The following is a 42,763-nucleotide window of genomic DNA, read 5'->3' as shown; positions in this document are numbered from 1 at the left end:
GGTCGTCGGGGTGGGTGAGGAGGGTGAGGAGGCCGAGTTCGGGGTTGGCGGCGATGGCGGCCGGGTCGGTGAGGGCGGGGATCTGCGCGGGGCCGAGGCTCACCGCGCGGAAGGTGTAGCCGGGCAGGGTGGTCGGGATGGGTTCGGCGAAGTGGGCGGCGGTGCGGTCGTCGGGGCAGATCACCAGGACGCTCACGGGGCATTGGAGCATCAGCCAGAGTGAGGCGGCGTAGCGGGGGAGCTGGCGGCGTTTGCTCTCGCTGCGGTCCTGCTGGACCTCGACGACGATGGCGTGCCGGGGGTGGCGGGCCGGGCCGACGGTGATGACGGCGTCGGGGTGGAAGTCCTTGGACGGCCGGTCGTTGAACGTCGTGTTCGCCAACTGGGCGTGGTCGCCGGGGGACAGGCCGACGTCGGCGGCCCCGGCCAGCAGCTCCACCGCCAGGGCGGGCCGTTCGCGGAACAGGTCGACGATCGCGTCGTGATGGGGGGACGGCATGACACGTAACGCTAGCGCACCATCACGTATGGTGACTAATCGTTTCCGGAAGTCCGCGCGCGTAGGTCTCCGCGTCGGCGAGGCGGCGGCGGAGGGCCGCCGAGTCCGGGGCCGTCGCGGTGATGAGCACGCCGGGGCCGACCAGGGGGAGCACTGAAAGGCCCTCGGCCGTGAACGGATCGGTTGCCAGGTCCGGACCGGCCAGCAGGACGCTGCCCACCGCTCGCGCGTCGGCCAGGACCGCCGTTGAGCCGTACACCGCCGGGTCGTCCAGGACGAGTTCGTGGCGCAGCAGGGGACGGCCCGCGTACGTCACGTCGAACCGGCTCGTGTGGCGGCCGGGCGGTTCGGCGTGGCGGCCGAGGATCAGTTCGTCCACCCAGCGCAGCGACGCGCCTTCCGCCAGGTCCACGAGGGCCTTCGCGTGGTGGTGGCAGCCGCGGGCCGCGACGGTCGGTTCCGGGGCGTAGTCCAGGCGCCCGCCCGCGCCGACCGTCGCGCGGACCGTCGTGCGGGACGGCGCCGGGCCGGGGAGCGCCAGGGCGGTCGCCGCCGACCGGATCGCGAGCCGCGCGCCCGGCCCGACCGCCAGGTCGAGCGCGGCGTCGTCGCCGCCGAGCGGGCTCGCCGCCGCGCCGACCAGGTACACGGCGTCGGCGGTGGCGCGGACGGCGAGCGGCCCGTCCGAGCGCAGCCGCGTCAGCCGGGTCCGGCCCGCCGCGTCGGCCTCGGCGGTGACGGCCGCGCGCGGCGTGTACCCGCGCGTCACGGGGCCGCGACGGGGACCACGGACCGCACCCACGCCGCGATGCCGGTCGCCGCCGGGTCCGTCCGCAGCGAGTTCAGGATCACCGGGCGGCCGTCGCGGACCCGCGCCGCGTCCGATTCCATGAGCGCGAGGTCGCTGCCGACGAACTCCGCGAGGTCCGTCTTGTTGATGACGAGCAGGTCGGCGGCGGCGACGCCGAGGCCGCCCTTGCGCGGCACGTCGTCGCCGCCCGCGACGTCCAGCACGAAGATCTGCCGGTCCGCCAGGCCCCGGCTGAACAGCGCGGTCAGGTTGTCGCCGCCGCTCTCGACGATCACCAGGTCCAGGCCGGGATGGCGGGCCTCCAGTTCCTCGACGGCGTCGAGGTTGGCGGAGATGTCGTCGCGGATCGCGGTGTGCGGGCACGCGCCGGTGCGGACGGCGGTGATCCGGTCGTCCGCCAGGACGGCCTCGCGGCGCAGGAAGTCGGCGTCCTCGGTCGTGTAGATGTCGTTCGTGACGACGGCCAGGTCCAGCTCGTCGCGCAGGGATCGGCACAGCGCGGCCGTCAGCGCGGTCTTGCCGGAGCCGACCGGCCCGCCGATGCCGAGCCGCAGAGCGCGGCCGACGACCGGCGAGGCCGTGTGCTCGTCCGAACCGAAATGTCCACCCATGCGTTTTCCCCTCAAGACTCGAACAGGCGCAGATCAGCGCCCGCGTGCAGTTCCGCGTACAGGTCCAGGACGGGCGCGGACGCGGCGGGCAGCTCCGCCCACGGCCCGCGCGCGGCGTCGGCGGCGCGCGCGGCGACCGCGTCGATGTCGGCGGCGAGCCCCGCGACGGCCCGGTTGACGGCGAGCGGGTCCAGCCCGAGCAGCCGCACCGCCGCCGACGCGCCGCCCGTCACACCGGTGAAGGCGGCGATCGACGCGGCGTCGCCCGGCCCGCCGCCCGCCGCCGCCGTCGCGGCCCCGAGCGCGACGGGATGGTGCGGCGCGGTGCCCGCCAGGGCGTCCAGCGCCGGATGCGCCCAGGTCGCGCGGGCGGCGCGCAGCAGCGACCGGCCCTGCGCCCGCGCCGCGCGCCGCTGCGCGGGGGACGGGGTGCGCGCGTCGGCCTCGGCGTCCAGCGCGTCGAACGCGTCGGCGGGCCCGGCCGCGTGCGCGCAGGCCGCCGCCGCGAGCGCCGCCGCGACGAGCCCGGCCGTCGCGAGCCGTCCGCGCAGGAACACGGTCAGGTCCGCGACGTCCGTCACCGCGCCCGCCGCGACGGCCGGTTCGACGCCGCCGGAGTGCGCGTGCCCGCCCGCCGGGAGCCGCGAGTCCGCGAGCAGCAGCAGCGCCGCGTCCGTCCCGGCCATTCAGAACAGGAAGTAGCGCTGCGCCATCGGCAGCTCGGCGGCGGGCGCGGGCTTGACCTCGTCGCCGTCGATGGTGACGGTGAAGGTGTCGGCGTCCACGCGGATGTCGGGCAGCGCGCCGTTGAGCGGCAGGTCGGTTTTCCCCAGGCGACGCGTGTCCTTGACGGGGACGAGCGCGCGCCGTACGCCGGTCAGTTTCTCCGCGATGCCGTCCTCCAGCGCGGCGGGCGACACGAAGTGCAGCGACGTCGCGGCGGCCACGGGCGCGGCGGCCCCGAACATCGGCCGCGGCAGCATCGGCTGCGGCGTCGGGATCGAGGCGTTCGCGTCGCCCATCGCCGCCCACGCGATGACGCCGCCCTTGAGGACGACCTGCGGCCGGACGCCGAAGAACGCCGGGTCCCACAGCACCAGGTCCGCGAGCTTGCCCGGCTCCACCGACCCGACCTCGCCGTCCAGCCCGTGCGCGACGGCCGGGTTGATCGTGTACTTGGCGACGTACCGGCGCGCGCGCAGGTTGTCGGCGGGCCCGTCGCCGGGCAGCGCGCCGCGCCGCCGCTTCATCGCGTGCGCGGTCTGCCAGGTGCGGATCACGGTCTCGCCGATCCGGCCCATCGCCTGCGAGTCAGAGCCGATGATGGAGATCGCGCCGAGGTCGTGCAGGACGTCCTCGGCCGCCATCGTCGTCGGCCGGATGCGGGATTCGGCGAACGCCAGATCCTCGGGCACCGACGGGTTCAGGTGGTGGCAGACCATGAGCATGTCAAGGTGCTCGTCGAGGGTGTTGACGGTGTGCGGCCGGGTCGGGTTGGTGGACGACGGCAGCACGTTCGGGTGCGCCGCGACGGTGATGATGTCCGGCGCGTGCCCGCCGCCCGCGCCCTCGGTGTGGTATGCGTGGATGGACCGTCCGCCGATGGCGCCGAGCGTCGACTCGACGTATCCGGCCTCGTTGAGTGTGTCGGAGTGCAGCGCGACCTGCACGCCGGACGCGTCCGCGACGCGCAGGCACGCGTCGATCGCGGCGGGCGTCGATCCCCAGTCCTCGTGCAGCTTGAACCCGGACGCGCCCGCGCGGAGCTGCTCCCACAGCGCCGCCTCCGACACGGTGTTGCCCTTGCCGAGCAGCGCGACGTTGACGGGCCACCCGTCCAGCGCCTCCAGCATCCGGTGGAGGTACCAGACGCCCGTCACGGTGGTGGCCTTGGTGCCCTCGGCGGGCCCGGTGCCGCCGCCGATCAGCGTCGTGACGCCCGCGCCGAGCGCTTCTTCCAGCAGTTGCGGGCAGATCAGGTGGACGTGGGAGTCCACCGCGCCCGCCGTGAGGATCTTGCCGTTGCCCGCCAGGACCTCGGTCGTCGGCCCGATGACCAGGTCCGGGTGGACGCCGTCCATCGTGTCGGGGTTCCCGGCCTTGCCGAGGGCGACGATCCGGCCGTCCCGGACGCCGACGTCCGCCTTGATCACGCCCCAGTGGTCCAGGACGACCGCGCCGGTGATGACGAGGTCCAGCGCGCCCTCCGCGCGGGTCGCCAGGCCCTGGCCCATCGACTCGCGGATCACCTTCCCGCCGCCGAACACCGCCTCGTCGCCCGCGCCCGCCGGGCCGCAACTGCGGTCCTCGGTGACCTCGACGAACAGGTCCGTGTCGGCGAGCCGGACGCGGTCCCCGGCGGTCGGCCCGTACAGCTCCGCGTAGCGGGCGCGGGTCAGCTCCGTCACCGCGGCCCTCCCTCGGCGCGCAGGCCCGGCACGACGCGGCGGCCCGCGAGCGGCACCAGCGACACCTCGGCCGTCATGCCGGGCTCGAACCGGACGGCCGTGCCCGCCGGGACGTCGAGCCGGTGGCCGCGCGCGGCGTCCCGGTCGAACTCCAGCGCCGGGTTGGCCTGCGCGAAGTGGTAGTGCGACCCGACCTGGACGGGCCGGTCGCCGGTGTTGACGACGGTCAGCGCGACGCGCGGCCGGCCGGGGTTCAGTTCGACGGGCTCCGCGCCCGTCCGGATCTCGCCGGGGACCATGCCCGCCTCCTAGGGGATCGGCCGGTGGACGGTGACGAGCTTGGTGCCGTCGGGGAACGTCGCCTCGATCTGGACGGAGTCCAGCATTTCGGGGATACCGTCCATCACGTCCTCGCGGGCGAGGACGGCGCGGCCGGACTCCATCAGCTCGGCGACCGTCCGCCCGTCGCGCGCGCCCTCCAGCACGTGGACGGCGATGATCGCGGTGGCCTCGGGATGGTTGAGCCGCAGCCCGCGCGCCCGCCGGTCGCGCGCCACCTGCGCCGCGACGTGGATGAGCAGGCGTTCCTGCTCGTGGGGTGAGATCAGCACGGAACCCGACGCTAGTGAGCGTCGACCCGCCACGGAATGGGGCGGTTAGCTATTTAACGGGCATTTCACACACGAAACACGGCCGTCATCAGGTGAGCACGATGACCAGCGCCGCGGACACCACGGCCAGCGCGAGGAAGAACGGCCGCCAGTCGCGCGGCGCCTCCGCGCGCGGCTCGGCGGCCCGCGGCGCGCCGGCCGACGCGAGCAGCCGCGCGGTCGCGGCGCGGGCGCGCAGCGCGAGGAACGCGGCCGGGACGCCCGCGAGCGCGAGCGCGGCCGACGCCGCCCAGTCCCGCAGCACGAGCCGGTAGACCAGGTCCGCGCCGAGCAGGACGGCGGCGGCGCTCCACAGCGGGGAGCGCAGCGGGAGCGCGCGCATGTCAGGCACCGCCCTTCTCGGTGATGTGCGGGTGGTGCAGGTCGAACGCGGGCCGCTCGGACCGGATGCTCGGGATCTTGACGAAGTTGTGCCGGGGCGGCGGGCAGGACGTCGCCCATTCGAGCGAGTTCCCGTGCCCCCACGGGTCGTCGGCGGTGACCCGGCGGCCCTTCTTCGCGGTCAGGTAGACGTTGAGGAAGAACGGCAGCATCGAGAACCCGAGGACGAACGAGAAGATCGACGAGACGTGGTTGAGCGTCGTGAACTCGTCGGGGTAGTCGGCGTACCGGCGGGGCATTCCTTCCGCGCCGAGCCAGTGCTGGACGAGGAACGTCCCGTGGAAGCCGATGAACAGCAGCCAGAAATGGACGTGGCCGAGCGCGTTGTTCAGCATCTTCCCGGTGAACTTCGGCCACCAGAAGTAGAAGCCCGCGAACATCGCGAACACGACCGTGCCGAACACGACGTAGTGGAAGTGAGCGACGACGAAATAGGTGTCGGAGAGTTGGAAGTCCATCGGCGGGGAGGCGAGGATGACGCCGGTCAGACCGCCGAACAGGAACGTCACCAGGAACCCGATCGACCACAGCATGGGGGCCTCGAAGGTGAGCTGCCCGCGCCAGATCGTGCCGATCCAGTTGAAGAACTTGATGCCCGTCGGGACCGCGATGAGGAACGACAGGAACGAGAAGAACGGCAGCAGGACCTGGCCGGTCACGAACATGTGATGCGCCCACACCGTCATCGCGAGCCCGGAGATGCTGAGCGTCGCGAAGACCAGGCCGACGTAGCCGAAGAGCGGTTTGCGGCTGAACACCGGCAGGATCTCGGTGACGATCCCGAAGAACGGCAGCGCGATGATGTAGACCTCGGGATGGCCGAAGAACCAGAACAGGTGCTGCCAGATGATCGAGCCGCCGAGCGCGCTGTCGTACAGGTGCGCGCCGAATTTGCGGTCGGCCTCCAGCGCCAGCAGCGCCGCCGCGAGCACGGGGAACGCGAGCAGCACCAGGACGCTGGTGAGCAGGATGTTCCAGGTGAAGATCGGCATCCGGAACATCGTCATGCCGGGCGCGCGCATGCACAGGATCGTGGTGATGAAGTTGACGCCGCCCATGATCGTCCCGAAGCCCGACATCACGAGCCCCATGACCCACATGTCGCCGCCGATGTTGGGGGAGCGGACCGAGTCCGACAGCGGCGAATAGGCGAACCAGCCGAAGCTGGCCGCGCCGCCGGGCGTCAGGAAGCCCGCGATGACGATGATGCTGCCGAACAGGAACAGCCAGTACGCCAGCATGTTCATGCGCGGGAACGCCACGTCCGGCGCGCCGATCTGCAAGGGCACGATGACGTTGCCGAAACCGATGAACAGCGGCGTCGCGAACATCAGCAGCATGATCGTGCCGTGCATGGTGAACATCTGGTTGAACTGCTCGTTGCCGAGGATCTGGAGTCCCGGTTCGAGCAGTTCCGCGCGGATCATCATGGCCATCAGGCCGCCGAGCAGGAACATCACGAACGACGTGACGAGGTAGAGGTAGCCGATCACCTTGTGGTCGGTCGAGGTGATCCAGGAGACGGCGAGCCGGCCTTTGGACGTCCGCTCGCCGGACGGCGGCGGCCGCATCGCCGACTCCCGCTCGACCGTGGTCATCGGTGCTCCTCGGAAAGATCCGCGCGGCGGGACGGTCCCGCCGCCGCGCGCCCGGCCGGACCGGCGCGGGCGCACCCTCACAAGATCGTCCATCGCGGCTGAATCGGGAGTCATCGCGCCGTCACGCGGCGCACAAATCTTCGGCTCGATCCGCATACCGGTGAGCGTCCGGCCGCCGGGGTCGTTGCCGTCGTGCGTGGCGGCCGGGGAAACGGCTTTGTACGTTGTGGCGACCGGCGGAAGCGCACGGGCGAGGGTCCGTTCCCGGAGCGCCGCGCGCTTCGGCGGCGGGGAAGGGGGACCGGTGGAGAGCGCGATTCCCGCGACGGTCGAGGAGATCGTCCGCGAGATCGAGAGGCAGTTCCCCCAGTACTCCCGCGTCCGCGACCCGGCGCACGCGGATTTCCTCGCCCGGACCGTCGAGCGGTCGATCACCGGCTTTTTCGAGGTGCTGCGGAGCGAGTCGGGGCCGTCCGCGGAACTGCTGGACTTCTTCCGCGAGGTCGGCGTCATCGAGACCGCCGAGGGCCTTTCGCAGGACGTGTCGCAGGCCGCTTTCCGCATCGGGACGGGCATCGCGCTCCGCCGCCTCAGCGCGGCGTCCAGCGGCCATCCGCGGGTGAACGCGCGGGTCGTCGGCGCGACCGCGGAACGCGCGCTGGACTACCTCAACACGCTCGCGGCGGCCGTCGCGGAGGGCCATCGCGCGACGCGGGCGCGGACGGCGGCGGGCCTGCGCGAGCGGCGCGACGCGCTGCTGGCGACGCTGCTGGCCCCCGACGTCCCGCCCGGCCTGCTCAAGGAGCGCGCCGACGACGCCGACTGGCCGGTCCCCGAGCGGGCGGCGGCCGTCGCGCTGCGGCTGCCGGACGCGACCCCGTGGCCGCGGACGGCGCTGCCGCCGGACGTCCTGGTCGGCCTCCATCTGGACCGCCCGTGCCTGATCGTCCCCGACCCCGAGGGCCCCGGCCGCAGCCGCGCGCTGCGGCACGGCCTCGGCGGCTGGCGCGCGGTGCTCGGCCCGCCGGTGCCGGTGACGGACGTCGCGCGCTCGCTGGCGCACGCGTGCCGCGCGCTGGACCTCGGGGACACCGGCGCGTTGCCCGCCGCGGGCTTCACGGCCGTCGCCGACCACCTGCCGCTGCTGATCATGCTGGCCGAGCCGCTGCTGACCGGGCACCTCGTGGAGCTGGTGTTCCGCCCGCTGGGCGACCCGTCGCGGCTGCGCGGCGGGCCGCGCCGCCTGGTGGAGACGTTCCTCGCCGCCCTCGACCACGGGTTCGTCGCGACGGAGATCGCGGAGGCGCTGGGCGTCCACCCGCAGACCGTCCGCTACCGCGTCCGCCAGATCGAGGAGCTGTTCGGCCCGGGCGTCCACGATCCCGCCCAGCGCCTCTCGTACCACATGGCCCTCCGCGCCTGGCTGGCCCTGAACCCCTGACGCGCCGCCCGCTCAGGTTCGGCCGACCTTTTACCTACTAAATAGGTTGATATACTTGGGTTGAAGCGCCGCCGGACGAGGAGACGTCGATGCCCCTGCCGACCTTCCTGGTGACGGGCGCGCCCAAAGCCGGGACCACCGCGCTGCACGCCGCCCTCGCCCGCCATCCCGGGCTGCACCTGTCGCCGGTGAAGGAGCCGAAGTTCTTCCTCGGCGACGGGCCGCCGCCCGAGCGGGGCGGCCCCGGCGACGCCCAGACCTACCGCGAGCACGTCTGGCGGCGCGCCGACTACGAGGCGCTGTTCGACGCGGCCCCGCCCGGCGTCCCGCGCGGCGAGTCCACGCCGTTCTACCTGTACGACCGCGACGCCCAGCGCCGCATCCGCGACCTGATCCCGGACGCGCGCCTCATCGCGGTGCTGCGCGATCCCGTCGAACGCGCGCACTCCAACTGGACGCACCTGTGGTCGGCCGGGCTCGAACCGGTGGGCGACGTCGTCCAGGCGTGCGCGCTGGAGGACGAGCGGATCGCCGCCGGATGGTCGGCGTTCTGGCACTACACCGGCCTCGGCCGCTACGGCGAGCAGCTCGACCACCTCTACACGCTGTTCCCGCGCGAGCAGGTCCTGGTGTTCCGCTACCGCGCGCTGCTGGAGCGGCCCGCCGAGACGCTGGACCGCATCTGCGCGTTCCTCGGCGTCGAGGAAGGCGTCGTCAAAGAGGTGCCGCGCGAGAACGTCACCGCGCATCCCGACCCGACGCCGCGCCACCGGCTGGTGTCCCGCGCGCTGCGCGTCGCGAGCGCGGTGGACGCGGCGCTGCCCGGCCACCCGCTGCGGGCGCGCGTGACGATCCCGCTCGAACGCGCGCTCCAGCGCGGCGCGCGGCCCCGCCGCCCGCTCACCTGGGAGCAGCGGCAGGCGCTACTGCCGTACTTCGAAGCCGACGTCCGGCTGCTGGAGAAGGTCACCGGTGAGGACTTCGGCGACTGGCTGCGGCCGCGTGAGGAATCCGGGGGACGGGTCGGCGGACGCCCGGCCGGGCAGCACCAGGCGCGCAACGGCCGGGCGGGCGGCTGAGCGGGGTCAGCGCAGTTCGGTGCGCAGTTCGTGGGCTCCGTCCGGGCGGGTCGCCTCGTAGTACAGGCGGCGGCGTCCGTCGCCGAGGTCGACGACGTCCAGGTAGCGCAGGCCGCGGCCCCGGTGCGCGGACTCGGCCCACGGCCCGTCGCCGAGCGCGGTGAGCGCGGCCGGGTCGGAACCGGCGGCGAAACCGGTGCGTTCCTCGTAGTTCTCGGCGGCGCGCGCCCGTCCGTCGTACGCGGCGATGACGCCGTCCCCGGTGAACTCGACGGCGCTGACCCGGACCCCGCGCGCGTCCCACGCGCCCGGACGGCGGCCGAGCGCCGTGCCGTGCCACGTCCAGTCGAGCCCGTCCGCGCTGGTCGCGTACTCGGTGACCATCTGGTCGGCCTCGGCCGGGTCCGCGAGCGGGTGCGCGGACGCCCACAGGTGCCATCGGCCGCCGTGCCGGACGATCACCGGGTCCTTGACGCCGGTCTTGTCGTCGCCGGGCAGCGTCACGCGCCGGTCCCGGACGTCGAACGCGGCCGGGTCGGCCGCCTCCGTCACCTCGACGCGCCAGTGCTTGGTGCCCGGCGTGGCGGCGCTCAGGTACAGCCGCCACCGGCCGTCCGGCGTGCGGACGAGCGCGGGCCGCTCCAGCGACTCGCAGCCCAGCTCCTCCTTGCGGACGGTCAGCAGTGGCGCGAACCGCTCGCCGTCCGCCGACCGGGCCACCACGACCGCGTACCCGCGCCCCGCGTCGAGCGGCCGCCGCAGCCGGTAGGCGAGGTAGACGGCCCCGTCGTGCGCGACGGCGCTCGGCGCGCCCGCCCAGTGCCCGTCCCCGTCCCCGGGCGGGGCGACGGCGACCGCCGACCGCTCGGGCCGGGGGACGAGGGCGGACACCTGGGCGCTCGATTCCCATTCATTCACACCTGGATACTAGGTCTTTATCCGGTGTGCGGGGCGATCAGGTGTAGAACGTCGTTGATCCCTTGTAGACCGGCACCGACCACCACTTGCCGCTGACCTGGTACTCGAAGTACGCCGTGCCGGACGGCCCCTCCAGCACCGCCGCATTGCACGTCGCCTTGCTGGCGCCCTTCTTGACGGTGTTCCCGCGTACCGTGCGGCCGGAGACCGGCGTCCGGCAGGTGATCTTGATGCGGGTCGGGCGGCCGCAGAGGTTGGCGTCCGTCCACAGCGTGCTGGAGATGTTGCCGTGGCCGTTCCAGTGGAACGTGATCGGGCAGTGCTGGGAGTCCGCGCTGGCGGGGGTGCCGAGGCCGACGACGGCGGTCAGGGGAGCGGCCACGGTCAGGGTCGCGGCGGCGGCGAGGCGTCGCGCGCGCTTGAATGCGGTCATGGAATCCTCTCGGGTGGTTCTGCCGGACCGCCTTGCGGCGGTTCCACCCGGTTTAGTCGCCGCTATTTGATCTTGAGTTCGAGTGTGTGTCCTACGTCACACCCCGCCAGGCCAGGGAAGACGGTGTTCACCGTGATCCCGCGCGGCCCGTGCCGGATGTGGCCAGCCGTCAGCCGACGACGAGGACGAGCTTGCCGCGCGCGCCGCCGCTCTCCCCGGCGCGGTGCGCGTCCGCGACGTCGGCGAGCGGGAACGTCCGCGCGACCGGCAGCGCGAACCGCCCCGCCTCGACCAGCGCGCCGACCTCGCCGAGCGCGTGGACGGCGCGTCCGGCGTCCCCCCGGCTGAACCGCACGCCGTGCTCCTGGGAGCCCGCGAAGTCCGCGACGGTCAGCACGTTCTCCGCGCCGCCCGCGAGCTGGACGAGTTCGGGCAGCACGCCGCTCCCGGCGACGTCCAGCGCGAGATCGACGCCGTCCGGCGCGAGCGCGCGGACCCGCCCGGCCATGCCCTCGCCGTACGCGACGGCCTCGGCCCCCAGCTCGCGCAGGTACTCATGGTTCGCGGGACCGGCGGTGCCGATCACCCGCGCGCCGCGCGCCACGGCGAGCTGCACGGCCGCACTCCCGACGCTCCCGGACGCGCCGTTGACGAGCAGCGTCGCGCCGCTCCCGACGCCGAGCTGGTCGAGCGCCCGCGTCGCCGTCTCGAGCGCGGCCGGGATCGCGGCGGCCTCCGCGAAGCCGAGCGACGGCGGAACGGGAGCGTAGTACGCGAGCACCGCGAACTCCGCCTGCGCGGCCCCGCCTGTGGAAAACCCGAACACGCGATCCCCGACCGCGACGTCCGAGACCCCCTCGCCGAGTTCATCGACGACACCCGCCGCCTCGTATCCGAGCGTCTGCGGCAGCTCCGGGTCCATCAACCCCCGCCGCTTCTTCCAGTCGCTCGGATTGACGCCCGCCGCCCGCACCGCGACCCGAACCTCACCGGCCCCCGCGTGCGGCTCCGGCAGATCAACGATCTCCAGCACTTCCGGCCCACCGAACCGCCCAAACCGCACAGCCTTCATTCCAGCACCGTACGTCACCGGGGTACGGCAACATTCTCGCAATCCAGCCCATGTCCTGCGAAGTGTCCGAGGCGGCGGCTACGGTCGCCGCCGTGGACATCGACTGGGAGAACGTCGCCGCCCGCGTCGCGGCGCTCGCCGAACACCCCGGCGCGGTAAAGGTGTTCGGGGCGGGCGCGCACGGATTCGTCCTCGAACCGCCGCTCAGCGGTGCGGAACTCGCTGAACTGGAAGCGCAGCTCGGCGTCGGGCTGCCCGAGGACTACCGGGGCTTCCTGCTGCGCGCCGGGCGCGGCGGGGCGGGGCCGTCCTACGGGATCTTCCCGCTGCGGCGCGGGCCGGACGGCTGGCACTGGGAGGGCGACGGCGCCGACATGACGGAGACCGCGCGGCTGCGCGAACCGTTCCCCGAACCCGTCGACGGGCTGGCGGCCCTCCACGCCGGCCAACCCGACGAGGAGGACTTCCCCGACGCCGAGTCCTTCGACGCGGCGTACGAGGCGTGGCGCACGCGCCTGGAGGACGTCCTGTGGACGAACGAGCGCACCGTCGGCGCCATCTGCCTCTGCCACCACGGCTGCGCGCAGCGCGAATGGCTCGTCGTGAGCGGCCCCGAGCGCGGCACCGTCTGGACGGACCCGCGCGCCGACTACGACGACCTCGCCCCGCGCGCCGCCGAGGACGGCGGCCGCACGACGTTCGGCGCGTGGTACCTCGCCTGGCTGGCCGAGGCGGAGGCCGAGGCCGAGGCGGGCTCGGGCGTCCGACCCCGACATTAGACTCCATCCTCGTGGCAGGCCGGATTCGCAATGAGGACATCGCGCTCGTCCGCGAGCGCGCGCCGATCGCCGACGTCGTCGGCGAACACCTCCAGCTCCGCAACGCGGGCGGCGGCAATCTCAAGGGGCTCTGCCCGTTCCACGACGAGAAGTCCCCGTCGTTCAACGTGACGCCCGGCCGGGGCCTGTACTTCTGCTTCGGCTGCGGCGAGGGCGGCGACGTCATCAAGTTCGTCCAGGAGATCGACCACCTGTCGTTCGCCGAGGCCGTCGAGCGGCTGGCCGCCAAGGCGGGCGTCCAGCTCCGGTACGAGGAGGGCGGCTACACCCAGCGGCAGGACACCGGGCAGCGGGCGCGGCTGGTCGAGGCGCACCGGATCGCCGCCGAGTTCTACGCCGAGCGGCTGGCGTCGCCCGAGGGCGAGATCGGCCGCCGGTTCCTCGCCGAACGCGGCTTCGAGCCCGCCGACGCCGCCCGGTTCGGCGTCGGGTTCGCGCCGCGCGAGTGGGAGGCGCTGGTCCGCCACCTGCGCGGACGCGGCTTCACCGACCAGGAGATGATCGGCGGCGGGCTCGTCCGGGAGGGGCGGCGCGGGCCGATGGACCGGTTCCGCGGCCGCCTGATCTGGCCCATCCGCGACCTTTCCGGCGACGTCATCGGGTTCGGCGCGCGCAAGCTCTTCGACGACGACGAAGGGCCGAAGTACCTCAACACCCCCGAATCGCCGCTGTTCCACAAGGGCTCGGTGCTGTACGGGGCCGACCTGGCGAAGAAGGAGATCGCGCGCCGCCGCCAGGCCGTCGTGGTCGAGGGCTACACCGACGTCATGGCGTGCCACCTGGCGGGCGTCCCGACCGCCGTCGCCACCTGCGGCACGTCCTTCGGTGACGACCACATCAAGATCCTGCGGCGGCTCCTGATGGACCAGGACGAGTTCCGCGGCGAGGTCGTGTTCACCTTCGACGGCGACTCGGCCGGGCAGAACGCCGCGCTGCGCGCCAGCAAGGACGAGCACAAGTTCGTCACGCAGACGTTCGTGGCCGTCCAGCCGGACGGGCTCGACCCCTGCGACCTGCGCATCCGGCACGGCGACGCGGCCGTCCGCGACCTGGTCGCCTCCCGCACGCCGCTGTTCGAGTTCGCCGTCCGCACCCGCATCCAGCAGCACGACCTCGACACCGCCGAGGGGCGGCTGGCCGCGCTGGACGCCGCCGCGCCGATCGTCGCGGCCATCAAGGACCGCGCGCTCCGGCAGATGTACGCGGTCAGCCTCGACCGCTGGCTCGGGATCATGGACGAGCGGTTCGTGGTGGCGCGCGTCCGCGAGCTGGCGGCCCGCGAGCACGCGCGCGGCGCGGCGCGCGGCCGGGGCGACGGCGGCGGGCGCGGCGAGGCGGCCGAGCAGCCGCCGGTCCCGGCGCAGCGGCCCGCGTTCAACCCGGACGACCCGGAGGTCCAGCGCGAGCGCGAACTCCTCAAGCTCGCGCTGCAACGTCCGGCGCTGCTCGGCCCGGTGTTCGACGGGCTGCCGCCGGAGGCGTTCCTGGCCCCGCCGCACCAGGCGGTGCGGGAGGTGATCGGCGCGGCGGGCGGCTCCGCGGGCGCGGCCGACCCCGCGGACTGGACGGCCCGGCTCCGCGATCTCGCGCCGAACGACCAGGTCAGAGGGCTGATCACGCAGCTCGCCGTGGAGCCCGTCCACAACGCGCGAGATTCGGACGACCGATACGCCAACGAATTGCTCGCCCGAATTCAGGAACGCCAGCTCACACGGCAGATCAACGACGTGAAGGCTAAACTCGGACGGCTGAATCCGGTCGAGCAGGCCGACGACTACAACCGCCTCTTCGGTGATCTTGTGGCGCTTGAGCAGCAGAGACGGGTGTTGCGCGAGCGCGGGCTGGGTGCGCAATAGGGCGGACGGCCCGAAACGGGACCTGTGATCTCGGCCGCTCATCGCGCAGACTGGGTTCGTGGGCCTTTCGGTGCTGCCTAGCGAAACGCCGTCTCTCGACCAGATGGCGGACCTCGTCGCACGCGGTAGGGACGGCGGTGTCACCGTCGAGGACGTCGCCGCCGCGATCGACCGCTCGGACCTCCCGGACGACTCGCTGGAGCGGGTCGTGCGGCTGCTCGCGGAGCAGGGGGTGGACGTCCTCGACTCGCCGCGCGAGATTGCGGACGTCCGAGCCGACGACGGCGACCCCGGCAGGCGGGCGCCCGCCGGCGACCTGGTCCGGATCTACCTGCGGGAGATCGGCCGCGTGCCGCTGCTGACGGCGGAAGAGGAAGTCGAACTCGCGAAGTCGATCGAGGCGGGGCTGTTCGCCGCGGACAAGAGCGCGCACATCGCCGCCGCGTCCGAGCGGGAACGGTACGAACTCGAACTGCTCGCCCGCGAGGGAATGCGGGCGAAACAACGTCTGGTCGAGGCCAACCTGCGGCTCGTGGTCTCGATCGCCAAAAGGTACGTGGGCCGGGGAATGCTGTTCCTCGACCTGATCCAGGAGGGAAATCTCGGGCTCATCCGCGCGGTCGAGAAATTCGACTACACGAAGGGCTTCAAGTTCTCCACCTACGCGACCTGGTGGATCCGGCAGGCGATCACCCGGGCCATCGCCGACCAGGCGAGGACGATCCGCATCCCGGTCCACATGGTCGAGACGATCAACAAGCTGGTGCGCGTCCAGCGCGGCCTCCACCAGGACCTCGGCCGCGACCCCACCCCCGAGGAGATCGGCCGCGAGATGGGGCTGCCGCCCGCCAAGGTCGCCGAGATCCAGCGCATCTCGCAGGAGCCGGTGTCCCTCCAGTCGCCCATCGGCGAGGAGGACTCCGACCTCGGGGACTTCATCGAGGACTCCGACGCCGTCGCGCCCATCGAGGCCGCCGCGTTCATCCTGCTCCAGGACCAGCTCGGGGACATCCTCAGCACCCTGTCCGAACGCGAACAACGCGTCATCGGCCTGCGCTTCGGCCTCGCGGACGGCCATCCCCGCACCCTGGAGGAGGTCGGCCGCGAGTTCGGCGTCACCCGCGAACGCATCCGCCAGATCGAGTCCAAGACCCTGGCCAAACTGCGACACCCCTCCCGAGCCCAACTCCTGCGCGAATACCTGGAGTGAGCGCGTCTCCGCCGGGGAAGCGCTCGCCGGCGGACGCGAATCGCCCGCCGGAGCCCGACCGCGATGGGCGGGCCCGGATGCGCCGCGCCACGGACAGAGCGGATCAGACGGCCGGGGACGCTTGAGTTCCTCCAGCGTCACCGTCGGAGGAACGAGCGTTCCGTAACTTGATCACCTGGGGGGATCGAACGCGTTCCGGCGCGGAAGGCCGTCCCGGGTCCGCACCTGCGACTACGGGTCCTGCCTTTCGGCGGAGAACGTCTGAGAGTGGCTTGATGCAATGTGTCAATCCAGTCAGCTCAATGGTGTCGGAGTGGTCTAGGATCGCCGACGACGAGTCCCCGGCATCGCCCCAGGAGCGCTTGCTATGAGTGATCCGAACGATCAGACGCCGCCAGACGCCTTCGACCGTTCCGGCGATTTCGGTTATGTCGAGGTCGGCGCGCGGCAGCTGTATCCCGACCCGCAGCCGCAGCCGCAGCCGCAGCCGCCGACGGGGCGGCATTCGACGTCGCGTGAACGGACGATCATGGTCGTGGCCGTCGCCACGGCGTTAGTCGTGGTCGGCGCGGTCGTCGTCGCCCTGGCGATGGCGCGCAGTTCCCAAAAGTCCGGCGGCCGACTGGATGCCGTCGGGTCGGAGGGGTACGAGCCGGGAGCGCGGCGTGAGATCCGAGAGCGCGGCCCGCGGGTCCGCGTCGGGCGGGAACTGGAACAGTATCTGCTGAACGGTGTCGATTTGCCCGGCGGGCTGGCCATCAAGCCGGGTTCGCTGAAAAGCAGTGGAACACTTCCCGCGTCGATGCCGACGCCCTCCGCGGGCAAGTTGGGTTGCGGTGAGCCTCTCGAATCAGATTCCGCGCACGACGAAATTCCCACGGCATCGGTCGACTTCGCCTCCCCGGGGCGGAATCTCAAGGTCAGCGAGACCATCATGGTCGGTCCGCCGGGGGCGCTCGCGAGAATGCTGCCCGTCCTCCGGGATTACTACGTGCGCTGCCCCGAGTCGACCAGCGAACTCGATGGAGAGAACATCGGAGAGAAGATGCACATCTCGGCGGCGGTCGAGGACGGCGGGCTCGGGCCGAACGGCTTCGTCGTCCGGATGCGGATCTCGCAGTCGGGCTGGTTCGGCTCCGTGTCCACCGCGGACGCGCGCCAGGCTTTCGTGCGTGTCGGCGACGCCTTGGTGGAAGTGATGGTCTCCGCGCCGGGCAGGGAACTCCAGCCCGACGACGGGTTCGACGACATCGTCGCGAAGGCCGTCGAGAAGGTCCGCCGGGCCGCGTAGGAGCGGAAATCCAGGCGCCGCGGTCCTCGGGCCGCCACCGACCGGCTGGTGAGCCTCGCGGGGTGTGGGTCGGGGTTCACCGTGTGTGTTGTTCGAGGTCGGGGTGGGGTTGGCCGAGAACGGTACATAGTGGTGTGAGCGTGGCATTGTGCCCAGTGGTCGATTACCGTGAGGCCATGCTGATCGTCACGACCGACGGGCTCGCCGGCTACGTCATCCGCAACGTGCTCGGCGATGTGCTGGGGACGTCCGTCCATGCCGATCACGGGTCCGGGGCGCACGGTCACGCGCCCGCCGGCAACGCGCCTGCCAACCACGGGCCCGCCAACCACGGGCCCAACTCGCTCACGCAGCAGCCCGCCGCGCCGAGCAGCGCGTCGTTCCGGGTCGCGGGGGACGGGCTGGCGGGGGCGCGCCGCGCCGCCGTGGACCGGCTCGCCGAGGACGCGCACCGCAAGGGCGCCAACGCCGTCGTCGGCATGTGCTTCGAGACCGTCGCGCTGGCCGGTGGCGGCCACGAGGTCTGCGCGTACGGGACCGCCGTCTGGGCCGAGCCCCAGCACGGGGCACCGCCGCAGCAGCCCCCGCAGCAGCGGCAGAACTCGCCGTACCCGCACCAGCAGACGTCGCCGTACGGCGAGCCGCAGCCGGGCGGGCCGCCGATGGCCGCCCGCAACCTCACGATCGGACTGCACGACCAGCCGCGCTGAGGCCGCGCGGGACGTCCCCGAAACCGCAGGTGGCGGACGTCACCGCGGCCCGTTCTTGACGCACTGAGGTTAGCCTTGGCTAAGTTGTCTCGGCTCACCCCTTCGCGTCCGTTCTGGAGTCCCCATGCGCGCAGCCCCGATCCTCGCCCTCACCGGCGTCGCGGCAGTCTCGATGTCCCTGCTCACGGCGTGCGGGGGCGACGACGACGGCGGGGCCAAGGCGGACGCCATCGCGGTGACCGCGACGGACAAGAGCTGCGAGGTCGCCAAGACCGACCTGACCGCCGGGAAGCTGACCTTCGAGATCAGCAACAAGGGCTCGAAGGTCAACGAGTTCGAGGTGCTGCGCCCGGACGGCTCGATCCTCGCGGAGCGCGAGAACATCGGCCCGAGCACCAAGGCCGAGTTCGTCGTCAAGCTCGACGCGGGCTCGTACACGCTGCTGTGCAGCGCGGGCCAGACGGGCAAGGGCCCGTCCACGACCGTGACCGTCACCGGGCAGGCGGCGGGCGCGGGCGACCCGCGGCTCGCCAAGGCCGCCGCCGAGTACAAGACCTACGTCCTCGCGCAGATCAACGACGGCTACACGCGCACGGAGGCGTTCGTCGCGGCCGTGAAGGCGGGCGACGTCGCCAAGGCCAAGGAGCTGTACGCGCCGTCCCGGATCGGGTGGGAGTCCGTCGAGTCCGTCGCGGAGAAGTTCGGCGACCTCGACCCGCGCATGGACGCCCGCGAGGCCGACCTCAAGCCTGAAGAGCGCAAGAACTGGTCCGGCTGGCACCTGCTGGAGAAGGCCCTGTGGAAGGACGGGTCCGTCAAGGGCAAGGAGAAGTACGCCGACCAGCTCCTGAAGGACCTCGGCGAGGTCCGCACCCGGCTCAACACCCTCACCCTCGACCCGGTGAACGACATGGCGGCGGGCGCGAAGGGCCTGCTGGACGAGGTCGCCACCGGCAAGGTCACCGGCGAGGAGGAGACCTACAGCCACACCGACCTGGTGGACTTCAAGGCCAACGTCGACGGCGCCAAGAAGGTCTACGACCTGCTGGAGCCGATCGTGAAGGAGCGCGACGCCGCGCTGGCGTCCGACCTGGACACCGGGTTCAAGAACGTCTACACGCTGCTGGCCGAGCACGAGAAGGACGGGTCCTACGTGTCGTACGACAAGGTCGGCGAGGCCGACCGCAAGAAGCTGTCGGACGCGGTGAACGCCCTCGGCGAGCCGCTGTCCAAGCTCGCGAAGGTCGTCGCGCAGTGACCGCCGGGACCGCCTCCGACGAGCCCGGCCCGCGCCGCCGCGCGCGGATGTCGCGGCGCTCGATGCTCGGCCTGTCCGGCACCGGCCTGGTCGCCGGCGCCGCGGCGGGCGTCGGCCTGGACCGCGCCGCGTTCGCCCGCGAGGGCGAGCCGAAGGCGGCGGAGGCGGTCCCGTTCCACGGCGCGCACCAGGCGGGCATCGCGACGCCCGTCCAGGACCGGCTGCACTTCGCGGCGTTCGACGTCACGACCGGCGACCGCGCCCGGCTCGTCCGGATGCTCAAGGAGTGGACGGCGGCGGCCGAGGCGATGACGGCGGGCCGCCCGGTCGGGGACGGCGCGGCGGGCGGGCTGTCGGTCGCGCCGCCCGACGACACCGGCGAGGCGGTCGGCCTGCCCGCGTCCCGGCTGACGCTGACGATCGGGTTCGGGCCCGGGCTGTTCGAGAAGGACGGCAAGGACCGGTTCGGGCTCCGCTCGTCGCGGCCCGCCGCGCTGGTGGACCTGCCGCACTTTCCCGGCGACGCGCTCGACCCGGCGCGCAGCGGCGGCGACATCGCCGTCCAGGCGTGCGCGGACGACCCGCAGGTCGCCGTCCACGCCATCCGCAACCTCGCGCGCATCGGGTTCGGGACGGTCGCGATCCGCTGGTCCCAGCTCGGGTTCGGCAAGACGTCCTCCACCACGCCCGACGCGCAGACGCCCCGGAACCTGTTCGGGTTCAAGGACGGCACCGAGAACATCGCCGGGACCGACGCCAAGGCCCTCGCCGCGCACGTGTGGGCGTCGGCCGCGGACGGCGCGGGCTGGATGGCGGGCGGCTCCTACCTCGTCGCCCGCCGCATCCGGATGCACATCGAGCCGTGGGACCGCACGTCGCTCGGCGAGCAGGAGGACGTCATCGGCCGCGACAAGGCCGAGGGCGCGCCCGCCGGGGCCGCCCGCGAGCACGACCCCGTCGTCCTCGCGCGCCTCAAGCCGGACGCGCACGTCCGCCTCGCCCACCCCGACTCCAACGGCGGCGCGCGCATCCTGCGGCGCGGCTACTCCTTCACCGACGGCACGGACGGCCTCGGCCGCCTGGAGGCGGGGCTGTTCTTCCTCGCCTACCAGCGCGACCCGCGCACCGGGTTCATCCGCGTCCAGAACAACCTGGCGACCGACGCGATGAACGAGTACATCCAACACGTCGGCTCGGGCATCTACGCGTGCCCGCCGGGAGTCCGCAAGGGCGGCTACTGGGGGCAGGGGCTGTTCTGAGTGTGGGGGGGCGACCCCCCACACCCCCCGCAGCGCGGAGCATGCGTCCTCACTCGCTGGCGCTCGCTGCGGTGCATCCTCCGCGCTGCGCTCGCCCGGCCGCTCGCCTGGCGGCTCGCGGCCGTGCGCCCGCCGGTAACCCCCTGTGGTGCGCGTGTTCCCTGTGGGGGGGCGACCCCCCACGCCCCCCGCGGCGCGGAGCATGCATCCTCGCTCGCTGGCGCTCGCTGCGGTGCATCCTCCGCGCTGCGCGCGCCCGGCCGCTCGCCTGGCGGCTCGCGGCCGTGCGCCCGCCGGTAACCCCCTGGGGTTTCCGTCTTCTGCTCGGGTGCAGACCCCGATGGCTCGCGGCCGTGCGCCCGCCGGGCAACCGCCTGTGGTTCTGAAACTCGGCCGTTAGTTGTTGCCCGCGCGTTCGGCGCGGATTCGGTCGACGACGTCGCCTGCGGCGGTTTTCACCGACTCCAGTTCGGTGAGGTACGCCCAGTAGTCCGGGTGCGCGCCCGTCAGGCCGGCGGGGGCGCGCTCCAGGCGCTCCACCAGGCCGTCCAGGACGCGGGCGTGGTGGGGGGCCGCGCCGCCCGGCTGCGCCATCGCGAGGCGCTGCGCGTCGCGGACGGCGAAGCGCGCCTTCTCGGCGGCGGCCTTCGGGTCGGCGGCCACGGCGGCGAGTTCCGCGACGCGGCCGGTGACCTGGGCCGCGCGGCGGTCGGCGGCGTTCAGCTCGGTGCGCGCCGCCGTCAGGGCGCGCTGCGCGTCCCGCCACTCGGCGCGCGCGACGTGCGACGCGGCCTCGTTCAGCCGCTCCCGCGCGCGCTCGACGCCCGACTCGACCGCCTCCGGCGCGCCGCGCAGATCCTGCCAGCACGCCTGCGCGTACGAGCGCAGCAGCGTCCGCATCGCGTCCCGCACCGGGCCGGACCGGTTCGCGACGACCTCCACCCGCGTCCGCACCGACGCCAGCGCGTGCCGGGTCTTCTCCGCCGCCTTGGGCAGCTCCTCGGCGGCCTCCCGGACGACGGACGCGCGCCGCGCGACGTCCTCCGCCGCCGCGAGCGCGCCGTTCAGGCCCAGCCCGCCCAGGCCCGCCGCGCCGAGCCGCGCCAGGTCGGCGCGGACGGCCGCCAGCTCCGCCTCCTGCTCGGCGGCGTCCAGGTTCGCGGCGCGCGCCGCCGCGACCGCCGCGTCCGCCGCCGCGACCGCGTCCCGCGCCGCCGAGAGGCGCGGCGGGAGCTGGTCCAGCGCCGCCTCCAGCCGCGACATCGACGCCGCGACGCCCGCGCCGAACCGCTCCAGCCGCGCGCTGATCGCCGTCATCCGGTCGGTGACGGCCCGGAACGCGCGCGCGACCGCGTCCCACTCGGCGGGGGAGCGGGGCCGCCCGTCGAACGGGTGCGCGTCCACGACGGAGATGTAGGCCGACGACGCGGCCGTCGCCGCCTCCGCGAGCGCGTCGAACTCGCGGCGCGCGGGCGCTGCCGCGGCGGCGTCGAGGTCGGCGAAGACCGTGAGGCGGCCCCGCAGGTACTTCTCGGCCTGGTCCATGTCGTAGAACGCGGCGCCCGCCGCCTCCTGCGCCGCGCCCGCCGCCGTCTCGGCGGGCGACACCCGTCCCCGCCGCCCGTCTCCGCCCCGCACCGCGGCCTCCTCTCTGCCGTCCCCAGTCTCGCGCAACGCCTCGGGTGGCCGGGCCCCGCACCGTCCCGGACGGTCGAAAAAGGGTGCCGGGGCCGTCATGTCCGACTGTCCCCGGGGCGCGGCGAGCGGGCCCTTCGGAAGGAATGGGAACGGATAGCATCGCTGGCACGTCGGTACAAGCGGGACGCCGCCCGGCGTCCCCGTACGTCACGTGCTCTGGAGGCGCAGTGGGTGTCAGTCTGACCAAGGGCGGGAACGTCTCGCTCACCAAGCAGGCCCCGAACCTGGACGCGGTCACGGTCGGCCTCGGGTGGGACCTGCGGACCACCACCGGCACCGACTTCGACCTGGACGCCTCGGCGCTCGTCCTGGACGCCTCCGGCCAGATCCTCACCGACCAGCACTTCGTGTTCTTCAACAACCTGCGCAGCCCCGACGGGGGCGTCGAGCACACCGGCGACAACACGACCGGCGCGGGCGAGGGCGACGACGAGCAGATCAACGTCAACTTCGGCGCGCTGCCCGACAACGCCGAGCGCGTCGCGTTCGCCGTGTCGATCTACGACGCGGACTCGCGCGGCCAGAACTTCGGCCAGGTCCGCAACGCGTTCATCCGCGTCGTGAACCGCGTGGACCGCAGCGAGCTGGCGCGGTACGACCTCAGCGAGGACGCCTCCACCGAGACGGCGATGGTCTTCGGCGAGCTGTACCGCAACGGCGGCGAGTGGAAGTTCCGCGCGGTCGGGCAGGGGTATGCCTCCGGTCTCGCCGGAATCGCCACCGACTTCGGCGTCAAGCTCTGACGCCGACCGCCACGAACCGCCACGAACAGGAGTAGTCGATCATGGGAGTATCGCTCGCCAAGGGCGGCAACGTCTCGCTGACCAAGGCGGCCCCGAACCTCACCCGCGTGTCGGTGGGCCTCGGGTGGGACGTCCGCGCCACCACCGGGGCCGACTTCGACCTCGACGCGTCCGCGCTGCTCCTCGACGGCTCCGGCAAGGTCATCTCCGACCAGCACTTCGTGTTCTTCAACAACCTGCGCAGCCCGGACGGCTCCGTCGAGCACACCGGCGACAACCTCACCGGCGAGGGGGAGGGCGACGACGAGTCCATCAACGTGGACCTGTCCGCCGTCCCCGCCGAGTGCGACCGCATCGTCTTCCCGGTGTCGATCTACGACGCGGACAACCGCGGCCAGAGCTTCGGCCAGGTCCGCAACGCGTTCATCCGCATCGTCGACCGCTCCGACGACAACGAGCTGGCCCGCTTCGACCTCACCGAGGACGCCTCCACCGAGACCGCGATGGTCTTCGGGGAGCTGTACCGGCACGGCGGCGAGTGGAAGTTCCGGGCCGTCGGCCAGGGGTACGCCTCGGGCCTCGCCGGAATCGCCACCGATTTCGGCGTCAACGTCGGCTGACGCCGGCCACCCCGCATCGAACAGAGAACAAAAACCCCAATGATCCTTCGCACCTTCCGGTGGTCGTTCCTGCTGACGATCGTCGGGCTCGCCCTCGCCTTCGTCTACGACCGGGGCACCGGACTCGCCCTGGTCGCGGTGCTGGCGATCCTGGAGATCTCGCTGTCCTTCGACAACGCGGTCGTCAACGCCAAGGTCCTGGACCGGATGGCGCCGTTCTGGCAGAAGATCTTCCTGACGGTCGGCATCGCGGTCGCGGTGTTCGGGATGCGCCTGGTGTTCCCGCTCGTCATCGTGGCGGTCACCGCGAAGGTCGGTCCGGTGAAGGCGTTCGACCTCGCGCTGAACGACCCGCACCGGTACCACGCGCTGATGACCGACGCCTATCCGATGATCGCGGCGTTCGGCGGCATGTTCCTGATGATGCTGTTCCTCGGGTTCATGTTCGAGGACCGCGAGGACCGGTGGCTCGCCTGGATCGAGAAGCCCCTCGCGCGGATCGGGCGGCTCGACCAGCTCCCGGTCGTCGTCGCGGGCGGCGCGCTCGCGCTCGTCGCCGGGCTGTGGGCCGAGGACCCCGGCAAGGTCATGATCGCGGGCGTGCTCGGCATGATCACCTACATCCTGGTGAACGGGCTCGGCGAGCTGTTCTCCGAGGCGTCGGAGAACATCGGCGAGGACGGCGAGGACGCCGGGCCGCTCACGGCGGGCCGCCCGAGCGGGCTCGCGCTCGCCACCGGCAAGGCGGGGTTCTTCCTGTTCCTGTACCTGGAGGTGCTGGACGCGTCGTTCTCGTTCGACGGCGTCATCGGCGCGTTCGCGATCAGCACCGACCCGATCATCATCGCGCTCGGCCTCGGCATCGGCGCGATGTACATCCGGTCGCTGACCGTCTTCCTCGTCCGCAAGGGCACGCTGCACGAGTACGTGTACCTGGAGCACGGCGCGCACTGGGCGATCGGGGCGCTGGCGGTGTGCATGCTGGTCAGCGTCGCGCACCACGTCCCCGAATGGCTCACCGGCGGGCTCGGCGCGGGCCTGATCATCGCGGCGTTCGTCAGCTCGATCCTGCGCAACCGCGCGGAGCCGCCCGCCGGGCCGGGCGCGGAGACGGGCAGCCTGCACTCGACCGGGGTCTGACCCCGGGACCATTCCCCCCGCGAGCGAAGGAGCCGACGATGTCGATCTCGCTGCAGAAGGGCCAGCGCGTGTCGCTGGCGAAACCGGGCGGCGGCGCGCTGCGCCGCGTCCGGATGGGCCTCGGCTGGGACGCGGTCGCCAAGCGCGGCCTGTTCGGCAAGGGCAAGTCCCAGAACATCGACCTGGACGCGTCGTGCCTGCTGTTCGACGCCGCCGGGAACCTCGCCGACGCGGTGTGGTTCCGGCAGCTCCGCAGCAAGGACGGGTCCGTCCTGCACACCGGCGACAACCTGACCGGCGAGGGCGCGGGCGACGACGAGGTCATCAACGTGGACCTGACGTCGGTGCCCGCGAACGTCCACCGGCTCGTGTTCACCGTCAACTCCTTCACCGGCCAGGACTTCTCGCAGATCGCCAACGCGTTCTGCCGCCTGGTCGACGAGGAGACCGGGCAGGAGCTGGCCCGGTACGACCTGACGGGCGCGGGCGGCCACAACGCGCAGATCATGGCGAAGGTCGCCCGCGACGGCGACGGCTGGTCGATGACGGCGATCGGCGCCATCGCCAGCGGGCGGACGTTCCAGGACCTCGTCCCGGCCGTCAAAGAGCACCTGTAGCGGACAGCGGTACGGCGGAGGCCCCGGCACCACGGCCGGGGCCTTTCGCTGTGCGCGGGGCCGGGCGCGTGTGACCTGGGGTGCAGCGCGTTTACCCTGATACCTGCCGCATCACGACGACGGCGCTCAATCTGGGGGATCAGCACGCGTGTTCGATTTTCTGGACCCTCACCGGGCCGAAGGACGATACTGGGACTTTGACTGATGCGGCACTTCGATCACATTGACGCGGCGTTGCGCAAGCACCTGTTCTTCCGGCACCCCCGCCGCTTCGACCGGCACGACGACCCGGCCGTCCTCGCGGTCGCCCTCGGCGCGACGCTCTACAGCCCCGCCACCCGGCCCGGCCTCGCCGCCGACGTCGCCAAGGCCGCCCGCGCCGGGGTGACGAGCCTGGTCGTGTGCCTGGAGGACGCCGTCGCCGACGCGGACCTGCCCGCCGCCGAGCGCAACGCCGTCGCGCAGTTCCGCCGCCTGCACACCGAGCCCCCGGCCGTCGAGCCGCCGCTGCTGTTCCTGCGCGTCCGCACGCCCGAGCAGATCGGGGAGATCACCGCGCGGCTCGGCCCGGCCGCCGCGCTGCTCACCGGGTTCGTCCTGCCCAAGTTCGACCCCGACACCGGTGGCGCGTTCCTGGAGGCCGTCGCCGCGGCCGCCGACCGGACGGGGCTGCGGCTGCTGGCCATGCCCGTCCTGGAGAGCCGCGAGGCCGTCCACGCCGAGACCCGCGCCGGGCTGCTGCGCGACGTCGCCGCGCTGCTGGCCAAGCACCGCGACCTGGTCCTGGCCGTCCGGATCGGCGCGACCGACCTGTCCGCCGCGTACGGGCTGCGCCGCCCGCCGGACCTCACCATCTACGACATCGCGCCGGTCGCCGGGGCGATCTCCGACATCGTCAACGTCCTCGGCCGCGCGGACGGGACCGGGTTCACCGTGACCGGGCCCGTCTGGGAGTACTTCTCGGCGGGGGAGCGGATCTTCAAGCCGCAGCTCCGCGAGTCGCCGTTCGTCGCGCAGCGCGCCGTGCCGCTGCGCCGCCGCCTGATCGGCTCCGACCTGGACGGGCTGCTGCGCGAGGTCCATCTCGACAAGGCCAACGGGCTGACCGGCAAGACCGTCATCCACCCCTCGCACGTCGCCGCCGTCCACGCGCTGTCGGTCGTCACCCACGAGGAGTACTGCGACGCCGCCGACATCCTCGGCGTGACCGGCGGCGGCGCGATGGCCAGCGCGTACGCGAACAAGATGAACGAGGCCAAACCGCACCGGGCCTGGGCGGAGCGGCTGATGCTGCGCGCCCGCGTGTTCGGCGTGGCGGCGGAAGGGGTCACGTTCGTGGAACTGCTCGACGCGGCGGGGAGCCGGTGAACGGCGCGGGCGGCGGGCGCGGCGCCCGGCCGTCGGAGTGGGTCGCGCACCGGCTCGGCGTGCGGACGGTGGACGGCGAGGCGCCCGGCGGCGTCCGCCTCGGCGACCTCGTCGGGCTCGCCGTCCGCCGCAACCCGCGCCGCGCGCACCTGCTGGTGTCGGGCGTGCTCGGCAAGCACGTCCCCGCCGACCCGCGCATCGTCCACGGGGCGGGCCTGCTGCTGGGCGAGCTGGTGCGGCTGCGGCTGCGCGGCCGGGAGGGCAGCGCGGGCGCGTACGGGCCGCTGCTCGCCAACGCGCTGCACGGCACGCGCGGTTCGGCGGCGGCGCTGCGCGACCGGCTCCGCGAGCCGAAGGGCGCGGTGGACGCGGTCGTCATCGGTTACGCCGAGACGGCGACGGCGCTCGGGCACTCGGCCGCGGACGCGCTCGGCGGCGCGCGGTACCTGCACTCGACGCGCCGCCAGGTGCCCGGCGTCGTCCCGTACGGCGGGTTCGAGGAGGAGCACAGCCACGCGACCGGGCACCTGCTGCTGCCCGCCGACCACGCCGACCTGGACCGGGAGGTCCCGCTCGTCCTGGTCGACGATGAGATGTCCACCGGGCGGACGGCGTTCAACACGCTGCGGGCGCTGCACGCCGTCCGGCCGCGCGAGCACTACGTCCTGGCGTCGCTGGTGGACGTGCGCGGCGAGGCCGACCGCGTCCGGATGCGCAACCTCGCCGGGGAGCTGGGGGCGCGGATCGACGTGGTGACGCTCGCGACCGGCCGCGTCGAGCTGCCGCCGGGCGTGCTGGACGCCGCGCAGAACGTCGTCGCGGAGCTGTCCGGCCGCGATCCGGAGATCGACTACCGGGTGGACCGGGGCGCGGTCCGCGTCGAGCTGGGCTGGCCCGCCGGGCTGCCCGACGGCGGACGGCACGGGTTCGCGCCCGCGGACCGGCGGCGGCTCGACAAGGAGCTGCCGCGGATGGCGTCGATCCTCTCGTCCGCGCTGCCCGCCGACGCGCGCCGCGTGCTGGTCCTCGGCACCGAGGAGTTCATGTACGTCCCGCTGCGGGTCGCCGAGGCGCTCGCGGACGCGCTGCCGTGGACGTCCGTCCGGTTCTCCACGACGACCCGGTCGCCGGTCCTCGCCGTGGACGACCCCGGCTACGCGATCCGCACCCGGCTGGTGTTCCCCGCCCACGACAACCCCACGGACGGGCCCGGCAAGCGGTACGCCTACAACGTCCACCCCGGCAACGACGCGGCGCGCGGGTTCGACGCGTTCGTGCTGCTCGTGGACGAGCGCGGCGACACCCCCGACCTCGTGGACGGGCTGCTGGGCTGCCTGCGCACGCTCGCGCCCGTCGTGCTGGCGGCCGTCCCGGGACCGGGCCGGTGAGCGGGCCGCTGCGCGGGCCGGAGTTCGGCAGCTACGCGCCCGAGGACGTCGGCTGGCTGCTCACCGACCTGTCCGGCGTCCGGCTGGAGGCCCCCACCGAGGAGCGCGAGGCCGCTATCCAGTCGGGCCGCGCGCACTACGCCGAGTCGCTGCCCGTCGAGTACCGGCCCGGACCGGCGTACCGGAAGCTGTTCGAGGAGGCGCTGGACGCGTCCGCCGCGCGGCTCGCGCACGCGGTCGGGCTCGTCGGCGAACTCGTCCGCGCCGAGCGCGGCCCCCGGCCGGTGCTGGTGTCGCTCGCGCGCGCCGGGACGCCGGTCGGCATCCTGCTGCGCCGCTGGGCGCGGTTCGCGCACGGCGACGACCTGCCGCACTACGCCGTCAGCATCGTCCGGGACCGGGGCATCGACCGCGCCGCCCTCGACTGGATCGCCGCCCGCCACGACCCGCGCGACGCCGTTTTCGTGGACGGCTGGACGGGCAAGGGCGCCATCGCCCGCGAACTCGCCGCCGCGCTCGCGGGCACGCCGTTCCGGCCCGACCTCGCCGTCCTGGCCGACCCGGGGCGCTGCACGCCGCTGCACGGGACGCGCGCGGACTTCCTCGTCCCGTCCGCGTGCCTGAACTCGACGGTGTCGGGGCTCGTCTCGCGGACGGTCCTCAACCGCGACCTGATCGGCCCCGGCGACTTCCACGGCGCGAAGTTCTACGCCGAGCTGGCCGCCGAGGACGTCTCCGCGCGGTTCCTGGACGCCGTCACCGCACGGTTCCCCGAGGTCGCCGACCGCGTCGCCGCCGACGCGCCCGTCCTGCGCGCCGCCGACCGGACGCCGGACTGGTCGGGGTGGGCGGCCGTCCGCCGCATCGGCGCGGAGTACGGCGTGACCGACCTGAACCTGATCAAACCGGGCGTGGGGGAGACGACGCGGGTGCTGCTGCGCCGCGTCCCCTGGCGCGTCCTCGCCCGCGCCGACGCGGGGGCCGACCTCGCCCACATCCGGCTGCTGGCCGCCGAGCGCGGCGTGCCCGTCACCGAGGTCCCGCCGGACGCGCTGCCGTACGCGTGCGCGGGCCTCATCCATCCGCGCTTCGCCGGGGGAGCCGCCCAGTGACCGTCCTCGCGTGCTCCGACCTCGACCGGACGCTGATCTACTCCGCCGCCGCGTGCGGGCCGGGCACTGATCTGGACGGACTGAGCTGCGTCGAGATGTACGACGGAGCGCCGCTGTCCTACATGGAGCCGGACGCGCTCCGGGATCTGGCCGCGCTCGCCGCCGAGACCGTGTTCGTGCCCGTCACGACGCGGACCGTCGAGCAGTACGCCCGCGTGGAACTGCCCGTCGCACCCGCCTACGCGATCTGCGCCAACGGCGGCCACCTGCTCGTGGACGGCCGCGACGACCCCGACTGGGCCGCCGCCGTCCGCACGCGCGCCGCCGACGCCGCCGCGCCGCTCGCCGAGGTCGCCGCACGCCTCGCCGCCGCCGGGCCGTTCCTGCTGCGCTCCCGCACCGCCGCCGGGCTGTTCGCCTACGGGATCGTGGACCGCGCCGCGATCCCGCCCGGCTGGCTCGACGACCTCACCGGCTGGTGCGCCGAACGCAACTGGCGGACGTCGCTGCAGGGCCGCAAGGTCTACTGCCTGCCCACCGGGCTCACCAAGGCCGCCGCCGCCCGCGAGGTCGCCCGCCGCACCGGCGCGTCGCTGCTGCTCGCGGCGGGCGACTCGCTGCTGGACCGCGACCTGCTCGAAGCCGCCGACGCGGCCGTCCGGCCCGCGCACGGCGAGCTGCACGACACCGGGTGGTCCGGCGCGGACGTCACCGCGTCCGGCGGTGTCGCGGCGGGCGCCGAGGTCATCGCGTGGTTCCGGGCGCGCGCCGCCCGGATCGCCCGGGGGGACTCGCGCGTTACGCATTCTGAGGAGAGAATCGCGGTGGTTCGTCCGCACACGTGATCGGGGGTACGCGCCGAGTTCATGGACGTCCGACTCACCGGTGACGAGACCGCGCTGTGGCACGCCGCGGCGCGGGTGCTCGACGCGAACTGGACGGGCCGCGCCACCGTCCCGTCCCCCGGCCTCTACCCCCACCAGTGGGGATGGGACTCGGTGTTCGTCGCGCTCGGCCTCGCCCTCCACCGCCCCGACCGCGCCGAACGGGAACTGCTGTCGCTGTTCGACGGCCAGTGGTCCGACGGGTTCGTCCCGCACATCGTCTTCAACGACGACCTGCCGCGCGGCGCGTACTTCCCCGGCCCGGAGCTGTGGTGCAGCGGCGCCGACCCGCGGGCCCCGCGCGGCGTGCGGACGTCCGGCGTCACGAGCCCGCCGCTGCACGCGCTCGCCGCGCTGCGACTGCACGGACGCGCCGCCGACGCGGAGCGGGGCCGGGCGTTCCTCGCGCGGCTCTATCCGGCGCTCGCCGCGCAGCACCGGTACCTGGAGACCGTTCGCGACCTCGACGGCAGCGGGCTCATCGCGATCTGCCATCCGTGGGAGTCAGGGCAGGACAACAGCCCGGCGTGGGACCGGCCGCTCGGCGATCTGCGGCCGCCGTCGCCCGCGTACGCGCCCGGCCGGCCCCGGCGCGGCCCCGCGACGGGCGAGGACCACGACCGGTACGCCTGGCTCGCCGGACTGCTCCGCGACGCCCGGTACGCGCCCGGGTTCCTGCGCGACGAGCATCCGTTCGCGGTGCTGGACCCGCTCGTCAACGCCGCCTACCTCGCGTCCGCGCACGCCCTCGCGGAGATCGCCGCGATCGTCGGGGCCGACCCGCTGCCGCACCGCGAGCGCGCCGAACGCGTCCACGCCGCCCTGCTCGACCGGCTCTGGGACGCCGCCGCCGGATGCTTCCGTGCCCACGACCTGCGCGGCGGACGGCCGCTGCCCGTCGTCACCGTCGCCACGTTCGGGCCGCTGCTGGACCCCGACCTGCCCGGGGACGTCCTGCGGCGGCTCGCGGACCTGCTGCTGTCCGCGCGGTTCGCCGGGGCGGCGGGCTACCCCGTCCCGGCCTGCGACGTGCAGGCGCCCGCCTTCGACCGCGGCGCCTACTGGCGCGGGCCGACGTGGGTCAACACCAACTGGCTCGTCTGGTACGGGGCGTGCGTGCAGGGGCTGCCCGTGGTCGCGGACCTGCTGCGCGGGGCGACGCTGCGGCTCGTCCGGCAGTCCGGGTTCCGCGAGTTCTTCGACCCGTTCGACGGGACCGGACGCGGCGGCCACGACCACAGTTGGTCCGCCGCGCTCGTCCTGGACCTGCTCGGGGAACGGCCCGGCTGAGCGCGGGCTACCGTGGGGGCATGCGCCTCACCCGGCCCGGTGGCCGCCTCCCCGCGCCCGTCCGCTCCTCGCTCGGCCTCGAACGCGGCGAGCGCGTCCTGTCCGCCGCGCCCACGCGGGGCGGCTCGTTCGTCGTCGCGACGTCCGCCGCGCTGCACCTGCCGGTCGTCGGCGGCGGCTTCGCGCGGCTGCCGTGGGAGCGGATCGAGCAGGCCGCGTGGCGGGACGGGCGGCTGCGCGTCCAGGAGACGCGCGGCGGGCCCGCGCACGAGATCGGGCTGACGGACCCGGGCTCGGTGCCGGAGACCGTCCGGGAACGCGTCACCGCCACCGTCGTCGTGAACCACCAGGCCGCCCTGCCGGGCGGGGGGACGGTCCGCATCGCGGGCCGCCGCCCGGCCGGGGGCGGCGAGGTGCGCTGGTCGTTCGTCTTCGAGGCGGGGGCGGACCCCGCCGACCCCGGCCTGCGCGCGCGGGCGGAGCAGATCCTCGCGGCCCTGCGCGAGCAGACCGGGCTCTGAGCGGCCGTCTCTGACAGGCTCCGGGTCAGCCCGGGGGGACGGTCACCGGGCCGGGCGCGTCGGCGTGCCGCTCCCGACGCCGCTCGACGACCTCCCCGGCCTTGCCCTTCACGGTGTCCCTCACGGTCTCCGCGAGCCCGACGCCGCGCTCCCTGACGCTCTCGGCCCGCTCCCGCACGGCGGGACTCTCCGACACCCGCCGCCACGCGCCCCTGATCTGCTCGTACCGCTCCCGGCCGGCCTTCGCCCCGAGGACGTACCCCACGGCGGCCCCGGCGAGGAACGCGGTGCGGAACATCATCTCCACCTCCGCTCGTCGTCGTGCCACCCGCCTTACCCGCCCGGCCGCACTCCACCCCACCCGCCGCTTATCGGTGCGCGAACCGGTGCCCGGATGCGCTAACCTAATCCTGCCGCCGGGGACACCGAGCCCCGACCGGCCGAGCACGATCCCGCGTAGCTCAATTGGCAGAGCAGCCGGCTGTTAACCGGCAGGTTATTGGTTCGAGTCCAATCGCGGGAGCCACCCTGACCCAGCACTGAACGGCCCCCGCCCACCGGACGAGGGCCGTTCGCCGTTCCCGGCGGGCTCCGCACTAGCGACCGTTCATGTGCATGACGCTCTCCGGGTACCGCGTTCCCGCGACGCTTCCCGGACGGGTGGCCTGGTCGAGGCGGCGCAGTTCGTCCTCGGTGAGGGCCACGGTCGCGGAGTGGAGGTTCTCCGCCAGGGTGGTGCGGCGCTTGGTGCCGGGGATCGGGACGTGGTCGTCGCCCTTGTGCAGTATCCACGCCAGTGCGATCTGCGCGGGCGTGAGGTGCTTCTCCTCGGCTACCGCGCGGACCACGTCGACGATCGCGGTGTTCCTTCTGAAGTGCTCGCCCTGGAACCGGGGATCGTGGCGGCGGTAATCCGTTTCCGGGTAGTCCTCGGCCCGCGTCGCCGTCCCGGTGAGGAAACCGCGTCCCAGCGGGGAGTAGGGGACGAGCCCGATGCCCAGTTCCCGGAGCGTCGGAAGGATCTCGTCCTCCACGTGCCGTTCCCACAGGGAGTACTCGGTCTGCAGGACGGTGACGGGGAACGTGGCGTGCGCGCGCCGGATGGTCTCGGCCCCGGCCTCCGAAAGACCGAAGTGCAGGACCTTTCCTTCGGCGACCAGCTCTCCGACCGTCCCGGCGACGTCCTCGATGGGGACCTCCAGATCGACGCGGTGCTGGTAGAGGATGTCGATCCGGTCGGTGCCCAGCCTGCGCAACGAGCCTTCGACGGCCCGGCGGATGTGCTCGGGACGGCTGTTGAGCGGGCCGCGTTCGGCGCCGTCGTACTCCCAGCCGAACTTCGTGGCGATCACCGCTTCGTCACGGCGTCCGGCCAGGGCTCTGCCGAGCAGTTCCTCATTGGTGAACGGGCCGTACGACTCGGCGGTGTCGAAGAAGTCGCAGCCTGACTCCAGAGCGCGGTGAACGGTCGCGACCGACTCCGCGTCGTCCGGCGTCCCGTACGTCTGGCTCATACCCATGCACCCGAGCCCCAGAGCGGAAACCTCCGGGCCCGTCCGTCCGAGACGCCGCCGCGGAATGTCCAGTGAACCCATGTGTGATTGCCCCCTTTGATCGTGCGCTTCGATCGTGCGTTGTCATCGCCACCGGAGGAATCTGAATTCGGTGGCCGACAGGGCGGTCGCGATCATACGACATGGGCGAGGGTTCGCGCAGAAGTGTTCAGCGGGCCTCGCGGACCGGCGCGCAGGTGGGACGGTCGCCGAGCCGCCTGGGCGGGTCGGCCAATGGGGGCGGCCGCGTCGGTGCGGGGACGCCTCACTACGCTGCGGGTGACTCCTGTTGGGAACCTTCGGTCGAGTCGCATCGGTATCGGCGGCGCGGGAAGAGGCGGAATGAAATTCGTTCAGCGTACGGGACGTCGGGTCGAGGCTGGTGTGGTCTTATTGGCGACCGCTCTGGCGGCATCGGGCTGTTCCTGGTCCCTCCACAAGACCGCGGCTCCCACGTCCCCGCATCCGCCCGCGTCGCGACTGGTGGCTCCCACACCGACACCGCTGGCTCATCCGTACACGAACACCCACCCGGCGCGAGTCGTGGCCGGATTCGCCAAGAAGTACGGGTTCCGCACGCGGACGATCAAGCGTCACGAGACCATCGCCTATCTTGCCAATAAGGAGATTGATATGAAAGGAGAATACAACTATAATTCGGCCCAGATCTACATCGGCGCCAACCATCGGGTCGCAGGGATCGTGTGCGTTTACCGTGAGCTTGTAACGGCGAATCTGAAGAATTTCATGGACGCGTGCGCGACCGGGCTCCTGTCGGGGACCGAGCCCGCGAACCTCAGGGCTGTCATCGACGATTTCAAGCCCCAACGCTGGACGCGGCAACCGACGGTACGCAGTTCGAAGGTCGTCAGAATCGAACACGGATCGATGGCGGCGGTTCTGTCGGCCTGCTCCTACGGGGGAGCTCCCCCGCGGCCAGAGTATTCGTGCGTTCTCATCATGAGACCGTCCAACGAGGGTTACCCGAGACTCGCCGGTCTCTGACGGCCGGGCGCGGCGTGCCGGTCAGGTTTTCGTGGGAGAGACGATCCAGTGCAAGGGTACGGAAGTCGCGGTATCCGGCTGTTCGTTGATCATGCCGATGTCGTTGGGTGCGCCATTGGCGGAAGCCCATGCCTAGTTCGTCGCGCAAGCGCTGGCAGGTGCCGCCCACCGGGCAGAAGGCGAGTGGGTCGGGGAAGAATGCTTGGTCTGGCCGTGCTCTGGTGATCACGGCCGTTCGAGCGCAGGGAGGTTCACCGAGTATGGGCAAGCGGGCAGTGACCGGGGTTCGGATCTTCGACGGGCAGGAGTTGACCGAGCCGCGCACCGTCGTCATCGAGGGAGAGCAGATCGGTGTCGATGCCGAGGGGGCTGAGGTCTTCGATGCGGCCGGTGGGGTGTTGCTGCCGGGGCTGATCGACGCGCATGTTCACCTGCGTGATCGGGGCACGCTCGAAGAGTTGCGGGAGCACGGCGTCACGACCGCGCTGGACATGGGGACGTGGCCCGCCGGGCGCGTGGACGCGCTGCGCGGATTGGCGGGGCTGCCGGATGTTCGCACGGCCGGGACACCTGCGCTGGGCGAGAAGAGCCCGCATCTGGAGCTTGCTGGAATGCCCGCCGACGCGGTCGTGGACGACCCGGCCGGTTTCGTGGCGGCGCGCATCGCGGATGGCGCGGACTACATCAAGGTCTTCGTCGAAGCGCCCGGCGAGGGCGGCCCCGAGCATGTGGACGTGCTGGTCGCGGCGGCGCGCGAGGCCGGCCGGAGGGTCGTCGCGCACGCCCTGTCCCCGGAGGCGTTCCGCGCGGCCGTCGCGTCGGGCGCGGACGTCATCACGCACGTCCCGCTCGGGGAGCCTGTGGAGAACGCACTTCTCGCGCGAATGGCGAACGCGGGCCAAGCGGCCGTTCCGACGCTGACGATGATGCAAGGGATCGCCGAGGCGGTCGGCGAGCCCGAGTCGTACGAGGCGGCGGCCCGCACGGTCCTGGCCATGCACGAGGCTGGAATCACCGTCCTCGCCGGAACCGACGCGAACGGTGATCCGGACATCAGCGTCAACCCGCCGTTCGGCGAGAGCATCCACCGCGAGATGGAACTGCTCGTCGCCGCCGGACTCACCCCAGCCGAAGTGCTGCGGGCCACGACGGCGCTGCCCGCCCGCCGGTTCGGGCTGTTCGACCGGGGCGCGGTCCGGCCGGGGCTCCGCGCCGACCTCGTCCTGATCGACGGCGACCCGCTGGCCGACATCTCCGCGACCCGCAACGTGCGGCGGGTGTGGTGCGGCGGCGTCGAGCACGTCCCGGCGGGCGCCTAAGCGAGGGCCTTGGCGAAGGTCTCGCCGATGACGCGGTAACCGGTGGGGGTTGCGTGGCCGTCGCCGTCGCTGCACTGGTAGGTCCAGGCGCAGATGCGGGCGACGTTCAGCGGGATCTTGCCGTAGGGCGCCTGGTCCACCTGGGTCGTGAAGTCGTGGGTGGAGAAGGCTTCGTTCACGTCCGCGACCTTGTAGCCGTTGATCGTGTAGACGAAGCGCTCGTAGGCGTTGAAGACGTCGACCAGCGGCACCGACGCGGCGGCGACGGCCTTGCCCGCGTCACCGGTGACCCACGACGCCAGCCCCGGGTCGTAGTAGGTCATCGCCGCGTAGGCCGGGGTGTCGCCGCCCGCCGCGCGGAGCCGGCTCGTGATCGTCGGGAGGTCCGCGACGAGCGACGCCATCCCCGCCAGCCCGCACGCGATGTCGCCGGTGAGCATGCAGTTGGTGTTGTTCGCGCCGATGTTCAGCGTCACGTAGCGGACGTGGCCCGCGTGCGCGCGCAGGAACGCCTCGGCCGCCTTGATCTGCGACCCCTCCGGATAGGCGCAGATCCCGCCGTTCAACATCGTCCCGGTGGTTTCGCCGCCGCAGCCGAGCTTCACGAGCCGCAGGTTGGGGTGGTGCGCGGCGAGGGACGCGTAGAGGGTGTCCGTGTAACCCTCGTCCGTCGGACCCCTGCCCGGCTGCGCGCCGACGGACAGCGAGTCCCCCACGGCGACGTAGTAGTCCGGTTCGTCCGCCCGCGCCGGGGCGGCGGTGACGACGGCGGCGACCAGCGCGGCGGCGGCCGCGAGCGCGGAGAGGCGCATCGGTGCTCCTCGGCTCAGGGGGTGGGGGAGAGGGGCACGCCCGCGTGCCCCGCGCGGCGGCGGCCGACGCGCATCGCGACGCCGAGCCCGACCCGCCGGACGGTCTTGACGGGCGGCATCCGGTACGCGACCTGCGTGTGCGGCGCGTACCGGACGGGCGGCCCGGCCGCCAGCCAGCCGGTGTGGACGCGCTGCTCCTGGCCGATGATCCGCCGCGTGAACGAGTGCGCGGTGAGCCCGGCGCGGCGGCCCCCGTCCGGCAGCAGGCCGGGCGGCACGGCGAGCCGCATCCCGTCCGCGTCGTGCCCTTCGATCCGGACGGGCGCGACGACCGGGAACCCGTCGCCGCCGACCCAGCCGAGCAGCGCGTCCGGCAGCCGCGCGGCGCGCCGGGCGGCGCGGGCGTGGTCGATGCGCGGCCCGGTGCCCTTGGCGGGCGGGGCCTGCGGCGCGGGCGCGTCCGGCAGCGGCGCGCCGATCACCGCGGGCTCGTCCCGGCAGAGCAGGTCGGGCCAGACGACGATCCGCTCGACGGCGACCTCGATGAGCATCCGCGTGTAGTAGTCGCGCAGCCACCGGCCCCAGACCGGGCCGGTGGCGCGGGGCAGGTCGAACTTCTCCCAGTCCGCGCCGAGCGTCTCGGGGTAGTCGGTGACGGGTTCGGAGACCGTCGCGCGGCCCTGCACGAGCACGTACTCGGGCCGGTCCGAGTAACCGTGCGCGCGGGTGTGGAAGGCGAGCGCGACGCGCGGGTTGCGTTTGATCCGTTCGAGCTTCTTCCAGCCGCCGAGGGCGCTGTTGAACGTCATCGTGCCCGCCTCGCGGTCGCGGACCGCGAAGTTGGTCACGGGCACGAGCGCCGCTCCGCTGGCGGGGGTGACGCTCGCGAGCATCACCGCCTGATCGCCGCCGACGATGTCGTCCACCGGGTCTGGCCAGGAGACCATGCCGTCCTCCTCAGGTTCCCGGCCAACCTAACAGACACCGGTGTTTTTTAGACAGTGGCGGCGCGCAGCTCGTCCAGCTCCTCGACGATCGCGCGCTCGCCGGTGCGGGTCGCCGCCGCGACCTGCGGCACCGCCAGCGCCGAGACGACGGTCAGGTGCTCGCTCGGCTCGGTCACGATGCTGGTGAACGAGACGCTCACCGGTACGCGGACGAAGTCGCCCGGCTCCAACTGGACGGTGCCGAGCTGCGTCACGAGCGTCCGCCGCCCGCTGATCTGGTACTGGATGTCGTCGGCGTCGCGGTGCATCCGGTACACGCGGCCGTCCGACCGCTCGACGCTGTGGTGCTCGATGCGGACCTGCGCCGACCGGTAGAGCACGCTCGCGGGGGAGTCGGGGTGCAGGACGGTGATCCGGCCGTCCTCCAGCTTCGCCTGGTCGAGCAGCAGCCGCTCGTCGACCTGCGTCATGACGGTGTCGGTCTCGGGGCCGCCCAGGCACTCGGTCGTCATGAGGTTGCGGGTGCTCACCTCCCAGCCGGGGTACGGCGGGACGCGCAGCTCGGACGTCCGCGTCGCGGGCACGCACTCCTCGACGGGTTCGGGCACGTAGAACAGGATGTGGATGTCGTCGTGCGCGAAGTTGTCGTGCGCGACGGTGACCGGAATGCGGGAGAAGTCCCCGGCGGCCAGCTCGACGGTGCCCCACTCGGTGACGAGGTGGCGGGTGCCGAACACCTGGTAGGACAGCTCGTCCACGTCGCAGTTGCGGTGGTAGAACGGCTGGCGGAACCCGGCCATCGTCTGCCGCTCGATGCGCAGGTGGTCGCTCTCGAAGATCCCCTTGGGCGGCTCGAACCCCTGCGGGACGAAGTGCGGCGGGAAGTGGACGACCTCGATCGGCCGGTACTCGCGCGGCGGCCGCTTGGGGGACGGCAGCGGCTGGGCGAGCAGCAGTTCCTCGCGGCGCAGCGCCTCGCGCGCGGGCCGCGCGGTGTCGAAGGAGTCGATGATCTCGCGGACGATGCCCATGCCGGGTCCTCTCGATGACGCGCCCAATTGCTTATAATCATTACGCTGTTCGGTATGGTGGCGCGCGCGGCGGACCGCCGTCAAGGGATTGATTGTCATTGATTTGGAGGCGCGGTGGGCGGGCGGGGACCGAGCCGGGCGGAGGAGGCGGCCGACCGGGTCGCGCGGTGGGCGGACGGGCTGGAGCCCGGCGTCCGGCTGGGCACCAAGGAGCAGGTCCGCGCGGAGTGCGGCGTCTCGGTCGGGACGTTCAACGTCGCGCTGCGGCTGCTCCAGGAGCGCGGCGTCGTCGTCGTGCGGCCGGGGCCGGGCGGCGGGCTGTTCGTCCCGGACGGCGCGGCCGCCGGGGAGCCCGACGCGGCCGCGCTCGCGGACGCCTTCCGCGTCCGGGGCGCGCTGGAGCCGCTGATCATCGAGGACGCGCTGTGGCACGGCTCGCCCGCCGACCTCGCCGACCTGCGCGCCCGCGCCGCCGAGCTGGCCGCCGCCGCCGACCGGGGCGACGGCGCGGCGTTCGTACGCGCCAACTGGCGGCTGCACGCCCGCATCGCGGCCATCGCGCAGGGGGACCTGCTGCGGACGTTCTACCTGCGCGCGCTGGAGGTAGTGCAGGCGCACACGATGGCGTTCCTGCCGCACGGCGAGCCGGTCGAGGGCTTCCTGGCGGCGCGCAGCGACCTGCACCTCGCCCTGGTGGACGCGCTGGAGCGCCGGGACCGCGACGCGGCCCTGCGCATCGCCCGCGAACACGATGAGCAGATTTGATTATCATTGATTCGTCCGCAGCCCGGTGCGCAACCGGCGGGTGACGGACGTCTAACGTGGAGTGATCGCAAACTCACTCGACGTTGGGAGTCGTCGGTGGTCGCCTACGGATTCCACGCCTCGCACGAGCAGTTCGGCCCCGGCGAGCTGCTGGCCGTCCTGCGCGCCGCCGAGGACGCCGGTTTCACGGCGGGCATGTGCTCCGACCACTTCGCGCCGTGGAGCGCCCGGCAGGGCCACTCCGGGCACTCGTGGGCGTGGCTCGGCTCGGCGCTGGCGCTGACGCGCTTCCCGCTCGGCGTCGTCGCCGCGCCCGGCCAGCGTTACCACCCGGCGGTGTTCGCGCAGGCCGCGGCCACCCTCGCCGAGATGTACCCGGGCCGGTTCTGGGTCGCGCTCGGCAGCGGGCAGGCGCTCAACGAGCACGTCACCGGCGACCGGTGGCCGCCCAAGGACGAGCGGAAACGGCGGCTCGCGGAATGCGTGGAGGTCCTGCGCGCCCTGTTCGACGGGGAGACGGTGTCGCGCGACGGGCTCGTCCGCGTCGACCGCGCCAAGCTGTGGACGCTCCCGGAGACGCCGCCCGCGCTGCTCGCCGCCGCGACGTCGCCCGGCACCGCCGCGTGGGCCGCGTCCTGGGCGGACGGCCTCATCACCGTCAACGGCGCGGACGACGCGCACGCCGCCGCGCTGCGCGCCTACCGGGACGCGGGCGGTCGCGGCCCGGCGATCCTCCAGGCGCATCTGAGCTGGGCGGACACCGAGGACGCCGCGCTCGCCGCCGCGCACGACCAGTGGCGGGAGGCCGCGATCGGCGGCGACGTCGCGTGGGAGATCGCGCTGCCCGAGCAGTTGGAGGAAGCCGGACGGTTCGTCGAACCGGAACAGCTCCGCCCGTACGTCCACGTCTCGGCCGACCTCGGCGCGCACGCCGCGTGGCTCGCCGCGCAGGCCGCGCACGGCTTCGACCAGGTGATGCTGCACCAGGTCGGCCGCGACCAGCTCGGGTTCGTCGAGGCGTTCGGCGCGCGCGTGCTGCCGGAGCTGCCGTGAGCACGCCGCCGATCGGGTCCTACGCGTTCCTGTCGGACTGCCGGACGGCCGCGCTCGTCGGCCCGGACGGCGCGGTCGAGTGGCTGTGCGCGCCCCGGTTCGACGGCCCGGCCGTCTTCAACCGGATCTTGGACCGGCGGATCGGCGGCGGGTTCGACCTGGCCGTGGACGGCGCGGGCGATCCCGAGCGGTCGTACGCGGACGACTCGCTCGTCCTGGCGAACCGCTGGACGGCCCCGGACGGCGTCGTCACCGGCCACGACTTCCTCGCCGCCCGCGCCGCCGGACCGGGCGACGACCGGGGGATCGTCCCGGTCGGCGCGCTCGTGCGCGCGCTGCGCTGCGAGCGCGGCACGGCGCGGGTGCGCGCCCGCGTCCGCGCGACGCCCGACCACGCGCGGCGGCCCGCGCGGTGGTCCGGCGACGGGACGCTCATGGAGCGCGAGTCGGGGATCGTGCTCGACGGACCGTTCGTCCTCGACGGCGATCCGGTGCTGGACGTCGTGCTCAAGGCGGGCGACGAACTCGTCCTGCGCCTCGGCTACGCGGGCGACGCCCCGGCCGAACCGCTGCTCGACGCCACCCTCGACGCGTGGCGCGCCTGGTCCGCGCGCTCCGGCTACGACGGCGCGGGCGCCCCGCACGTCCGCCGCAGCGCCGCCGTCCTGCGCGGGCTGCTCGACAGCGAGAGCGGCGCGCTGCTCGCCGCGCCGACCGCGTCGCTGCCCGAGTGGCCCGGCGGCCCGCGCAACTGGGACTACCGGTACGTCTGGCACCGGGACGCGGCGCTCGTCATCCTCGTCCTGATGCGCCTCGGGCACCCCGAGGAAGCGGGCCGCTACCTGCGGTTCCTCCTGCGCAACTGGTCGGCGGACGGCGAGCGGCTGCGCCCGATGACGACGCTCGACGGCGGCACGCGCGTCGCGGAGGAAACGCTCGACCACCTGTCCGGTTACGCCGACTCGCGGCCCGTCAACATCGGGAACGAGGCGTTCGACCAGCGGCAGCTCGACGTGTTCGGGCAGATCCTCGACGCCGCGCTGGTGTACCAGGAGGTCGCGGGCGACCTGACCGCCGACGAGGCCGCGCGCCTGTACGACGTCGTGGACGCCGCCTGCCGCCGCTGGCGCGAGCCGGACCACGGCATCTGGGAGGTCCGCACCGATCTGCGGCAGTGGACGAGCGGGAAGCTGTACGCGTGGGTGTGCCTGGACCGGGGCATCCGCCTCGCGGAACGGCTCGGCGACGCTCGGCCGCCGCTGGACCGCTGGCGGCGCGAACGCGACCTCGTCCGCGCGGACCTGCTGGAACGCGGCTACAACGCGGAGATCGGCGCGTTCGTGCAGGAGTACGGCAGCGTGAATCTGGACGCGTCGCTGCTGCGGATGCCGCTGCTGGAGTTCTTGGACGGGCGTGATCCGCGCGTCCTCTCGACGCTGGAGCGCATCGACGAACGCCTGGGCGAACCGCTGGACGGGGGCGGTCGGCTCGTCCACCGGTACGACCCGGCCGCCACCCGCGACGGCATCGACGGCCCCGAGGGTGCGTTCCTGCTCTGCTCGTTCGACATGGTGTCCGCGCTCGTCCTCGCGGGCCGCGCGGATGAGGCGGCGCGCCGGTTCGCGGCCCTCTGCGCGCGCGGTGGGCCGCTCGGCCTGTTCGCCGAGGAGATGACCGGCGACGGCACCATGCTCGGCAACTATCCACAGGCGTTCACCCACCTTGCGCTCATCGAGGCGGCCATGAACCTCGACGCGGCGGGCCGCGCCGACGCCCTCCACGATTGGGCCCACCGCCGCGCCTAGCGCCTCCCGTCGTGCGCCGCGCGGGCGCGCGCACGCGGGTGCCCCTGGAACGCTCCTTCGTGGGAAGGGTCTTGCCGTGCCGGAGATCGTCCGCGCGGGGGAGACGACCGCGCCCCCCGCTTTGTGATCATGGGCCGAGACCGCGCGGGGGCGCGATCGGCCTGAGCGCGCCCCCGCCGCCCCCCAACGGTAAGGAGCACAGGATGTCCCGAATGCTGCGAACGGCCGCCGTCGCCGGAGTCGGCGCCGCGCTCGCCCTCGGCGCCGCCGGGACCGCGCGGGCCGCCGAGCCCGCCACCGGCCCGAAGCTCCAGGCGAAGGCCGCGACGTGCTACGTCTGGGCGTACCAGCTCAAGAACTTCGGCGGCCAGCGCGCCTGCCTCACCGGCAACATCAAGAACCTCGCCGGTTACACGTGGCCGAACGGCGCGAGCGCCGACAACAGCTTCAGCTCGCTGACCGTCGACAAGGCGTGCCAGGTGCAGCTCTTCCAGTACAAGAACTACACGGGCGCGGTGAGCACGTGGAAGCGCACGGCGCACCTGCCGGGCGCGGTCCGCAAGGACACGACGCTGTCCAACAACAAGGTCGGCGACAACCGGACCAGCTCGGTGAAGGTCTACTGCGCCGCCGACGTCTGATCCTGCTCGTGCGCGGGGCGGGCCGGTCTCCGGCCCGCCCCGTCGCTGTTTTCCGACCGCGCGGCCGGGCCGGACGGGAGGGCCGGACGGTCTCCCGGCCGCGCGG

The 42,763-nt window shown here is 73.2% G+C and carries 42 protein-coding genes, 1 tRNA gene and 1 pseudogene; 26 read left to right on the top strand and 18 right to left on the bottom strand.

The features are described 5' to 3' along the window. The 9 genes and pseudogenes from G339_RS33215 to ctaD form a co-directional block, all read right to left on the bottom strand. Positions 1-499: pseudogene (locus G339_RS33215) on the bottom strand (hypothetical protein); the annotation flags it as partial. A gap of 22 nt (positions 500-521) precedes the next feature. Beyond that, entirely contained in the window at positions 522-1,268 is a 747-nt protein-coding gene (locus tag G339_RS0110505) for an urease accessory protein UreD (RefSeq protein ID WP_019631038.1), read from the bottom strand. Then, positions 1,265-1,921, bottom strand: a complete 657-nt coding sequence (gene ureG / locus G339_RS0110500; protein WP_019631037.1) for an urease accessory protein UreG — start codon at positions 1,919-1,921, stop codon at positions 1,265-1,267. The genes G339_RS0110505 and ureG overlap by 4 nt, the downstream gene beginning before the upstream one ends. A gap of 11 nt (positions 1,922-1,932) precedes the next feature. Further along, positions 1,933-2,607 carry an urease accessory protein UreF gene (locus G339_RS0110495; RefSeq protein WP_019631036.1) on the bottom strand — a complete coding sequence of 225 codons (675 nt, stop codon included), beginning with the start codon at positions 2,605-2,607 and terminating at the stop codon, positions 1,933-1,935. After that, the gene (locus tag G339_RS0110490) at positions 2,608-4,329 is read right to left on the bottom strand and encodes an urease subunit alpha (protein ID WP_019631035.1); all 1,722 of its coding nucleotides are present in this window, start codon (positions 4,327-4,329) and stop codon (positions 2,608-2,610) included. It lies immediately after the preceding gene. Then, the gene (locus G339_RS0110485) at positions 4,326-4,628 is read right to left on the bottom strand and encodes an urease subunit beta (protein WP_019631034.1); all 303 of its coding nucleotides are present in this window, start codon (positions 4,626-4,628) and stop codon (positions 4,326-4,328) included. Before G339_RS0110485 ends, G339_RS0110490 begins: the two co-directional genes overlap by 4 nt. Positions 4,629-4,637: 9 nt before the next feature. Next, on the bottom strand, positions 4,638-4,940 hold the full coding sequence (locus G339_RS0110480) for an urease subunit gamma (protein ID WP_019631033.1): 303 nt from the start codon (positions 4,938-4,940) through the stop codon (positions 4,638-4,640). 88 nt (positions 4,941-5,028) lie between these two features. Next, positions 5,029-5,331, bottom strand: coding sequence for a hypothetical protein (locus tag G339_RS0110475; protein ID WP_157407455.1), 303 nt, complete (start codon positions 5,329-5,331; stop codon positions 5,029-5,031). Further along, entirely contained in the window at positions 5,324-6,979 is a 1,656-nt protein-coding gene (gene ctaD, locus G339_RS0110470) for an aa3-type cytochrome oxidase subunit I (protein ID WP_019631031.1), read from the bottom strand. Before ctaD ends, G339_RS0110475 begins: the two co-directional genes overlap by 8 nt. A gap of 304 nt (positions 6,980-7,283) precedes the next feature. On the opposite strand from ctaD, the gene G339_RS33210 reads away from it, so the two are divergent. Continuing rightward, entirely contained in the window at positions 7,284-8,420 is a 1,137-nt protein-coding gene (locus tag G339_RS33210) for a PucR family transcriptional regulator (protein WP_019631030.1), read from the top strand. An 89-nt stretch (positions 8,421-8,509) separates the two neighbouring features. Beyond that, positions 8,510-9,499 (top strand): sulfotransferase family protein, encoded by a 990-nt coding sequence (locus tag G339_RS0110460; RefSeq protein WP_019631029.1) that lies wholly within the window; start codon positions 8,510-8,512, stop codon positions 9,497-9,499. A gap of 6 nt (positions 9,500-9,505) precedes the next feature. Here G339_RS0110460 and G339_RS0110455 read toward each other — a convergent pair whose 3' ends face one another. The 3 genes from G339_RS0110455 to G339_RS0110445 form a co-directional block, all read right to left on the bottom strand. Beyond that, positions 9,506-10,417, bottom strand: coding sequence for a glycoside hydrolase family protein (locus tag G339_RS0110455; RefSeq protein WP_240489774.1), 912 nt, complete (start codon positions 10,415-10,417; stop codon positions 9,506-9,508). Positions 10,418-10,454: 37 nt separating this feature from the next. Beyond that, positions 10,455-10,850 (bottom strand): hypothetical protein, encoded by a 396-nt coding sequence (locus G339_RS0110450; protein ID WP_019631027.1) that lies wholly within the window; start codon positions 10,848-10,850, stop codon positions 10,455-10,457. A 169-nt stretch (positions 10,851-11,019) separates the two neighbouring features. Further along, a complete protein-coding gene (locus G339_RS0110445; RefSeq protein ID WP_026341320.1) occupies positions 11,020-11,922 on the bottom strand; it encodes an NADP-dependent oxidoreductase in 903 nt (300 codons plus the stop codon). Between the two features lie 50 nt (positions 11,923-11,972). On the opposite strand from G339_RS0110445, the gene G339_RS0110440 reads away from it, so the two are divergent. The 7 genes from G339_RS0110440 (at position 11,973) to efeB (ending at position 20,345) form a co-directional block, all read left to right on the top strand. Continuing rightward, positions 11,973-12,701 carry an SMI1/KNR4 family protein gene (locus tag G339_RS0110440; protein ID WP_240489773.1) on the top strand — a complete coding sequence of 243 codons (729 nt, stop codon included), beginning with the start codon at positions 11,973-11,975 and terminating at the stop codon, positions 12,699-12,701. A gap of 11 nt (positions 12,702-12,712) precedes the next feature. Beyond that, the gene (dnaG, locus tag G339_RS0110435; protein WP_019631024.1) at positions 12,713-14,617 is read left to right on the top strand and encodes a DNA primase; all 1,905 of its coding nucleotides are present in this window, start codon (positions 12,713-12,715) and stop codon (positions 14,615-14,617) included. A gap of 103 nt (positions 14,618-14,720) precedes the next feature. Continuing rightward, positions 14,721-15,827 (top strand): RNA polymerase sigma factor RpoD, encoded by a 1,107-nt coding sequence (rpoD, locus tag G339_RS0110430; protein ID WP_019631023.1) that lies wholly within the window; start codon positions 14,721-14,723, stop codon positions 15,825-15,827. 367 nt (positions 15,828-16,194) lie between these two features. Next, the gene (locus tag G339_RS0110425) at positions 16,195-17,118 is read left to right on the top strand and encodes a hypothetical protein (RefSeq protein WP_019631022.1); all 924 of its coding nucleotides are present in this window, start codon (positions 16,195-16,197) and stop codon (positions 17,116-17,118) included. 176 nt (positions 17,119-17,294) lie between these two features. Then, a complete protein-coding gene (locus G339_RS0110420) occupies positions 17,295-17,828 on the top strand; it encodes a YbjQ family protein (protein ID WP_019631021.1) in 534 nt (177 codons plus the stop codon). A gap of 124 nt (positions 17,829-17,952) precedes the next feature. Further along, positions 17,953-19,086, top strand: coding sequence for an iron uptake system protein EfeO (gene efeO / locus G339_RS0110415; protein WP_019631020.1), 1,134 nt, complete (start codon positions 17,953-17,955; stop codon positions 19,084-19,086). Then, on the top strand, positions 19,083-20,345 hold the full coding sequence (gene efeB, locus G339_RS0110410) for an iron uptake transporter deferrochelatase/peroxidase subunit (protein ID WP_019631019.1): 1,263 nt from the start codon (positions 19,083-19,085) through the stop codon (positions 20,343-20,345). The genes efeO and efeB overlap by 4 nt, the downstream gene beginning before the upstream one ends. A gap of 396 nt (positions 20,346-20,741) precedes the next feature. Here the strand turns inward: efeB and G339_RS0110405 are convergent, their stop codons facing one another. Beyond that, positions 20,742-21,983 (bottom strand): hypothetical protein, encoded by a 1,242-nt coding sequence (locus G339_RS0110405; RefSeq protein WP_026341318.1) that lies wholly within the window; start codon positions 21,981-21,983, stop codon positions 20,742-20,744. A 227-nt stretch (positions 21,984-22,210) separates the two neighbouring features. On the opposite strand from G339_RS0110405, the gene G339_RS0110400 reads away from it, so the two are divergent. The 10 genes from G339_RS0110400 to G339_RS0110355 all read left to right on the top strand — a co-directional run bounded on the left by G339_RS0110400 (position 22,211) and on the right by G339_RS0110355 (position 31,726). Further along, positions 22,211-22,786, top strand: a complete 576-nt coding sequence (locus G339_RS0110400; RefSeq protein WP_019631017.1) for a TerD family protein — start codon at positions 22,211-22,213, stop codon at positions 22,784-22,786. Positions 22,787-22,827: 41 nt separating this feature from the next. Next, positions 22,828-23,406 carry a TerD family protein gene (locus tag G339_RS0110395; RefSeq protein ID WP_019631016.1) on the top strand — a complete coding sequence of 193 codons (579 nt, stop codon included), beginning with the start codon at positions 22,828-22,830 and terminating at the stop codon, positions 23,404-23,406. 39 nt (positions 23,407-23,445) lie between these two features. Continuing rightward, entirely contained in the window at positions 23,446-24,546 is a 1,101-nt protein-coding gene (locus G339_RS0110390; RefSeq protein WP_019631015.1) for a DUF475 domain-containing protein, read from the top strand. Positions 24,547-24,584: 38 nt separating this feature from the next. Then, positions 24,585-25,163, top strand: coding sequence for a TerD family protein (locus G339_RS0110385; RefSeq protein WP_019631014.1), 579 nt, complete (start codon positions 24,585-24,587; stop codon positions 25,161-25,163). Between the two features lie 204 nt (positions 25,164-25,367). Next, a complete protein-coding gene (locus tag G339_RS0110380; protein WP_019631013.1) occupies positions 25,368-26,531 on the top strand; it encodes an HpcH/HpaI aldolase/citrate lyase family protein in 1,164 nt (387 codons plus the stop codon). Beyond that, positions 26,528-27,919 (top strand): phosphoribosyltransferase family protein, encoded by a 1,392-nt coding sequence (locus tag G339_RS39375; RefSeq protein ID WP_019631012.1) that lies wholly within the window; start codon positions 26,528-26,530, stop codon positions 27,917-27,919. Before G339_RS0110380 ends, G339_RS39375 begins: the two co-directional genes overlap by 4 nt. Next, positions 27,916-29,031 (top strand): cysteine protease StiP family protein, encoded by a 1,116-nt coding sequence (locus tag G339_RS39370; protein ID WP_019631011.1) that lies wholly within the window; start codon positions 27,916-27,918, stop codon positions 29,029-29,031. Before G339_RS39375 ends, G339_RS39370 begins: the two co-directional genes overlap by 4 nt. Further along, complete coding sequence (locus G339_RS0110365; protein WP_019631010.1) at positions 29,028-29,876, top strand: HAD family hydrolase; 849 nt, start codon at positions 29,028-29,030, stop codon at positions 29,874-29,876. Before G339_RS39370 ends, G339_RS0110365 begins: the two co-directional genes overlap by 4 nt. A gap of 21 nt (positions 29,877-29,897) precedes the next feature. Continuing rightward, positions 29,898-31,205, top strand: coding sequence for an amylo-alpha-1,6-glucosidase (locus tag G339_RS0110360; RefSeq protein WP_019631009.1), 1,308 nt, complete (start codon positions 29,898-29,900; stop codon positions 31,203-31,205). A 20-nt stretch (positions 31,206-31,225) separates the two neighbouring features. Then, complete coding sequence (locus G339_RS0110355) at positions 31,226-31,726, top strand: hypothetical protein (RefSeq protein WP_019631008.1); 501 nt, start codon at positions 31,226-31,228, stop codon at positions 31,724-31,726. A 25-nt stretch (positions 31,727-31,751) separates the two neighbouring features. Here G339_RS0110355 and G339_RS40320 read toward each other — a convergent pair whose 3' ends face one another. After that, positions 31,752-32,054 (bottom strand): YtxH domain-containing protein, encoded by a 303-nt coding sequence (locus tag G339_RS40320; protein ID WP_157407454.1) that lies wholly within the window; start codon positions 32,052-32,054, stop codon positions 31,752-31,754. Positions 32,055-32,176: 122 nt separating this feature from the next. Here G339_RS40320 and G339_RS0110345 point away from each other — a divergent pair. Further along, positions 32,177-32,252, top strand: a tRNA-Asn gene (locus tag G339_RS0110345). 70 nt (positions 32,253-32,322) lie between these two features. Here the strand turns inward: G339_RS0110345 and G339_RS0110340 are convergent. Further along, positions 32,323-33,321, bottom strand: coding sequence for an aldo/keto reductase (locus G339_RS0110340; protein ID WP_157407453.1), 999 nt, complete (start codon positions 33,319-33,321; stop codon positions 32,323-32,325). A gap of 300 nt (positions 33,322-33,621) precedes the next feature. Between G339_RS0110340 and G339_RS0110335 the strand changes: the two genes are divergently transcribed. Continuing rightward, complete coding sequence (locus G339_RS0110335; protein WP_157407452.1) at positions 33,622-34,284, top strand: hypothetical protein; 663 nt, start codon at positions 33,622-33,624, stop codon at positions 34,282-34,284. A gap of 260 nt (positions 34,285-34,544) precedes the next feature. Continuing rightward, positions 34,545-35,603, top strand: a complete 1,059-nt coding sequence (locus G339_RS0110330; protein ID WP_026341316.1) for an amidohydrolase family protein — start codon at positions 34,545-34,547, stop codon at positions 35,601-35,603. Here G339_RS0110330 and G339_RS0110325 read toward each other — a convergent pair. From G339_RS0110325 to G339_RS0110315, 3 genes are read right to left on the bottom strand one after another with little or no spacing between them, the layout of a single operon-like run. Then, positions 35,600-36,415: an SGNH/GDSL hydrolase family protein gene (locus G339_RS0110325; protein WP_019631002.1), complete on the bottom strand. Its 816-nt coding sequence runs from the start codon at positions 36,413-36,415 to the stop codon at positions 35,600-35,602. The genes G339_RS0110330 and G339_RS0110325 overlap by 4 nt on opposite strands. Positions 36,416-36,429: 14 nt before the next feature. Next, on the bottom strand, positions 36,430-37,362 hold the full coding sequence (locus G339_RS33205; RefSeq protein ID WP_084693188.1) for a pyridoxamine 5'-phosphate oxidase family protein: 933 nt from the start codon (positions 37,360-37,362) through the stop codon (positions 36,430-36,432). 47 nt (positions 37,363-37,409) lie between these two features. Next, positions 37,410-38,393, bottom strand: a complete 984-nt coding sequence (locus G339_RS0110315; RefSeq protein WP_019631000.1) for a hypothetical protein — start codon at positions 38,391-38,393, stop codon at positions 37,410-37,412. A 114-nt stretch (positions 38,394-38,507) separates the two neighbouring features. Here G339_RS0110315 and G339_RS0110310 point away from each other — a divergent pair, with 114 nt between their 5' ends. The 4 genes from G339_RS0110310 (at position 38,508) to G339_RS0110295 (ending at position 42,657) form a co-directional block, all read left to right on the top strand. After that, entirely contained in the window at positions 38,508-39,158 is a 651-nt protein-coding gene (locus tag G339_RS0110310) for a GntR family transcriptional regulator (protein WP_019630999.1), read from the top strand. A gap of 96 nt (positions 39,159-39,254) precedes the next feature. Further along, on the top strand, positions 39,255-40,211 hold the full coding sequence (locus G339_RS0110305; protein WP_019630998.1) for a TIGR03885 family FMN-dependent LLM class oxidoreductase: 957 nt from the start codon (positions 39,255-39,257) through the stop codon (positions 40,209-40,211). Continuing rightward, positions 40,208-42,016 (top strand): glycoside hydrolase family 15 protein, encoded by a 1,809-nt coding sequence (locus G339_RS0110300; RefSeq protein ID WP_019630997.1) that lies wholly within the window; start codon positions 40,208-40,210, stop codon positions 42,014-42,016. The genes G339_RS0110305 and G339_RS0110300 overlap by 4 nt, the downstream gene beginning before the upstream one ends. A 203-nt stretch (positions 42,017-42,219) precedes the next feature. Then, a complete protein-coding gene (locus tag G339_RS0110295) occupies positions 42,220-42,657 on the top strand; it encodes a peptidase inhibitor family I36 protein (protein WP_157407451.1) in 438 nt (145 codons plus the stop codon). Positions 42,658-42,763 lie beyond the last annotated feature (106 nt).

It is taken from the genome of Actinomadura atramentaria DSM 43919, from assembly GCF_000381885.1.
Taxonomy (GTDB): Bacteria; Actinomycetota; Actinomycetes; order Streptosporangiales; family Streptosporangiaceae; genus Spirillospora; species Spirillospora atramentaria.
This window is presented reverse-complemented; position numbering and strand designations above follow the sequence as displayed.

Bases quoted from the DNA above. Each gene is read 5' to 3' on its own strand.
- ureG (WP_019631037.1), bottom strand. From the start codon at position 1,921: ATGGGTGGACATTTCGGTTCGGACGAGCACACGGCCTCGCCGGTCGTC.
- G339_RS0110495 (WP_019631036.1), bottom strand. From the start codon at position 2,607: ATGGCCGGGACGGACGCGGCGCTGCTGCTGCTCGCGGACTCGCGGCTC.
- G339_RS0110485 (WP_019631034.1), bottom strand. From the start codon at position 4,628: ATGGTCCCCGGCGAGATCCGGACGGGCGCGGAGCCCGTCGAACTGAAC.
- ctaD (WP_019631031.1), bottom strand. From the start codon at position 6,979: ATGACCACGGTCGAGCGGGAGTCGGCGATGCGGCCGCCGCCGTCCGGC.
- G339_RS0110460 (WP_019631029.1), top strand. From the start codon at position 8,510: ATGCCCCTGCCGACCTTCCTGGTGACGGGCGCGCCCAAAGCCGGGACC.
- G339_RS0110450 (WP_019631027.1), bottom strand. From the start codon at position 10,850: ATGACCGCATTCAAGCGCGCGCGACGCCTCGCCGCCGCCGCGACCCTG.
- G339_RS0110445 (WP_026341320.1), bottom strand. From the start codon at position 11,922: ATGAAGGCTGTGCGGTTTGGGCGGTTCGGTGGGCCGGAAGTGCTGGAG.
- G339_RS0110440 (WP_240489773.1), top strand. From the start codon at position 11,973: ATGTCCTGCGAAGTGTCCGAGGCGGCGGCTACGGTCGCCGCCGTGGAC.
- rpoD (WP_019631023.1), top strand. From the start codon at position 14,721: ATGGCGGACCTCGTCGCACGCGGTAGGGACGGCGGTGTCACCGTCGAG.
- G339_RS0110425 (WP_019631022.1), top strand. From the start codon at position 16,195: ATGAGTGATCCGAACGATCAGACGCCGCCAGACGCCTTCGACCGTTCC.
- G339_RS0110420 (WP_019631021.1), top strand. From the start codon at position 17,295: ATGCTGATCGTCACGACCGACGGGCTCGCCGGCTACGTCATCCGCAAC.
- efeO (WP_019631020.1), top strand. From the start codon at position 17,953: ATGCGCGCAGCCCCGATCCTCGCCCTCACCGGCGTCGCGGCAGTCTCG.
- G339_RS0110395 (WP_019631016.1), top strand. From the start codon at position 22,828: ATGGGAGTATCGCTCGCCAAGGGCGGCAACGTCTCGCTGACCAAGGCG.
- G339_RS0110390 (WP_019631015.1), top strand. From the start codon at position 23,446: ATGATCCTTCGCACCTTCCGGTGGTCGTTCCTGCTGACGATCGTCGGG.
- G339_RS0110385 (WP_019631014.1), top strand. From the start codon at position 24,585: ATGTCGATCTCGCTGCAGAAGGGCCAGCGCGTGTCGCTGGCGAAACCG.
- G339_RS0110380 (WP_019631013.1), top strand. From the start codon at position 25,368: ATGCGGCACTTCGATCACATTGACGCGGCGTTGCGCAAGCACCTGTTC.
- G339_RS0110360 (WP_019631009.1), top strand. From the start codon at position 29,898: ATGGACGTCCGACTCACCGGTGACGAGACCGCGCTGTGGCACGCCGCG.
- G339_RS0110355 (WP_019631008.1), top strand. From the start codon at position 31,226: ATGCGCCTCACCCGGCCCGGTGGCCGCCTCCCCGCGCCCGTCCGCTCC.
- G339_RS0110340 (WP_157407453.1), bottom strand. From the start codon at position 33,321: ATGGGTTCACTGGACATTCCGCGGCGGCGTCTCGGACGGACGGGCCCG.
- G339_RS0110335 (WP_157407452.1), top strand. From the start codon at position 33,622: ATGAAATTCGTTCAGCGTACGGGACGTCGGGTCGAGGCTGGTGTGGTC.
- G339_RS0110330 (WP_026341316.1), top strand. From the start codon at position 34,545: ATGGGCAAGCGGGCAGTGACCGGGGTTCGGATCTTCGACGGGCAGGAG.
- G339_RS0110325 (WP_019631002.1), bottom strand. From the start codon at position 36,415: ATGCGCCTCTCCGCGCTCGCGGCCGCCGCCGCGCTGGTCGCCGCCGTC.
- G339_RS33205 (WP_084693188.1), bottom strand. From the start codon at position 37,362: ATGGTCTCCTGGCCAGACCCGGTGGACGACATCGTCGGCGGCGATCAG.
- G339_RS0110315 (WP_019631000.1), bottom strand. From the start codon at position 38,393: ATGGGCATCGTCCGCGAGATCATCGACTCCTTCGACACCGCGCGGCCC.
- G339_RS0110295 (WP_157407451.1), top strand. From the start codon at position 42,220: ATGTCCCGAATGCTGCGAACGGCCGCCGTCGCCGGAGTCGGCGCCGCG.